Origin of the sequence: Pseudomonas sp. 9.2(2024) (assembly GCF_039695385.1) — a bacterium.
In the GTDB taxonomy this organism is placed as follows: domain Bacteria; phylum Pseudomonadota; class Gammaproteobacteria; order Pseudomonadales; family Pseudomonadaceae; genus Aquipseudomonas; species Aquipseudomonas paraglycinae.
In genome coordinates this window covers 2,285,885-2,343,555 of sequence record NZ_CP155585.1, presented here as the reverse complement: position 1 = coordinate 2,343,555, position 57,671 = coordinate 2,285,885, and the positions used below count along the sequence as shown (strand labels likewise).

General features: G+C 61.7%; 48 protein-coding genes and 1 other RNA gene (2 of these 49 running past the window's edge). 26 read left to right on the top strand and 23 right to left on the bottom strand.

What is annotated here, in order from left to right:
• From ABFB52_RS10570 to ABFB52_RS10550, 5 genes are all read right to left on the bottom strand, one after another.
• Positions 1–5,734, bottom strand: partial view of a non-ribosomal peptide synthetase gene (locus tag ABFB52_RS10570; protein ID WP_129973114.1) — the 5' portion only. 2,102 nt of this gene lie to the left of the window's left edge; the window shows 5,734 of its 7,836 coding nt (coding positions 1–5,734); it begins with the start codon at positions 5,732–5,734; the stop codon falls past the left edge of the window.
• Entirely contained in the window at positions 5,731–9,132 is a 3,402-nt protein-coding gene (locus ABFB52_RS10565; protein WP_129973113.1) for a non-ribosomal peptide synthetase, read from the bottom strand. Before ABFB52_RS10565 ends, ABFB52_RS10570 begins: the two co-directional genes overlap by 4 nt.
• 187 nt (positions 9,133–9,319) lie before the next feature.
• The gene (locus tag ABFB52_RS10560; protein WP_129973112.1) at positions 9,320–10,303 is read right to left on the bottom strand and encodes a TauD/TfdA family dioxygenase; all 984 of its coding nucleotides are present in this window, start codon (positions 10,301–10,303) and stop codon (positions 9,320–9,322) included.
• A gap of 39 nt (positions 10,304–10,342) precedes the next feature.
• The gene (locus tag ABFB52_RS10555) at positions 10,343–11,083 is read right to left on the bottom strand and encodes an alpha/beta fold hydrolase (protein WP_039770083.1); all 741 of its coding nucleotides are present in this window, start codon (positions 11,081–11,083) and stop codon (positions 10,343–10,345) included.
• Positions 11,084–11,154: 71 nt separating this feature from the next.
• A complete protein-coding gene (locus ABFB52_RS10550) occupies positions 11,155–12,327 on the bottom strand; it encodes an MFS transporter (protein WP_129973111.1) in 1,173 nt (390 codons plus the stop codon).
• Positions 12,328–12,535: 208 nt separating this feature from the next.
• Between ABFB52_RS10550 and ABFB52_RS10545 the strand changes: the two genes are divergently transcribed.
• The 4 genes from ABFB52_RS10545 (at position 12,536) to ABFB52_RS10530 (ending at position 16,766) form a co-directional block, all read left to right on the top strand.
• Complete coding sequence (locus ABFB52_RS10545; RefSeq protein WP_129973110.1) at positions 12,536–13,336, top strand: SDR family oxidoreductase; 801 nt, start codon at positions 12,536–12,538, stop codon at positions 13,334–13,336.
• Positions 13,329–15,158, top strand: coding sequence for a glycoside hydrolase family 15 protein (locus ABFB52_RS10540; protein ID WP_129973109.1), 1,830 nt, complete (start codon positions 13,329–13,331; stop codon positions 15,156–15,158). The genes ABFB52_RS10545 and ABFB52_RS10540 overlap by 8 nt, the downstream gene beginning before the upstream one ends.
• 307 nt (positions 15,159–15,465) lie before the next feature.
• Entirely contained in the window at positions 15,466–15,855 is a 390-nt protein-coding gene (locus tag ABFB52_RS10535; RefSeq protein ID WP_129973108.1) for a hypothetical protein, read from the top strand.
• An 11-nt stretch (positions 15,856–15,866) separates the two neighbouring features.
• Positions 15,867–16,766, top strand: a complete 900-nt coding sequence (locus ABFB52_RS10530; RefSeq protein WP_129973107.1) for an alpha/beta hydrolase — start codon at positions 15,867–15,869, stop codon at positions 16,764–16,766.
• Here the strand turns inward: ABFB52_RS10530 and ABFB52_RS10525 are convergent.
• Positions 16,735–17,718 (bottom strand): GlxA family transcriptional regulator, encoded by a 984-nt coding sequence (locus tag ABFB52_RS10525; RefSeq protein ID WP_129973106.1) that lies wholly within the window; start codon positions 17,716–17,718, stop codon positions 16,735–16,737. The genes ABFB52_RS10530 and ABFB52_RS10525 overlap by 32 nt on opposite strands.
• 90 nt (positions 17,719–17,808) lie before the next feature.
• Here ABFB52_RS10525 and inhA point away from each other — a divergent pair, with 90 nt between their 5' ends.
• The 5 genes from inhA to ABFB52_RS10500 all read left to right on the top strand — a co-directional run bounded on the left by inhA (position 17,809) and on the right by ABFB52_RS10500 (position 21,975).
• Positions 17,809–18,495 carry an isonitrile hydratase gene (gene inhA / locus ABFB52_RS10520; RefSeq protein WP_129973105.1) on the top strand — a complete coding sequence of 229 codons (687 nt, stop codon included), beginning with the start codon at positions 17,809–17,811 and terminating at the stop codon, positions 18,493–18,495.
• A 238-nt stretch (positions 18,496–18,733) separates the two neighbouring features.
• Positions 18,734–19,525 carry a CPBP family intramembrane glutamic endopeptidase gene (locus tag ABFB52_RS10515; RefSeq protein ID WP_129973104.1) on the top strand — a complete coding sequence of 264 codons (792 nt, stop codon included), beginning with the start codon at positions 18,734–18,736 and terminating at the stop codon, positions 19,523–19,525.
• 102 nt (positions 19,526–19,627) lie between these two features.
• Positions 19,628–21,193, top strand: coding sequence for a PAS domain-containing methyl-accepting chemotaxis protein (locus ABFB52_RS10510; RefSeq protein ID WP_064594745.1), 1,566 nt, complete (start codon positions 19,628–19,630; stop codon positions 21,191–21,193).
• A 209-nt stretch (positions 21,194–21,402) separates the two neighbouring features.
• On the top strand, positions 21,403–21,549 hold the full coding sequence (locus ABFB52_RS10505) for a hypothetical protein (RefSeq protein ID WP_165369536.1): 147 nt from the start codon (positions 21,403–21,405) through the stop codon (positions 21,547–21,549).
• A 6-nt stretch (positions 21,550–21,555) separates the two neighbouring features.
• Positions 21,556–21,975: a type II toxin-antitoxin system YafO family toxin gene (locus ABFB52_RS10500; protein ID WP_102717701.1), complete on the top strand. Its 420-nt coding sequence runs from the start codon at positions 21,556–21,558 to the stop codon at positions 21,973–21,975.
• 93 nt (positions 21,976–22,068) lie between these two features.
• Here ABFB52_RS10500 and ABFB52_RS10495 read toward each other — a convergent pair whose 3' ends face one another.
• From ABFB52_RS10495 to ABFB52_RS10485, 3 genes are all read right to left on the bottom strand, one after another.
• On the bottom strand, positions 22,069–22,428 hold the full coding sequence (locus tag ABFB52_RS10495; protein WP_007956335.1) for a DUF6124 family protein: 360 nt from the start codon (positions 22,426–22,428) through the stop codon (positions 22,069–22,071).
• 88 nt (positions 22,429–22,516) lie between these two features.
• Complete coding sequence (locus tag ABFB52_RS10490; protein ID WP_085609007.1) at positions 22,517–22,882, bottom strand: DUF6124 family protein; 366 nt, start codon at positions 22,880–22,882, stop codon at positions 22,517–22,519.
• A 1,131-nt stretch (positions 22,883–24,013) separates the two neighbouring features.
• Complete coding sequence (locus tag ABFB52_RS10485; protein WP_129973103.1) at positions 24,014–24,706, bottom strand: alpha/beta family hydrolase; 693 nt, start codon at positions 24,704–24,706, stop codon at positions 24,014–24,016.
• A gap of 86 nt (positions 24,707–24,792) precedes the next feature.
• Between ABFB52_RS10485 and ccoN (ABFB52_RS10480) the strand changes: the two genes are divergently transcribed.
• The 8 genes from ccoN (ABFB52_RS10480) (at position 24,793) to ccoP (ABFB52_RS10445) (ending at position 31,712) form a co-directional block, all read left to right on the top strand.
• Positions 24,793–26,217 (top strand): cytochrome-c oxidase, cbb3-type subunit I, encoded by a 1,425-nt coding sequence (ccoN, locus tag ABFB52_RS10480; protein WP_085747879.1) that lies wholly within the window; start codon positions 24,793–24,795, stop codon positions 26,215–26,217.
• Between the two features lie 10 nt (positions 26,218–26,227).
• The gene (ccoO, locus tag ABFB52_RS10475) at positions 26,228–26,836 is read left to right on the top strand and encodes a cytochrome-c oxidase, cbb3-type subunit II (protein ID WP_039770055.1); all 609 of its coding nucleotides are present in this window, start codon (positions 26,228–26,230) and stop codon (positions 26,834–26,836) included.
• A gap of 3 nt (positions 26,837–26,839) precedes the next feature.
• The gene (locus ABFB52_RS10470; protein WP_129973102.1) at positions 26,840–27,037 is read left to right on the top strand and encodes a cbb3-type cytochrome c oxidase subunit 3; all 198 of its coding nucleotides are present in this window, start codon (positions 26,840–26,842) and stop codon (positions 27,035–27,037) included.
• The gene (gene ccoP, locus ABFB52_RS10465) at positions 27,034–27,990 is read left to right on the top strand and encodes a cytochrome-c oxidase, cbb3-type subunit III (protein WP_129973101.1); all 957 of its coding nucleotides are present in this window, start codon (positions 27,034–27,036) and stop codon (positions 27,988–27,990) included. The genes ABFB52_RS10470 and ccoP (ABFB52_RS10465) overlap by 4 nt, the downstream gene beginning before the upstream one ends.
• 500 nt (positions 27,991–28,490) lie before the next feature.
• Positions 28,491–29,933: a cytochrome-c oxidase, cbb3-type subunit I gene (ccoN, locus tag ABFB52_RS10460; protein WP_129973100.1), complete on the top strand. Its 1,443-nt coding sequence runs from the start codon at positions 28,491–28,493 to the stop codon at positions 29,931–29,933.
• Positions 29,933–30,541, top strand: a complete 609-nt coding sequence (gene ccoO / locus ABFB52_RS10455) for a cytochrome-c oxidase, cbb3-type subunit II (protein WP_011333287.1) — start codon at positions 29,933–29,935, stop codon at positions 30,539–30,541. Before ccoN (ABFB52_RS10460) ends, ccoO (ABFB52_RS10455) begins: the two co-directional genes overlap by 1 nt.
• Positions 30,542–30,546: 5 nt before the next feature.
• Complete coding sequence (locus ABFB52_RS10450) at positions 30,547–30,732, top strand: CcoQ/FixQ family Cbb3-type cytochrome c oxidase assembly chaperone (RefSeq protein ID WP_003175465.1); 186 nt, start codon at positions 30,547–30,549, stop codon at positions 30,730–30,732.
• Complete coding sequence (ccoP, locus tag ABFB52_RS10445; protein ID WP_102717707.1) at positions 30,729–31,712, top strand: cytochrome-c oxidase, cbb3-type subunit III; 984 nt, start codon at positions 30,729–30,731, stop codon at positions 31,710–31,712. The genes ABFB52_RS10450 and ccoP (ABFB52_RS10445) overlap by 4 nt, the downstream gene beginning before the upstream one ends.
• A gap of 75 nt (positions 31,713–31,787) precedes the next feature.
• Here ccoP (ABFB52_RS10445) and ABFB52_RS10440 read toward each other — a convergent pair whose 3' ends face one another.
• Together ABFB52_RS10440 and ABFB52_RS10435 are read right to left on the bottom strand one after the other, a co-directional pair.
• Complete coding sequence (locus tag ABFB52_RS10440; RefSeq protein WP_129973099.1) at positions 31,788–32,045, bottom strand: hypothetical protein; 258 nt, start codon at positions 32,043–32,045, stop codon at positions 31,788–31,790.
• A 68-nt stretch (positions 32,046–32,113) separates the two neighbouring features.
• Positions 32,114–33,109, bottom strand: coding sequence for a metallophosphoesterase (locus ABFB52_RS10435; protein WP_129973098.1), 996 nt, complete (start codon positions 33,107–33,109; stop codon positions 32,114–32,116).
• A gap of 541 nt (positions 33,110–33,650) precedes the next feature.
• Here ABFB52_RS10435 and ccoG point away from each other — a divergent pair.
• From ccoG to hemN, 6 genes are all read left to right on the top strand, one after another.
• Entirely contained in the window at positions 33,651–35,066 is a 1,416-nt protein-coding gene (gene ccoG / locus ABFB52_RS10430) for a cytochrome c oxidase accessory protein CcoG (RefSeq protein WP_129973097.1), read from the top strand.
• A gap of 11 nt (positions 35,067–35,077) precedes the next feature.
• A complete protein-coding gene (locus tag ABFB52_RS10425) occupies positions 35,078–35,617 on the top strand; it encodes a FixH family protein (RefSeq protein ID WP_007951661.1) in 540 nt (179 codons plus the stop codon).
• A gap of 213 nt (positions 35,618–35,830) precedes the next feature.
• Complete coding sequence (locus tag ABFB52_RS10420; protein WP_129973096.1) at positions 35,831–38,281, top strand: heavy metal translocating P-type ATPase; 2,451 nt, start codon at positions 35,831–35,833, stop codon at positions 38,279–38,281.
• A 22-nt stretch (positions 38,282–38,303) separates the two neighbouring features.
• The gene (gene ccoS / locus ABFB52_RS10415; protein WP_007951659.1) at positions 38,304–38,516 is read left to right on the top strand and encodes a cbb3-type cytochrome oxidase assembly protein CcoS; all 213 of its coding nucleotides are present in this window, start codon (positions 38,304–38,306) and stop codon (positions 38,514–38,516) included.
• On the top strand, positions 38,509–39,192 hold the full coding sequence (locus ABFB52_RS10410) for a sulfite exporter TauE/SafE family protein (protein ID WP_039770036.1): 684 nt from the start codon (positions 38,509–38,511) through the stop codon (positions 39,190–39,192). The genes ccoS and ABFB52_RS10410 overlap by 8 nt, the downstream gene beginning before the upstream one ends.
• A gap of 82 nt (positions 39,193–39,274) precedes the next feature.
• Complete coding sequence (gene hemN, locus ABFB52_RS10405; RefSeq protein WP_011333280.1) at positions 39,275–40,657, top strand: oxygen-independent coproporphyrinogen III oxidase; 1,383 nt, start codon at positions 39,275–39,277, stop codon at positions 40,655–40,657.
• Here the strand turns inward: hemN and ABFB52_RS10400 are convergent.
• Positions 40,654–41,136 (bottom strand): hypothetical protein, encoded by a 483-nt coding sequence (locus tag ABFB52_RS10400; RefSeq protein WP_102686959.1) that lies wholly within the window; start codon positions 41,134–41,136, stop codon positions 40,654–40,656. The two genes, hemN and ABFB52_RS10400, sit on opposite strands and share 4 nt — an antisense overlap.
• Positions 41,137–41,291: 155 nt before the next feature.
• Here ABFB52_RS10400 and fnr point away from each other — a divergent pair, with 155 nt between their 5' ends.
• Positions 41,292–42,026, top strand: coding sequence for a fumarate/nitrate reduction transcriptional regulator Fnr (gene fnr / locus ABFB52_RS10395; RefSeq protein WP_007951654.1), 735 nt, complete (start codon positions 41,292–41,294; stop codon positions 42,024–42,026).
• Between the two features lie 78 nt (positions 42,027–42,104).
• Complete coding sequence (locus tag ABFB52_RS10390; RefSeq protein ID WP_003223345.1) at positions 42,105–42,653, top strand: adenine phosphoribosyltransferase; 549 nt, start codon at positions 42,105–42,107, stop codon at positions 42,651–42,653.
• Positions 42,654–42,711: 58 nt separating this feature from the next.
• Here the strand turns inward: ABFB52_RS10390 and ABFB52_RS10385 are convergent, their stop codons facing one another.
• The 5 genes from ABFB52_RS10385 to dnaX form a co-directional block, all read right to left on the bottom strand.
• Positions 42,712–43,860 (bottom strand): acyl-CoA dehydrogenase family protein, encoded by a 1,149-nt coding sequence (locus ABFB52_RS10385; RefSeq protein WP_129973095.1) that lies wholly within the window; start codon positions 43,858–43,860, stop codon positions 42,712–42,714.
• A 71-nt stretch (positions 43,861–43,931) separates the two neighbouring features.
• Positions 43,932–44,534 (bottom strand): recombination mediator RecR, encoded by a 603-nt coding sequence (recR, locus tag ABFB52_RS10380; RefSeq protein WP_007951652.1) that lies wholly within the window; start codon positions 44,532–44,534, stop codon positions 43,932–43,934.
• A 65-nt stretch (positions 44,535–44,599) separates the two neighbouring features.
• Positions 44,600–45,634, bottom strand: a complete 1,035-nt coding sequence (locus tag ABFB52_RS10375) for an NADP-dependent oxidoreductase (protein WP_085747889.1) — start codon at positions 45,632–45,634, stop codon at positions 44,600–44,602.
• Between the two features lie 280 nt (positions 45,635–45,914).
• A complete protein-coding gene (locus ABFB52_RS10370) occupies positions 45,915–46,253 on the bottom strand; it encodes a YbaB/EbfC family nucleoid-associated protein (protein WP_007951650.1) in 339 nt (112 codons plus the stop codon).
• A gap of 67 nt (positions 46,254–46,320) precedes the next feature.
• Positions 46,321–48,405: a DNA polymerase III subunit gamma/tau gene (gene dnaX, locus ABFB52_RS10365; RefSeq protein ID WP_129973094.1), complete on the bottom strand. Its 2,085-nt coding sequence runs from the start codon at positions 48,403–48,405 to the stop codon at positions 46,321–46,323.
• Positions 48,406–48,550: 145 nt separating this feature from the next.
• Between dnaX and ABFB52_RS10360 the strand changes: the two genes are divergently transcribed.
• On the top strand, positions 48,551–49,300 hold the full coding sequence (locus ABFB52_RS10360; protein WP_129973093.1) for a transporter substrate-binding domain-containing protein: 750 nt from the start codon (positions 48,551–48,553) through the stop codon (positions 49,298–49,300).
• Between the two features lie 9 nt (positions 49,301–49,309).
• On the opposite strand, the gene ABFB52_RS10355 is transcribed toward ABFB52_RS10360, so the two are convergent.
• From ABFB52_RS10355 to smc, 6 genes are all read right to left on the bottom strand, one after another.
• Positions 49,310–51,265, bottom strand: a complete 1,956-nt coding sequence (locus tag ABFB52_RS10355) for a hypothetical protein (protein ID WP_129973092.1) — start codon at positions 51,263–51,265, stop codon at positions 49,310–49,312.
• A 230-nt stretch (positions 51,266–51,495) separates the two neighbouring features.
• An RNA gene (ffs, locus tag ABFB52_RS10350) (signal recognition particle sRNA small type) lies at positions 51,496–51,592 on the bottom strand.
• 111 nt (positions 51,593–51,703) lie between these two features.
• A complete protein-coding gene (locus tag ABFB52_RS10345; RefSeq protein WP_102717721.1) occupies positions 51,704–52,870 on the bottom strand; it encodes a putative zinc-binding metallopeptidase in 1,167 nt (388 codons plus the stop codon).
• Positions 52,871–52,962: 92 nt separating this feature from the next.
• Positions 52,963–55,320, bottom strand: a complete 2,358-nt coding sequence (gene ligA, locus ABFB52_RS10340; protein WP_129973091.1) for an NAD-dependent DNA ligase LigA — start codon at positions 55,318–55,320, stop codon at positions 52,963–52,965.
• Positions 55,321–55,407: 87 nt separating this feature from the next.
• Positions 55,408–56,274, bottom strand: coding sequence for a cell division protein ZipA (gene zipA, locus ABFB52_RS10335; protein WP_064378762.1), 867 nt, complete (start codon positions 56,272–56,274; stop codon positions 55,408–55,410).
• Positions 56,275–56,533: 259 nt separating this feature from the next.
• Positions 56,534–57,671: the 3' end of a chromosome segregation protein SMC gene (gene smc, locus ABFB52_RS10330; protein ID WP_085747895.1), read on the bottom strand. 2,351 nt of this gene lie beyond the right edge of the window; the window shows 1,138 of its 3,489 coding nt (coding positions 2,352–3,489); its start codon lies off the right edge, out of view; its stop codon occupies positions 56,534–56,536.

Below are 57,671 nucleotides of genomic sequence, written 5' to 3'. Positions count from 1 at the left end.
TATCCGGCCCCTGTTGCAGGGCTTCGGCCATCGGGTAGTTCTCGAACACCAGAATGCTGTCGAACAGCGCTCCCGCACCGAGTCCGGCCCAGCGCTGAATCTCGTAGAGCGGCGTGTGCTCATGCTCGCGCAGCGCCAGGTTGAGGCCCTGCACGTGTTGCAACCAGCGCTCGACCGGCATCTCGGCGGACGGCGCCGCCACGACCGGCAAGGTGTTGATGAACAGGCCGATCTGCTGCTCGACGCCGGGCAGATCGGTCGGACGTCCGGCCACCGTAGCGCCGAAGGCCACGCTGTCCTGACCGGTGTAACGCTGCAACAGCACCAGCCACGCCGCTTGCACCAGGGTGTTGAGGGTGACTTTCTGCTCCCGGGCGAAACGGTTCAGATCCGCCGTCAGCTGTTCGCTGAACAGATGCTGGTGATCGGCATAACCGCTGACGCCGGACGTCTGCGTCGGCACGGCACTGGCCAGACGCGTCGGCTCTTCGAGCTCGGCCAGCGCGTGCTTCCAGAACGCCCGACTGGCTGGCTGATCGCGCTGACCCAGCCATTCGATGTAGTCGCGATAACGTCCCTGGGCAGCAACCGGAGTCAGGCCCGCATAACGCTGCAGCACTTCACCGAACAACTGCGAGGTACTCCAGCCATCCATCAGGATGTGATGGCAGGTGTAGATCAGGTGATGCGTCGAATCATCGGTACGCACCAGCGAAACCCGCAACAGCGGCGCGCCCGTCAGCTCGAAACCGTTGGCCAGATCATCGCCGGCCAGTTGTTCCAGCGCAGTGTCGAGGTCGGTTCGACCCCGCCAGTCCTGCACGCTCCACGGCATTTGCACGCTCTGGCGAACCACTTGCACCGCTGCAGCGGCGTCGCTCGGCCAGACAAACGCGGTACGCAGAATGTCGTGGGCGTCGAGGGTCTGCTGCCAGGCCTGACGGAAACGCTCGGCCTCCAGATGTTGCACGTCGACCCGCAGCTGGTTGGTGTAAGCCGGGCTGTCGGGGTCGTTGAGGCTGTGGAACAGAATGCCTTGCTGCATCGGCGACAGCGGGTACAGATCGGTGATCTCCCGGGCCGGAATCGGCAGTGCCGAAAGTTGCGCCTGCGTCAGGCTCACCAGACTGAAATCGGACGGCGTGACGCCGGCCTCGCCGCTGTCGCAGCAGTGCTCGATCAGCCGTTCCAGCTCCAGGCGATAAGCCTCGGCCAGCGCCTGCACCGTGTCGGTACGGTACATGCCCGAACCGAATGTCCAGGTCAGTTCCAGCTCGCCGCCATACACCTGACCGTCAATGCTCAACCAGTTGCCCAACGGTGCCGTGGCGTCCTGATTGGCCCCGGTGCTTTCGCCGGACGGCACGAACAGGGCGCCCTCGGCGGCACTGAAGTCGCCGTCGAACTGGCCCAGATAGTTGAAGGTCACCCGTGGCGGGGCCAGCGAACGCAGCTCGGCGGCACCGGTCAGGTAGCGCAGCACGCCGTAACCGATGCCTTTGCCCGGCACGGCGCGCAGTTGCTCCCTGATCGCGCACAACGATTCGCCCGGCCCTGCCTGCGGTGTCAGACGCACCGGGAACAGGCTGCTGAACCAGCCCACCGTACGACTCAGATCGAGTTCCTCGAACAGGTCTTCGCGACCATGGCCTTCAAGCTGGATCAGCACCGACGGCTGTCGGCTCCAGTCACACAACACCCGCGCCAGCGCCGTGAGCAGCAGATCGTTGATCTGCGTGCGATACGCGGCCGGAGCAACCTTGAGCAACTTGTGGGTCAGTGCCTGGCTCAGGCGCGAACTGACGCGTTGCGCCTGCTCCTGAGTCTGCACGTCTTGTGCAAAGTCCCGTGGCAACTCCACGTCGCCCGCGCTCAGGGTCGTCAGCCAATACTCGCGCTCGCGGCCCAGTGTTTCGCTATGGGCATAACGGTGCAGACGCTCGGCCCAGCTCTGCAACGAACTGCTCTTGCCCGGCAACACCAGCGGCGTGCCCGATGCCAGTGCGGCGTAACCGAGCTGCAAGTCTTCCAGCAGGACGCGCCAGGACACGCCATCGACCACCAGGTGATGGATCACCAGCAACAGGCGCTGTTCACCGTCCGGCAGATTCGCCAGCACCGCCCGCAGCAGTCGCCCCTGTTGCAGATCCAGACTGCGCTGGGCCAGATCCGCCAGCGCCGTCAGTTGATCCAGGCTGTCCAGATCACGCACCCACAACAGCTCCGGGTCGCGTTGCGTCTGGAACGTTGCCTGCCACACATCGCCCGACGCCTGGAAGTTCAACGCCAGTGCATCATGCTGCTCGATCAGTGCCGCCAGTGCGGCTTGCAGATGACTGGCATCAAGCGGCGCCTGCGGTTGCAGCATCACCGACTGGTTCCAGTGCTCTCGCCGGGCAATCGGTGTTTCGAAAAAGCGCGCCTGAATCGGCAGCAAAGCCAGCTGCCCGCCGACCTTCTGCGGCGCTGCCGCCACGGGTTTGGCTTCGATCAGTTTGGCCACCGCCGCCAACTGGCCCACGGTCTGCTTTTCGAACAATTGCTTGGGGCTGAGCTTGATGCCCTGGCGCTTGGCCCGGGCAATGATTTGCAGGCTGAGGATCGAGTCCCCGCCCAGTTCGAAGAAATTGTCGGTGCTGCCCACACGCTCGAGCTTGAGCACATCGGCCCAGATCGCCGCGAGTTTTTCCTCGATCTCGCCCACCGGCGCGACGAAGCGCTGCGTCACCACACCTGGCACCGGCAAGGCGCGCTTGTCCAGTTTGCCGTTGGCGGTCAGCGGCAATTGCTCCAGCAGGACAATCTGCGCCGGCACCATGTAATCCGGCAAACGGGCTTGCAGTTGCTCGCGCAGGTCTTCGGCTTTCAGCGCTGCACCCGTCGCTGGCACGCACCAGGCCACCAGTTGCAGCCGTGTCGGGTCGTCATCCAGCGCCAGTGCCAGCACCGCCGCTTCGCTGACACCGTCCAGGCCGAGCAGCACCCGGGCGACTTCCGCCGGCTCAACCCGATACCCGCGCACCTTGACCTGATCGTCCGCGCGCCCGATGAACTCCACCGCCTGCTGGCGATTGCGACGCACCCGGTCGCCACTGCGATAGACCCGCGCACCGGCCGGCCCGAACGGATCGGGAACGAAGCGCTCGGCCGTCAGCCCCGGCTGCCCAAGGTAACCGAGGGCAACACTGTCGCCGCCGATGTACAGCTCGCCCGCAACCTGATCGGCCACGCTGTTGAGTACATCGTCAAGCACATACACATGGGCCCCGGCCAATGGCGTGCCGACCGGCACACTGCGAGCCCCCGGTTCCAGCGAACCGACTTCGTGGGCCAGTACACCGACGGTGGTTTCGCTCGGGCCGTAGTGGTTGATGACCCGGCAACCCGGCTTGAGCTGACGCACACGCTCCACCAGCGCCGGCGAACACGCTTCGCCGCCGACAATCAGCGCCTGCTCCGGCAGCACATCGGCTGCACGCGACGCCTGCAACAAGGCCGCCAGATGTCCCGGAACGATTTTCAGCATGCCCACCCGGTGCCCGGCCATGTACTCGGCGAAGCGATCCGGATCGAAGCCCAGCTCTTCCGGCAATACATGCAGCAACCGGCCCGAGCACAGCGCGCCGAACAGCACGGTGAAACCCAGGTCCGCCGCGATGGTGGAGACCAGCGCCATGCTGGTGTCCGGCGCCGGATCGAGACGCTCCAGCACACCGCGCACGTAACTGGCCAACGCACCGTGGCTGACCAGCACGCCCTTGGGTTGTCCGGTGGAACCGGAGGTGTGAATCACATAGGCCGGCGACTGCGCCGACAACTCACAGGCCGGGGCCGTCGCCGGCTGCTGTTGCCATTGCTGCGCATCGAATGCCAGCCCCTGACAACCGGCGACCGCCAGTTCCGAAACCCGCGAATCACCCTCGGCACACACCACTGCCCGAGCCTTCGCGGCGCCGAGCATCTGTTGCAAGCGCGCCATCGGCGCCTTGACGTCCAGCGGCATGTACACCGCGCCAGCCTTGATGATCGCCAGCACGCACGTCAGCCAGTCGAGCGAGCGCTCCATCAGCACCGCCACCGGTTGACCGGCAATCGCGCCTTGGGCCAGCAGATGATGCGCGAGGCGATTGGCAGCCTGATCCAGTGCCTGGAAGCTCAAGCCGCCATTCAGATCCCGCGCTGCCAGCGATTGCGGCTGGCGCTCGACTTCGCGTGCCCAGTGCCGCAACACCGACTGTGCCGGTTCACGCGGTGCCGCGAGCGCGCTCGGCAATGCCGTCGCCACGGTGTGCAGTGGCGCCTGTGGCGCTTTCAGCAGCGCACCGAACAGACCGAGCAAGGCCGAGACAAAACCTTCGACGGTTGCGTGTCGATAGAGGTCGCTGGCGTAGGTCATCTGCCCGTGAATCAACGTGCCGTCGTCGGTGATGTCCAGCGCCAGATCGAAGTGCGTGCCGTCCTTGTCCAGCGGATACTCCGCCACGGTCAGGCCCGGCAGCGCCATCGAGCGCTGTTTCTGCATGCCGACGTTCTGGTTGAACTTGGCCTGGAACAACGGGTTGTGCCCCAACGTACGCTCGGCGACCAACTCGTCCACCAGTTGCTCGAACGGCAGCTCCTGATGGGCCTGCGCGCCGAATGACGCCTCGCGCACCCGCGCCAGCAAGTCCTCGAAACTGCCTCGCTCATCCACCTCGCAGCGCAGCACCTGCGTATTGACGAAGAAACCGATCAGCCCTTCGACCTCGGCGCGACTGCGGTTGGCGTTGGGCACGCCGACGCGGATGTCACGCTCTCCGGCCTGACGCGAGAGGAACAGCGAGAACCCTGCGAGCACCAGCATGAACAGACTGATGCCTTGAGCACGGGCGAACCCGTTGAGCTGACGTGACAGATCCGCGCCAAAATCGAAGCTCAAAGTCTGGCCTTCAAAACTCTGGGTCAGCGGCCGGGCGAAGTCCGGGGCGACCTCCAGCAGCGGATGTTCCTCACCCAGTTGCTGACGCCAGTAATCGAGTTGACGCTCGCCCTCGCCGGCTTCCAGCCAGCGCCGCTGCCAGATGGCGTAGTCGGCGTATTGCAAGGCCAGCGCCGGCAACTGCGGTTCGCGCTGCAGGCTGAACGCCTGATAGCACTGCACGAATTCCTTGACCATCACGTCCATCGACCAGCCATCGGAGACGATGTGGTGCATGCTCACCACCAGCACGAACTCATCGTCCGCCAGGCAAAACAGACTGGCGCGAAGCAACGGGCCGTGGCGCAGATCGAACGGCTGCGCCGTCACCTTCTGCACGTGCTCGGCCAGCGTCTGCTCGCGTTCTTGCGCGGCAACACCGGTCAAGTCGATGCGTTCCAGCGCAACGCCCTGCGGTTCGAGGATCACTTGATGCGGCTGCTCGCCGTCGGTGCGGAACACCGTGCGCAGCACTTCATGGCGCGCCAGCAGGTGATCGAACGAGCGGGTCAGCGCCGTTTCGTCCAGCCGCCCTTTCAGGCGCAGGCCGGCGGCCATGTTGTACGCGGCGCTCTGTGGTTCGAGCTGCCAGAGAAACAGCAAACGCTGCTGGGCGAACGACAGCGGGATCTGCGCGCAGTCGTGACGACTGACCGGCAGCGGCAGCAGGCTGAAATCCTTGCCCTCTTCGCGCAGCCTGGCCAGAAACAGCCGACGCTGCTCAAGCGGCAAGCCGACGAACCTTTTAGCGATGCGCTCCGCCATGGTGCCGCTCATACTTCTTCTCCTTCCAATTCATTCATGAACAGGTCCATGTCGGACCAGTCGTTATCCGCTGCACCGTCGGCCAACTGCGCCACTGCCTGGGCCAGTTCACCGAGCAGCGGCTTTTCGAACAGGTTGCGCAGCGGCAACACCACGTTCAGCTGTTTCTTGATCCGGCCGATCACTTGCGCCGCCAGCAGCGAATGGCCGCCCAGCTCAAAGAAGTGATCGTCCAGACCGACACGCGGCACTTGCAGGACATCCGCCCAGATCTGCGCCAGGGCTTGTTCGATGTCCGATTGCGGGGCGCGGTAATCGACCTGCAATTGGTCCATGTCCGGCGCCGGCAAGGCCTTGCGATCGAGCTTGCCGCTCGGCGTCAGCGGCAACTCCGCCAACAGCAGCAGATGGCCCGGCACCATGTAGTCCGGCAGCCTGGCCTGCAGCGAAGCCCTGACCTGCTGACGGAACGCCGACTGACCGGCCACCCCGTCGAGCACGTCCTGATCGGCCACCAGATACGCCACCAGTTGCAGGCTGCCATTGAGCGGCAAGGCCAGCACCACGGCCTCGCGGATGCCCCGGCATTGCTGCAGGCGCGATTCGATTTCACCCAGTTCGATACGGAAACCACGGATCTTCACTTGATGGTCCACGCGACCGACGTATTCCACCGCGCCATCGGCGCGCAAACGTGCGCGGTCGCCGGTGCGGTACAGGCGCTCGCCGCTGGCAAACGGGTCGGCAATAAAGCGCTCGGCGCTCAGGGTCGGCTGTCGGTGATAGCCGCGCGCCAGGCCCGGACCACCGATGTACAACTCGCCCACCGCGCCTTGCGGCAGCAGGTTCAAATCATCGTCCAGCACGTACAGGCGACGTGCGGCCAGACCCTGACCAATCGGAATGCCGCGCCACGACACGGCGTCAGCGGTCAGCGCCGAGCAGTCGTGGATCGTCGACACCACGGTGGCCTCGGTCGGCCCGTAGGTATTGAGCAGGCGCACATGACCCAACCCGGCCTGCTGCCACAGGCGCAGGCCGTCCACCGCCATCGCCTCTCCGCCCACGTGAATCTGGCGCAGCGCACCGAAATGCGCTGGAGGATTGGCGGCATATTCCTGCACCAGCCAGTACCAGTACGCCGCCGGCAAGTCGGCCAGGGTAATGCCGTGCTCGAGGATCACCTGATGCAATGTCGCGCTGTCCCACAGCCGTGCGTCGCGCAGCACCACGCTCGCGCCGTGACAGAGCGGCGGGAAAAACTGCTCGACGAAGCCATCGAAGCTGCTGGTCGCGAACTGCAAGACCCGGTCGCCTTCGCGCAGGTCGCTGTAGTCGATGGCGCGCTCGATGAACTCGCTCAGCGCGGCATGACTGATCGCCACGCCCTTGGGCCGACCGGTCGAACCGGAGGTGTAGATCACGTAGGCCAGGTTCTGCGGCTCGACCGTCACCGGCAGACTGTCGCTGGCGCCATCATCCGGCAGCGTGTCGAGGCAAAGGCTTTGCACACCGTCGAGAGCCGGCAGAACGGCCAGCGTCTGCCGGTCGATCAGCAACAGGTTCAGTCCGCTGTCGTCGAGCACATGGCGCAGGCGCTCGCCCGGCGTCTGCGGATCCAGCGGCACATAGGCGCCGCCGGCCTTGAGCACGGCCAGCAAGGCGACGGCCAGTTCCAGCGAACGCCCCAGTGCCACGCCGACCAGCACGTCCGGGCCGACACCCCGGGCGCGCAGTTGATGGGCCAGGCGATTGCTGCGCCGGTTCAGTTCGGCATAGCTGATCGAGGGTGACGGCTCGCTCGCCAGAATCACCGCCGGCGCCTCGGGGGTACGGGCCACTTGCGCTTCGAACAGGGTCTGAAAGCTGTCCAGTCGCGGACTCTCTTCAGTGGCCTGGATCAGACTTTCCTGCTCGGCGACGTCCAGCATCGAAAGGTTGCCGATCAACTGCTGCGGATCACGGCAGACCGACACCAGCACGTTGCGCCAGTGCCCGGCCAGCGCGGCGATGGTGGACTCGTCGAAAATATCGGTGGCGTAGGTGAACGCGGCGAACAGCTGCTCGCCCTCTTCACGGGTATCGAGCATCAGATCGCTGGTGGCCGCGTGCTCGCGGCCGCTGCCGGTCAGCTGTTCCTCGGTCAGGTAACCAACCCGCAAACCGGACGCCAGCTGCGCCTGCTGCAAATCGGTCACCAGCGGCTGGTGATTGAACATCACCTGAAACAGTGGGTTATGGCTCTGACTGCGGGCCGGTTGCAAGGCTTCGATCAAGGCATCGAACGGCAGATCCTGATGGGACTGCGCGCCGGCCGCGGACTGGCGCAGGCTCTGCAACAGATCGGCGAAACGGCTGTTGGCGGTGACCACGCTGCGCAGGATCTGCGTATTGACGAAGAAGCCGATCAAGCCTTCGGTTTCGCTGCGGGTACGGTTGGCGATCAGGCCGCCGACGCGAATGTCGGTCTGGCCGCTGTAGCGATGCAGCAAGGTCTTGAACGCCGCCAGCAAGACCACGAACAGGGTCACGCCCTGACGTTGCGCGAGGTTTTTCAGATCCTGGCGCAGGCCGGCGTCGATGACCGTTTCCAGACGCGCGCCACGGTGACTGGCCTGGGCCGGATACGCGCGGTCGGTCGGCAGTTCAAGCACCGGATGTTCGTCGCCCAGTTGCGCGCGCCAGTAGTCGAGCTGCCGCTCGCGCTCGCCCGCCTCCAGCCAGCTGCGTTGCCACAGCGCATAGTCGCGGTAGTGCACGGTGATCGCCGGCAATTGGGGCTCGCGCCCGGCCACCAGCGCATCGTAGGTGTGCATGAATTCATCGATGAGAATGTTCATCGACCAGCCGTCGGCGATGATGTGGTGCAACGTCAGCAACAGCACGTGTTCCTGCGCGTCCAGCCGCAGCAGACGCAGGCTCAGCAACGGCCCGTTTTCCAGATCGAAGGCTTGCGTGGCCTCCGCCATCATGTGCTGCCGGGCCAGCGGCCAGCGCTGATCCTCGGGCAACGCGCTCAGGTCAGTGAGGGTCAGCTTGACGGGCTGCGGTTCGGCGACTTTCTGGAAAGCTTGTTCGCCCTCCTGACCGAACGTGGTGCGCAGGCACTCATGCCGCGCCGCCAGCAGACTGAACGCCTGCTCCAGCGCCTCGGGCTGCAACTCACCGCTCAGGCGCACGGCCATTGGCAGGTTGTAGGCGGCGCTTTGCGGATCCATCTGCCAGAGAAACCACATCCGCTGCTGGGCATAGGACAAGCCGTCACGCTCTGCGGCCCCGATGCAGGCGGTCATGGGCAGCTGCGCAAAATTGATCCCTTCACGGGCCATGCCGGCGAGGAACAAACGACGTTTGTCCTGAGGCAATTCGATAAAGCGGCGGGCTAGTTTCTGTGCGTCTGCGGCATTCATGCATTGGGTCCTTGCTGATCGGCGGCGTGACCAGGAGGCCCGGTCGTATCAACAAGAACGAATGACAAACGCCATGATTTAGCGGGGCCGGGCAATCCCCGGCCGACGGTTGCCGGGACTGGCGCACAAACGCCGAAGCCGGCTCACGACCGGCTTCGACAACCACCCGCTCACCTGCTGCGACGGGTCAGAGGGCGTCCTGGGAGTGACCTTCGGCCATGGCCACGATCACCTTGCGCGGGCCTTCGAACGGCGAGCGGGCATGGGCCGACAACATGTTGTCGAGCATCAGCACATCGCCCTCCTGCCACGGGAAGCTGATGGCGCATTCGTCGAGCACCGCACGTATCTGGCTCAACACTTCATCCTCGATGGGCGAACCGTCACCGTAGTAGACGTTACGCGGCAGGTCTTCTTCATCGACGATGTCCAGCAGGCTCTCGCGCACCTCCGGTTGCAGGTTGGAGATGTGGAACAGGTGCGCCTGATTGAACCAGACCATGTCCCCGGTGACCGGATGCCGGGCCACTGCCTGACAGGTCTGGCGGGTACGCAGTTCGCCGTCGTCCTTCCATTCGCAGACAATGCCGTGGGCCTGGCAGTAGGCCTCGACCTCGGCCTGGTCTTCGGTGTTGAACACATCTTCCCAGGCCACATCCAGGCCGTTGCCGAAGTTGCGCACATACATCAGACCCTTGCTGACGAAGCGCTCGCGGATCGCCAGCGGAATTCGTCGATACACTTCGCGACTGTCGGCAATCGGCGTTTCGCCGCCGGACCTGGCCGCGATCATGCTGTAGAACCAGATCTTCATCGGCCAGTCCCGGGAGTAGGCCTGCTCGTTGTGCAGCGGAATACTCTGGTGCGCCGGGTATTCGGTGGAGGTGTACACCCCCTGGGTCACGTTGGTCCGTGGCGTGGAGCCGAACTCATAGTTCAGCAGCGGATGGCCGAAGCTCGCCGCAAACTCGCGAAAGCGCTCCGCGCCCTCCAGCCGGAATCCACGAAACAGCACACCGCCGTCTTGCAGCAGATGCTTATCGACCAGCTCTTTCAATTCGTCGAACACCGCCAGCAAGTCGGTATCGGCGTCGCTCGCCTCCACCAGCAGCGGCAGGCGACCGCGATGCGGCAACAACGGACGGACGGAAAATCCCTCAGCAACAGCCATGACTGGCCTCCTCAAAACACTCGATTGGTGAACCGCGCTTTACAGCGCCGGTGCCGCCGACAGCGCATGGCGCCGGTGATGGGCTTCCAGGTGATTCTTGAGCGTGCGGATGACCCGGGCTTCATGCTCATGAATGAAAAAGTGCCCACCGGTCATCATGTCCACCGAGAAACTGCCCAGCGTCTCTTTGCTCCAGCCGATCAACTGTTCAGTGGTCGCCCGGTCTTCCTTGCCGCCCAGCACATGCACCGGGCAATTGAGCAGTGGCCGCTCGATCGGCGTGAAGCGTCCGCACATCATGAAATCGGCGCGCAGGACCGGCAGCGTCAGGCTCATCAGCTCCTGATTGGCCAGTACTTCTTCGCTGGTGCCCTGAAAGGTGCGCAGCTGTTCGATCAGCTCCTCGTCGCTGCGCGGCTCGGAAAAACCTCGGTCGTAATCGCTGCGCATGCTCGGGGCGGCGGTGCCGGAGGCGAACAGCGCCACCGGCTCGGGTGCACCAAGATCGCGAAAGGCGTGGGCCAGCTCGCACGCGAGCAGCGCACCCAGGCTATGCCCGAACAGCGCATAGGGCGCCTGCAGCGAAGGTTTATGCTCGCGAGCGAGTTGCCGGGCCAGGGCCCGCATGTCGATTTGCAGGGGTTCGTCGTAGCGCGCGCCGCGTCCGGGCAACTCCACCGGTTGCAGTTGCATCCACGACGGCAGCTGGCGCCGCCAGCGGCTGTAGACCATGGCGCTGGCGCCCGAATAGGGCAGGCACAGCAGTGTCAGCTTTGTCACCGCGTTTACCTCAATGGGTTATCTGTAAAAGAGAACGGATGAGGCACGACGGGAATTAGTCCGGGTGACGATCACTTCAAATGACGGAAACTCTGTACGGCCGAGCCCAGCACCACCGCCCCGGCGGCAATCGCCAGCCAGAAGCCGCTGCGGGCACCGAATGCGTCCACCAGCGCGCCGGAACCGGCAGCGCCGATGGCCACGCCGATGCTCAGACCGGTCACCAGCCAGGTCAGGCCTTCGGTGAGTTTGGCCGGCGGCACGATGCGCTCGATCAACGCCATCGCCACGATCAGGGTCGGGGAGAAGAACAGCCCGGCGATGAACACCGCGACGGCCAACCCGAAGATGTTGGTCGCCAGCAGCAACGGCAGCGTGGTCACCGCTGTCGCCAGACCGCCGTAGAGAAACAGGCGCGGCAACGGCAGCTTCGAGCGCATCGCACCGAAGGCGATACCCGCCAGACAGGAACCGATGGCGTACACCGACAACACGATGCTTGCCGCCGCCGGCTGACCCTGCTGCTGGGCGAACGCGACGCTGACCACATCCACCACGCCGACAATCACGCCCATGGCGAGCATCAACGCCAGCAGCCATTGCACGTCGGTCGAGCGAATGATCGAGCCTTGATGCTCTGATTCGTGCGGATGTACCGGCGGCTCGGTGCTGCGCTGGGCGACGAATGCCGTGACGCCGATGGCCAGCATCAACAGTGCCGCCAGCGGTCCGGCCTCGGGAAACACACCGACGCACAAGCCTACCGACAGCGGCGGGCCGACGATAAAGCAGACTTCGTCGAGCACCGACTCCAGCGCATAAGCGGTCTGCAACTGCGGCTGGCCGCGATAGATTTCGGTCCAGCGCGCCCGCGCCATCGCCGACATGCTCGGCATGCAACCGGCGAGTGCGGCGCAGACAAACAACGTCCAGGTCGGCGCCTGCAAGCGGGTGCACAACAGCAACATCAGCAGCGCGCCCCCGCCGATCAGCGCCGCCACCGGCAGCACTCGCCCCTGACCGAAACGGTCCACCAGCCGCGACACCTGCGGCGCGCAAAACGCCGTGGCCAACGCAAACGTCGCCGCCACCCCACCCGCCAGCGCGTAGCCGCCGGTCAATTGCGAGAGCATGGTGATTACGCCGATGCCGGTCATGGAAATCGGCATGCGCGCGATCATCGCGGCAATCACAAAAGCCCGGGCGCCGGGGGCGTTGAACAGTTCGCGGTAAGGGTTTGCCATCGGATGCAGCCTCATCAGGGTCGGCCAAGTTGCCACAAAGCCTGACGGCCGGGGAAGCAAGGAATTGTTGGTGGAATGTGAAGTCCCCAACGCACGCAGGGCCAATCGCTGCCGCATAAACCTGTCGATGATTTCATGTACGCGGATGAACTCTCGCCGCCGCCCATCAGTCAGCTAATTAAGCTCTCAACCCAAGGCGCGACCCTGCATGCAGACTTCCCTCGCCCGTCAGGTGGCACTGGTCACCGGCGCCAGTTCCGGCATCGGCCACGGCGCCGCCAAAGCCCTGGCCGCTGCCGGTGCCGCCGTGGTCATCAACTACAACCGGCAGGCCGAACCCGCCGAAGCATTGGCCCGGCAGATCGTCGCCGACGGTGGTCAGGCCATTGCCATCGGTGCCGATGTTTCGCAGGAAGAGGACGTGGAGCGACTGTTCCAGCAGACCCTCGACGCCTTCGGAACACTGGACATTCTGGTGGCCAATTCCGGCCAGCAAAAAGACGCGGCGGCTGTGGATATGTCGCTGGCCGACTGGAATGCGGTGATCGGCATCAACCTCACCGGCCAGTTCCTTTGCGCCCGCGCCGCGCTACGCATCTTCAATCGCCAGGGCGTGCGCGAAGGCGTGTCGCGAGCCGCCGGCAAGATCATCCACATGAGCTCGGTGCACCAGCGCATTCCCTGGGCCGGGCACGTTAACTACGCAGCGTCCAAGGGCGGCGTCGATCAATTGATGCAGACCCTGGCCCAGGAAGTCAGCCACCAGCGCATCCGCATCAACGGCATCGCGCCGGGGGCGATCCGCACGGCCATCAATAAAGACGCCACCGAAGGCGACGCCGCCCAGGCCCTGCTCAAACTCATCCCTTACGGGCGCATCGGCGATGTCGAGGACGTGGCCAACGCGGTGGTATTTCTCGCCTCCGATGCCTCCGACTACATCGTCGGCACCACCCTGTTCATCGACGGCGGCATGAGCCTCTATCCGGAGTTCCGTGGCAATGGCTGAGCATCAATCCGAACGACAAAGCCCCATCGACGCCCACGGCATCATTGGCGACATGCGCAGCGCCGCGCTGGTCAATGACAAGGGCAGCGTGGATTTTTTCTGCTGGCCGGAGTTCGACAGTCCGTCGATCTTCTGTTCGCTGCTCGATACCCCCGACGCGGGGATTTTCCAGTTGGCTCCGGATCTGCCCGATGCCCGACGCGAGCAGATTTACCTGCCGGACACCAACGTCCTGCAAACCCGCTGGCTCAGCGATCACGCCGTGGTGGAAATCACCGACCTGCTGCCGATTGGCGACAACGACGATGCCTTGCCGCTGTTGATGCGCCGAGTGCGGGTGGTCAGCGGGCAGGCGACGTTTCATCTGCGCTGCGCGGTGCGGCATGACTACGCCCGCGCTGAGACCCGCGCCGTCATCGATAAACAGGATGTGCTGTTCAGCGCCAGCGGGCAGCCGACGCTGCGCCTGGCCTCGGATCAAACCCTGAACGTCGATAACAATGCGGCGGCTGCGCAATTCACCCTCAAACAGGATCAAACGGCGGCGTTCATGCTCGGCGCCAGCGACGATCCGCGCTTTGCCGAAGGCGCCGCGCAGCTGTGCATCGAACGCACGCTGAAGTTCTGGCGCGACTGGATCGGCCAGTCCAACTATCGCGGTCGCTGGCGGGAAATGGTCAACCGCTCGGCCCTCGCTCTGAAGTTGCTGACCTCACGCCAGCACGGCGCAATTCTCGCTGCCGCCACCTTCGGCCTGCCGGAAACACCCGGCGGCGAACGCAACTGGGACTACCGCTACACCTGGATCCGCGACGCCTCGTTCACCGTTTACGCTTTCATGCGCCTGGGCTTTGTCGACGAAGCCAATGCCTACATGCGCTGGCTGCGCGGGCGGGTCAGCGATTGCAGCGGCCAGTCGTCGATGAAGCTGAACATCCTCTATGCGATCGACGGCCGCCAGGAACTGCCGGAAACCGAACTCACGCATTTGTCCGGCCATGGCGGCGCGAAACCGGTACGGATCGGCAATGGCGCCTACGACCAGATTCAACTGGATATCTTCGGCGAACTGATGGACGCCGTTTATCTGGTCAACAAATACGGCGACGCGATTTCCCACGAAGGCTGGAACCATGTGATGGAAGTGGTCGATCAGGTCTGTGAGACCTGGCAGACCAAGGACGTAGGCATCTGGGAAATGCGCGGTGAGCAACATCACTTTCTGCACTCACGGCTGATGTGCTGGGTGGCGCTGGACCGGGCCATCCGCCTGGCCTCGAAACGCTCGCTGCCGGCGCCCTTCGCCCGCTGGGACCAGACCCGTCAGGCGATTCATGCCGACATCTGGGACAACTTCTGGAACGAAGAGCGCGGGCATTTCGTGCAGTACCAGGGCGGCACGGCGCTGGACGGCTCGATGTTGCTGATGCCGTTGGTGAGGTTCGTCAGCGCCAAGGATCCGAAATGGCTGGCGACGCTGGAAGCCATCGAAAAACACTTGGTGCGTGACGGCATGGTTTATCGCTATCGCAACGACGATGCGGGTATCGACGGATTGTCCGGCACCGAAGGCGCCTTCGCCGCGTGTTCATTCTGGTACGTGGAATGTCTGGCCCGCGCCGGGCAAGTAGAAAAGGCCCACCTGGAATTCGAACAATTGCTGCGCTACGCCAATCCGCTGGGGTTGTACGCGGAAGAGTTCGACAACCGAGGCCGGCATCTGGGCAACACACCACAGGCGCTGACGCATCTGGCACTGATCAGTGCAGCGAGTTTTCTGGATCGCAAGCTGAGTGGGGAGAAAAATTACTGGCAGCCGTAGTCATCCTTCTTCGCCAGTGCCTGTAAGAAAGATCTCAACTCCGATCGCCGTTTGTAGGATGACTACCTACGAACGGCAAACACCCCCGAGCCTTGCGGTTGAAGGGCTGGCCCACACAATCGATTCCTTTCGATACAACTTGTTGATGGCACGGCCTACAGAAACCTGCCAACCCCGTTAACGCTTGGCCCACAACTCACACTTACACCCCGAAATACCTTGTTGCCAGCTGTTACATCGCCCCCTACCATCCACCGCAACGGGCACAGCGGAGCTGTCCAATAAAAACCCGATTCAAGGAACCAGAATGAGCCAACGCATCCACCGCCTGATCGACACCCCACTGCGCACCGGCCTCAAGCGCGACGAACTGTGGGAAGCCGCCGACAAGGGCCTGATCAAATGCTGGGAAATCGGCCGCCAGCGCGCCGCCCGTTTCCCCGACCTCGCCCAACGCTGCAGTGCCGATGAACTGCCGGTACTGGGCTGGAAAGGCGGGGTCAGTCGCAGCCTGAAGAAGAATGAAAAATACGGATCGCTGAAATACCTGGCCCAGTGGCAAGGGTTGCGTGGGGAAGATCTGGATATTGATCTGGGCGCCGAGCGGGTCATGACCTGCTCGCGGACGAAAATGGTGGTGACGTTTACGCCGGATCGCAGTAAGTATTTCAATCAGGTGGCGGAAGCCGAGGTGTAAGGAGACTTTCCATGACCCGTGCCGAAATCCGATTCAGCCACACCCCAAGCCTGACCATCGGCTATGAGCATCACGGCCCGGAAAACGGCACGCCGGTCATCCTCCTCCACGGCTTCCCCTACTCCCCCCGCGCCTACGACGAAATCGCCCCGCCCCTCGCTGCCCTGGGCTACCGGGTGATCGTGCCGTACTTGCGCGGTTACGGCCCGACCCGTTTCAACAGCCCGGACACGCCGCGTTCCGGCCAGCAAGCGGCGCTGGCGCAGGATCTGCTGGATCTGATGGATGCACTGGGGATCGAACAAGCGACATTGTGCGGTTACGACTGGGGCGGTCGGGCGGCGTGCATTGTGGCGGCGTTGTATCCCGAGCGCGTGCGCGGGTTGGTGACGGGCGATGGCTATAACCTGCAAGACATTCCGAATTCGATCCAGCCGCTGGATCCGCAGAGCGAGCATCGCTACTGGTATCAGTACTACTTCCATACGCCCCGTGGCGTTGAAGGGCTGACGCAAAACCGGCGGGCGCTGTGCGAGTTGCTCTGGCAGTTGTGGTCACCGACCTGGGCGCGGAACGCCGAGCGTTATCCGCTGAGCGCGCCGGCGTTCGATAACCCGGACTTCGTCGAGGTGGTGATTCACTCTTATCGCCATCGCTTCATGTATGCGCCGGGCGATCCGGCGCTGGAGTGGATGGAGCAGGCGCTGGAGAAACAACCGGCGATCGGCGTGCCGACGATTTCGCTGTGCGGTGCGGATGATGGCGTTGGCCCGGCGCCGGAAGACGATGAAGATGCCCACCACTTCACCGGGATTTACGAGCGGCGGGTGCTGGCGGGTGTCGGGCATAACATTCCCGAGGAAGCGCCGGGCGAAACGCTCAAGGCATTACTGGATCTGCTCCAGCGCTGACCGAAAACCGCTCCCGATAAGCCTGCGGCGTCACACCCATGGCCCGCAGGAAACTGCGTCTCAAGGTTTCTTCACTGCCAAATCCACAATTCGCCGCCACCCGTTTGATCGGCAATCCGGTGTCGCTCAGCAATCGGCGGGCGGTTTCGACGCGGATCAGTTCGATGGCCCGGGCCGGGGTCTGGCCGGTGTCGGCGCGGTAGTGGCGCACGAAGCTGCGTTCGCTCATGCCGGCCTGTTCCGCGAGGGTCGGGATGCCCAAGTCGCAGGTCAGGTGTTCGGCGATCCACGCGTGCAGATCATCGAAGCGGTTGCCCTGTTTTTGCAGCGACAGCGTCACGCTGAATTGCGACTGCCCGCCCGGGCGTTTGAGGAACACCACCAGTTGCCGGGCGACGTCCAGGGCCATGTCGCGGCCGAGATCGTCTTCGACCATGGCCAGCGCCAGGTCGATGCCGGCGGTGACGCCCGCCGAGGTCCAGACCGGGCCGTCGTTGATGAAGATCGGATTGGGCTCGACCTGCAAACGCGGGTGTTGCTGTGCCAGTTGCTCGCAGCGGGTCCAGTGGGTGACGACCCGACGACCGTCGAGCCAGCCGCTGGCGGCCAGTAGAAATGCGCCGGTGCAGACCGAGGCCACGCGTCGACAACCATTTGCATGCTCACGTACCCAACTCACCAACTCGGCATCTTCGGCAGCGGCGTAAACGCCCCAGCCGCCGGCAATGATCAGCGTATCGCTGGGCTGTTTCGGCAGCGGCTCGGCCAACATCGCCAACCCGGCGGAAGAGCTCACCGCCCCGCCACCGCTGGCGATGACTGTTGGCGCATAGGGCGCAGGCAAACCCTGCTGGCGGGCGATGTCGTTGGCCGAGGCGAAGACCTGCAACGGCCCGGTGACATCGAGCAATTGCACATTGGCGAACGCGAGGACATGGATGGTTTTCGGCATTTGGCGTAATTCGTGGGCTGATTGGCGTATGCGCCAAAACCTACGCGCCTACAGTTAAGCCGTCTACCCCCCTTTTCACGGAGAAGAACCATGGCGTTGCAGATCGGTTTTCTGTTGTTTCCCCAGGTGCAGCAACTCGACCTGACCGGCCCTTATGACGTGCTGGCCTCGTTGCCGGACATGCAGGTGCATCTGGTCTGGAAGGATCTGGTGCCGGTCACCGCCAGCACCGGGCTGGTGCTGAAACCGACCACCACCTTCGAGGATTGCCCGGCTCTGGATGTGATCTGCGTTCCCGGCGGTGCGGGCGTCGGGCCGTTGATGGAAGATGAACAGACGCTGGCGTTCATCAAGGCGCAAGCGGCGCAGGCGCGGTACGTGACGTCGGTGTGCACCGGTTCGCTGGTGCTCGGCGCGGCGGGTCTGTTGCAAGGTAAGCGGGCGACCACGCACTGGGCTTATCACGATCTGCTGCCGACGCTGGGCGCGATTGCGGTGAAGGATCGGGTGGTGCGTGACGGCAATCTGTTCACCGGGGGCGGCATTACGGCGGGGATCGATTTTGCCCTGACCTTGGCGCAAGAACTGGTCGGTGTCGACACGGCGCAACTGGTGCAGTTGCAGCTGGAATATGCGCCGGCGCCGCCGTTTGATTCGGGCAGCCCGGAGACGGCGCCGAGTGCGGTTGTCGATGAGGCGCGCAAGCGTGCGGCACCTTCGCTGAAGTTGCGCACGGAAATCACCGAACGTGCGGCGGCGAAATTGAACCTGCGCTGATCTTTCAGCCTTAAGCAAATCCCTGTGGGAGCTGGCTTGCCAGCGATAGCGGTGAGTCAGTCAATGAAGATGTCGACTGTGCAGACGCCATCGCTGGCAAGCCAGCTCCCACAGATCACAGGTCTCAGTGTCAGCCACAGGTTTGCGAGTTGTCCCGGTTTCTCGCCACACCTTCACTTGTCCCCTCGCCCCCACCCGTGTAGAAAGCCTGTCCACAAATCGTGCACAAGGACTTTCCATGACAGCTCTGCCATGGCTCTATCTCGGGCTTCTCAGCCTAGGTTACGGATTGGCGCTGAGTTTCGGCCAGCTCGGCTGGCTGGCGCTGATCTCCATTGCACTGCTGGTTTTCGCCGGTTACGCCGTGCGCCAGCAAACCATGCCGGTCGGGCGTTATCTCGGCCATGGCCTGTTTATCGTGTTGGCCCTGGCGCTGGCCCTGCACTGGCTGCCGGGTTTCTACAACGGCCGGGCCATCGAGCCGCAGCGCTTCACCGACAACGCCGTTCCGTTCTCGATGTACCTGAATCTCGACAAACCGCTGATTGGGTTCTGGCTGCTACTGGTCTGCCCGTGGATCGTCGCGCGTCGTTCGTTGCGCCTGACGGTTTACGCCACCGCGCTGGCACTGACGTTGAGTGTGATTCTGGCGCTGGGCGGTGCGGTGTTGCTGGGCATGATCACCTGGGCGCCGAAATGGCCGGATCAGGCGTGGCTGTGGGTGCTGAACAATCTGCTGCTGGTGACGCTGGTCGAAGAGGCGCTGTTTCGCGGCTATATCCAGGGCGGCCTCAGTCGGCGTTTCCAACATCTGCCCTACGGCGAAAACCTCGCGCTGCTGCTGGCGTCCCTGTTGTTCGGCCTGGTGCATGTGGGCGCCGGCTGGCAATGGGTGTTGCTGGCGAGCCTGGCGGGTGTCAGCTATGGTCTGGCCTACCGTTTTGGCGGGCTCGGCGCGGCGATCGCCACGCATTTTGGCCTGAACCTGCTGCACTTCGGCCTGTTCACCTATCCGATGCTCGCGGGTTGAAGCAAGGGCCGTTTTGCGACGCCGTACTTATAAATGAAAAAAAATTTCAATAAATGGCCGACCCCGCCGACAACCTTTCAAAGCCTTGCGGATTGAAAAACCATGCGTAACAACCAGCCCATTACACAACGCGAACGGACTTTCCCGGCTCAGCAACGGTTGATTTCCACAACCGACGCCAAGGGCGTGATCACCTACTGCAACGACGCTTTCGTCGAAATCAGCGGGTTTTCGCGTGAGGAACTGATCCGTGCGCCGCACAACCTGGTTCGTCACCCTGACGTGCCGGCGGCGGTGTTTTCGCACATGTGGGGCACACTGAAACAAGGCTTGCCATGGATGGGCATTGTCAAGAATCGCTGCAAGACCGGTGATCATTACTGGGTGAATGCCTATGTAACGCCGGTGTTCGACGGCAATCAGGTGGTCGGTTACGAGTCGGTGCGGGTCAAACCCACCGCCGAACAGATCCGCCGTGCCGAAGCGCTCTACCAACGCATCAACCAGGGCAAGTCGGCGATTCCTTCGAGCGACAAGTGGCTGCCGATTGTGCAGGACTGGCTGCCGTTCATTCTGGTCAGCCAGTTGAGCTTCATGATCGGCGCCACCCTGAACTCGCAGTGGGGCTTCGCCCTCGCCGCCGGTCTGTCGGTGCCGCTGGGCCTGCTGGGCCTGCAATGGCAACAACGCGGGCTCAAGCGCCTGCTGCGTCTGGCCGAGCAGACCACCTCCGACCCGTTGATCGCGCAGATGTACACCGACAGCCGTGGCGCCCAGGCGCGTCTGGAAATGTCGATCCTCAGCCAGGAAGCGCGCCTGAAAACCTGCCTGACCCGTCTGCAGGACACCGCCGAGCACCTGACCGATCAGGCCAAACAGTCCGACGCCCTGGCGCACAACAGCTCCAGCGGTCTGGAACGTCAGCGCGTGGAAACCGAACAGGTCGCCACCGCCGTCAACCAGATGGCCGCCACCACGCAAGAAGTGGCGAGCCACGTCCAGCGCACCGCCGACGCCACTCAGGAAGCCAATCGTCTGACCGGCCGCGGCCGCGACATCGCCGGCGAAACCCGCGAAGCCATCCAGCGCCTGTCGGTCGTGGTCGGTGAAACCGGCCTGACCGTCACCCAACTGGCCAAGGACAGCGACGAAATCGGCGGCGTGGTCGACGTGATCAAAGGCATCGCCGATCAGACCAACCTGCTGGCCCTCAACGCTGCGATTGAAGCAGCCCGCGCCGGCGAGATGGGTCGTGGTTTTGCCGTGGTCGCCGACGAAGTCCGCCAACTGGCGCAACGCACCAGCGAATCCACCGGCCAGATCCACGCCCTGATCGCCAAGTTGCAGCAGACAGCGTCCAGCGCCGTACAAACCATGGAAGCCGGCCATCGCCAGGCGGAAGAAGGTGTAGCGCGGGTTCTGGAAGCGGACCAGGCCTTGGTCGGCATCAGCGAAGCGGTGGCCAACATCACCGACATGACCACCCAGATCGCCGCCGCGACCGAAGAGCAAAGTGCCGTGGCTGAAGAAATCAGCCGCAACATCAGCAACATCTCGGAACTGGCGGACCAGACCTCGGAACAGGCGCATAACTCGGCGTTGCTGAGTGAAGAGCTGACCAAGACTGCCAACACGCAATACTCGTTGGTGGAGCGGTTTAACCGCTGATTGGAATGGCAATACAAAAAACCCGGATAGCGAGAGCTTCCGGGTTTTTTATTGTGGCTAAACGTGTGACTACACATAGGGGCGCTATGCCCTACAAGAACACCAGAATCCGCTGACTGGTGCACCTGTGGGGTCGGCTCTATCGTTTGCCGGTAGAAATCCAATCCCTTAAGCTGGTCAGTATGAATACATCTCCTTTGGAGGCTCCGATGGCCACCACCAGAAAGATCGACAAGCCAGTCAAAAAAGTCATTCGCGATGAACTGACTTTTCTTGATGTCCGGCAAGCCGCGCGTGATGGGCAGAAAGCGTTCGATAAATATGTGATCACTGGCAAGCTACCCATAACAAAGTAGCCATAGATGCCAGCAGTCAAAATCTCTGCGCTTTTCGAACAAATCAACAACTGGAAAAACTTCGCCGCTCATTTTTATAACTACAAAGTGTGCGGTGAAATGCCCTCTATTTTTGGGCGAGACGAACGACTCGACCTCAGCGATATGCATCACATCCACCTGGCCAGCACCCAAGCGACCCAGTCACGGTGGGCAAAAATAGACCGCCAGTATTATCGAACTGCGTTGGTTGATGATCCTGACAACGACTTCTGGCTTATCTACGCCTACGACGCTTTCCGGGATGAATATCTTTTGCTGACAATCACAGGCCCGGATGCCCATAACCGGAGTGAGTGGGGTTCATTTCTGCGAACGGTGCATAGCGAGATTGTTGAGCCGTGGATCGTGGGAAAAGTCATCTATTCCGACCTTGAGGACTTTTGATCAGTTGGCTGGCCAATTCTTGGAACTCGCCTGTAGCAAGGCAATAAAAAACCCGGATAGCTAGAGCTTCCGGGTTTTTTATTGCCTTGCTACTTACTCCTTCGGCACAAGGTTATCCAGCGCCTGATTCACCGCCAACTCGCCCAACATCACCACTTGCGCAATGCCCAACAGGGTCTTGCGGTTCGGCCCTTCCAGCAGGCCGGCGAAGTCACCGAGCATGACCGTGGCTGACGCGAGGGATTCGCAGGCGTTGGCCAGCAAGGACTCCGTGTCGGTTTGCGGGTTGACCATGAACATGTCGTTGGGGGTGTAAGGCGTGGCCATGATCCGGGCTGCCGGGGTCAGGTAATAGTCGAGGGCGCGTTCGGCGGCGTCGTGGAGTTTTCTTGAATCGGGAAATTCGTAGGGGGACACCGGATCTTCTAACGGTGGAATGACGGTCTTGGACATCAGCTGGAATTCCGGAGAAGAGTCGCTTGAGGATTTTTATCGACGGCTGCCAGGCAGTGAGGGGACAAGCCCCTCACCGAGGCGGCAACTACCGCGAGACGTGATGGTTATCCAGCACACGATTGACCAGCAGCTCACTCAGCATGATGACCTGCTGCAGAATCTGCATCGCCTTGCGCTGCGACGGATCGACGGTGTCGCCAAGGTCCCGAGCCATGTCACTGGCCGACGACAGCGTTTCGCACGCTTCGACCAGCAGCGTTTCGTCATCCATTGTTGGATTGACCAGATAGATCTTGCCGGGCTTGCGCGATGGTTTGGACGTCTTCTGCGCCCCAGGATCGAGGTAATGATTGATCGCCCGCTCGGTGGCCGTTTTTATGTTTTCGGCTTCGAGTGCGGCGTCGTAGGGGATTGAATCGGTTTCTGGCGGGTTTGGTGTGGCTTTGAACATAGATAGAACTCCAATTCGAAAAAATAGGAGCCATCACCCTCGCTACCAAACGGCGGGTGGCGGCCATGCGCGGGTTGGTAGACCGGTCGAATTGGGAAACCCGGCGCTCACGAATGAGCCCCACGCATGCCCACCATACAAAGCTGCACCTCAGAAAAGAGACAGCATTGAAGGTGTCGCAATAACCACAACTCGAATCGGGCTACCAAACCCAGCCACTTTTCAGTGACAGGGAAACGATATAGCCCCCTCCAAGCTGCGTAAGCCGGCGGATTCTGGCGTACGCGTAGGCAACGACGCAAGGTGTTGTAGCCCTTATGGCGTAACGGTTCGTGTACTTTAAACGTGGTTACGCGATCGTGTTTATGCGCTGGAAATGCCGGGCTGTGGGAGCTTTTAGTTTTGGTGGCGTGTCAGTGAAACCTTCCCCCCTCACCCTAGCCCTCTCCCGGAGGGAGAGGGGACTGACCGAGTTGTTTGGGCGAGGTACGCCGACGTGGGATACCGAGGTGAACTCAGGTTTTTGAAAGCACCTCAATCTGCCTCTCACCTAAGGGAGAGGGACTGACCGAGGTGCGTGGGCGAGGGACGCCGACGTGGGATTCCGAGTTGAACTCAAGCTTGAAAGCACCCCATTCGGCTCCCTCTCCTTGGGGAGAGGGCTGGGGTGAGGGGTAGGCTCGACACTGAAACCAAACCGTTCGCCAAACCATTCAAAACGATGAGCGTTAGCTCGAGTACCGCTTTTGATCTTGATCCACGGGCGACGTCGGAAGGCTGAGTGGAGGGATTTATCCGGGGGTGGGAGCGCAGCGACCGTTTGGCGAAGCCAAACACATCGAGAGGAGGTGCAGCGAAGCAAACCGTAGGCGATGCCCCCCGGATGAATCCCGGAGCGAAGGAACCCCGAGCCTTAGCGAGCGGGTCGGACGTAGGAGCAAGCGTTTTTGGTTACTTTTTAGGCGTTTGTAAAAAGTGACCCGCCGTAAGGGCGGAACCCTAGGTGGCCGTTACCGCAGCAACGGATATGCACACAGATCGAAAAATGTGTCGCGTTCAAGATCGATCCCCCTCACCCCAGCCCTCTCCCCCAAGGGGGCGAGGGGGAAAGGGAGCCGATCTTCATCTGGTTCAGAATTTCGGTACCCCCTTGAGAAACACAGCTACTTTCTGTGCGGCGCTGGCCAAATGCTGTTCGTGGGTAAACCCGGAAACCTTCAATGGCTTGAGGTCATGATCGCCGGCCGCTAGCCAAGTCACCTCAATACTAGGTGACAAGGTGTAAGCCTCAACCGCCTCCCGATTCCCCAGAGCATCCCGTTCCCCCTGAACAATCAACGTCCGAGTCTGCAAAGAAGCCAAATGCTCAACCCGAGGCTTCTCCGGTTTCCCAACCGCATAAAACGGATAACCCAGACAAACCAACGCATCAGCGCCAAGCTCATCAGCCAGCAAACTCGCCATCCGCCCCCCCATGGACTTCCCGCCAATCGCGAGCGGACCAGCGACATGAAGTCGCACCAAGCCATAAACCTCACGCCAACATTCCAGCAACTTCGGCGCCGGATTCGGCGGACGTTTGCCGCCATCAACCCGCCGCTGCGCCATATAAGGAAACTCAAACCGCAACACATTCACCCCAAGCCAGGCAAGGCGCCCAGCCATATCCGTCATCCACTCACTGTCCATCGGCGCCCCCGCCCCATGCGCGAGAATGAGCGTCGCCGAAGCCTCCCCAACAGCCGCATCCCAAAGCCACCCGTGATCCCGCAGGCACTGCGCCCATTGATCCCCGTCAATACTGGCCTTGTGCTGTTTGTCCATGCTTGCCTCGCTTTTAGTCTGCCTATAACTCCAGGCGAAGGACGCGCTGTTGGCGCTCACTTCGGCTGAACCGTGGATGGGGAACCATGAACACTTCTATCAGTACCGCCTACAACTACAAGGTGGTCCGCCAATTCGCCATTATGACGGTGGTGTGGGGCATCGTCGGCATGGGGCTCGGGGTTTTTCTCGCGGCTCAATTGGTCTGGCCCGAACTCAACTTCAACCTGCCGTGGACCAGCTTCGGACGCCTGCGCCCGCTGCACACCAACGCGGTGATCTTCGCGTTCGGCGGCTGTGCCTTGTTCGCCAGTTCGTTCTACTCGGTGCAGCGCACCTGCCAGACCCAGCTGTTTGCGCCGAAAGTCGCCGCGTTCTGCTTCTGGGGCTGGCAACTGGTGATCCTGCTGGCAGCCATCAGCCTGCCACTGGGTTACACCAGCTCCAAGGAATACGCCGAGCTGGAATGGCCGATCGACATCCTGATCACCATCGTCTGGGTCGCCTACGCCATCGTGTTCTTCGGCACGATCATGCAGCGCAAGACCAAACACATTTATGTGGGCAACTGGTTCTTCGGCGCGTTCATCATCACCGTGGCGATCCTGCACATCGTCAACAACCTTGAGTTGCCGGTGAGTTTCACCAAGTCCTACTCGGTGTACGCCGGTGCGACCGACGCGATGGTGCAATGGTGGTACGGCCACAACGCCGTAGGCTTTTTCCTCACCGCCGGCTTCCTCGGGATGATGTACTACTTCGTGCCGAAACAGGCCGAACGTCCGGTGTATTCGTATCGCCTGTCGATCGTGCACTTCTGGGCGCTGATCACCTTGTACATCTGGGCCGGCCCGCACCACTTGCACTACACCGCGCTGCCGGACTGGGCGCAGTCGCTGGGCATGGTGATGTCGCTGGTACTGCTGGCACCGAGCTGGGGCGGCATGATCAACGGCATGATGACCCTCTCGGGCGCCTGGCATAAGTTGCGCAGCGACCCGATCCTGCGCTTCCTCGTGGTGTCGCTGGCGTTCTACGGCATGTCGACCTTCGAAGGTCCGATGATGGCGATCAAGACTGTCAACGCCCTCTCCCACTACACCGACTGGACCATCGGCCACGTACACGCCGGCGCGCTCGGCTGGGTGGCGATGATTTCCATCGGCGCGCTGTACCACATGATCCCGAAAATCTTCGGCAAAGAGCAGATGCACAGCATCGGCCTGATCAACGCGCACTTCTGGCTCGCGACTATCGGCACCGTGCTCTACATCGCCTCGATGTGGGTCAACGGCATCGCCCAGGGCCTGATGTGGCGTGCGGTGAACGAGGACGGCACGCTGACCTACTCCTTCGTCGAAACCCTGGTGGCCAGCCACCCTGGCTTCGTCGTGCGGCTGATTGGCGGGGCGATCTTCCTCAGCGGCATGTTCCTGATGGCTTACAACACCTGGCGCACCGTGCGGGCCTCGCAGCCTGCTGACGTCGTTGCTGCCGCGCAGATGGCCTGAGGAGTCCGCCATGAAACACGAAACGATTGAAAAGAACGTCGGCCTGCTGATGCTGCTGATGGTGTTCGCCGTGAGCATCGGCGGCCTGACCCAGATCGTCCCGCTGTTCTTCCAGGACGTGACCAACAAACCGGTGGAAGGCATGAAGCCCTACACCGCGCTGCAACTGGAAGGCCGCGACATCTACATCCGCGAAGGCTGCGTCGGTTGCCACTCGCAGATGATCCGTCCGTTCCGCGCCGAAACCGAACGCTACGGGCACTACTCGGTGGCCGGCGAGAGCGTGTGGGATCACCCGTTCCTGTGGGGCTCGAAACGTACCGGTCCGGACCTGGCCCGGGTCGGCGCGCGCTACTCGGATGACTGGCACCGCGCGCACTTGTACAACCCGCGCAACGTTGTACCGGAATCAAAAATGCCGGCCTACCCATGGCTGGTCACCCAACCGGTCGACAGCAGCCACACCGAAACCAAGCTCAAGACCATGCGCACCCTCGGCGTGCCGTACACCGACGACGACATCAGCGGCGCGGTGGCCAGCCTCAAGGGCAAGACCGAAATGGACGCCCTCGTCTCCTACCTGCAAGTGCTCGGCACTGCGATCAAGAGCAAGAGGTGAGAAATGGTCTTTGAAATGAGCGCGGGGCTAATACGCGGCCTCGGCACGGTCGTGGTGTTCGTGGCCTTCGTCGGCCTGACCCTGTGGGTATTCAACCGCAAGCGCACGCCGGAATTCGCCGAAGCACGCCTGCTGCCGTTTGCCGACGAGCCGCAACCCGACACTACCCAAGTTAATGAAACAAGGAGTACCCGGCCATGACCACCTTCTGGAGTACGTGGATCTGCGTACTGACCATCGGCAGCCTGATCGGCCTGACCTGGCTGCTGGTCGGCACCCGTCGGGGCGAAACCAAGGGCAGCGTCGACCAGACCATGGGCCACAGCTTCGACGGCATCGAGGAGTACGACAACCCGCTGCCGCAGTGGTGGTTCATGCTGTTCGCCGGCACGCTGGTGTTTTCCGTGGGTTATCTGATCCTTTATCCGGGCCTGGGCAACTGGAAAGGCATCCTGCCCGGCTACGAGGACGGCTGGACCGGCGTCCACGAGTGGGAAAAGGAAATGAGCAAGGCCGACGCCAAATTCGGGCCGATCTTCGCCAAGTTCGCCGCGATGCCGGTGGAAGAAGTGGCGAAGGATCCGCAGGCGCTGAAAATGGGTGGCCGTCTGTTCGCCTCCAATTGCTCGGTGTGCCACGGCTCGGACGCCAAGGGCGCGTTCGGTTTCCCTAACCTCGCCGACAAGGACTGGCGTTGGGGCGGTAGCGCCGACACCATCAAGACCACCATCATGGGTGGCCGGATGGCGGCGATGCCGGCGTGGGGTGAAGTGCTGGGCGAGACTGGCGTGAAAAACGTCGCCGCCTATGTGCGTCATGAACTGGCGGGGCTGCCACTGCCGGCGGACAACAAGGCTGATCTCCAAGCGGGTCAGCAGGCGTTCAGCACAACCTGCACTGCCTGTCACGGGGCAAACGGCCAAGGCACCGAAGCCATGGGCGCGCCGAACCTGACGCACCCGGCCGGTTTCATCTACGGCACCAGCCTGACCCAGCTCGAGCAGACCATTCGCCATGGCCGTCAAGGCCACATGCCCGCTCAGAACGAGCTGCTGGGCAACGATAAAGTGCAACTGCTCGCCGCTTACGTATACAGTCTGTCAAAAAATACTGAGCAGTTGAGCGACAAGCTTCAAGCTGAAAGCTCCAAGTAAAATCACAAGCAATGTATACAATCCTGCAGGCGACATGATTCGTCTTGTCGCTTGCAGCTTGCAGCTTGCAGCTGCTTCCTTTTGTCGCACCCCTTCACCCGCTCTCCTTTCGGTTACCCGGATTCGGGTCTACGCTTGCTCGATGCGGACTGGCCCGTGCCGGTTCCAGGTCGACCCCGAGCGAGGCGTTGAACGAATCGGCTGACTGACATGGCCGCAAAGGCCGGTAGATACCGGCTGTCGTGCCAATTACCGTCCGTCACCCGAACCGAGCGTTCGAACACACCCCGTTACATCCGACCGGGACCCCTCGCTTTTTTCGTCCGCTGCGACATTTTGCCCGAGGGCAATTTTGTCCTTACGCGGCGCATGGAAAGGCCGCAGAATCAGCGTTGGAAAGCATTGACCCAGGTCATGGCGCGTTGCATTGACCCCCTGCTTTCTACATACTTGCGGCCGATTTTAATCCTAATAAAACACCCAAACCGTGGAACCTTAGAATGAGCACAGCAATCAGTCCGACTGCTTATAACTATAAGGTAGTCCGCCAGTTCGCCATCATGACGGTGGTCTGGGGGATCCTTGGCATGGGGCTTGGTGTCTTCATCGCCTCGCAACTGGTCTGGCCGGAGTTGAATTTCGGTCTGCCGTGGACGAGCTTTGGACGCCTGCGCCCGTTGCACACAAACCTGGTGATTTTCGCCTTCGGTGGTTGTGCACTGTTTGCCACTTCCTACTATGTCGTGCAGCGAACCTGCCAGACGCGACTGATTTCCGACAGCCTCGCGGCCTTCACCTTCTGGGGATGGCAAGCGGTGATCGTCGGCGCGATCATTACCTTGCCGCTGGGTTACACCACCACCAAGGAATACGCGGAACTGGAATGGCCGATCGCCATTCTTCTGGCCATTGTCTGGATTTCCTACGGGCTGGTGTTCTTCGGCACCATCACCAAGCGCAAGACCAAGCACATCTATGTCGGCAACTGGTTCTACGGTGCGTTCATCGTGGTGACCGCGATGCTGCACATCGTCAACCACATGTCGCTGCCGGTCAGCCTGTTCAAGTCCTACTCGGCCTACTCGGGCGCCACCGACGCGATGATCCAGTGGTGGTACGGCCACAACGCCGTGGGCTTCTTCCTGACCACCGGCTTCCTGGGGATGATGTACTACTTCGTGCCGAAACAGGCCGAACGTCCGATCTACTCTTATCGTCTGTCGATCGTGCACTTCTGGGCGCTGATCACCCTGTACATCTGGGCCGGCCCGCACCACCTGCACTACACCGCACTGCCGGACTGGGCACAGTCGCTGGGCATGGCGATGTCGATCATCCTGCTGGCACCGAGCTGGGGCGGCATGATCAACGGCATGATGACCCTGTCGGGCGCCTGGCATAAGCTGCGCACCGACCCGATCCTGCGCTTCCTCGTGGTATCGCTGGCGTTCTACGGCATGTCGACCTTCGAAGGTCCGATGATGGCGATCAAGACCGTCAACTCGCTGTCGCACTACACCGACTGGACCATCGGCCACGTACACGCCGGCGCGCTCGGCTGGGTAGCGATGATCTCGATCGGCGCGATCTACCACATGATCCCGAAACTGTTCGGCCGTGCGCAGATGCACAGCACCGGCCTGATCAACGCGCACTTCTGGCTCGCGACCATCGGTACCGTTCTGTACATCGCTTCGATGTGGGTCAACGGCATCACTCAGGGCCTGATGTGGCGTGCAATCAACGACGACGGCACCCTCACCTACTCGTTCGTCGAAGCGCTGCAGGCCAGCCACCCTGGCTACATCGTTCGCGCCCTGGGCGGTGCGTTCTTCGCCAGCGGCATGTTCCTGATGGCCTACAACGTGTGGCGCACCGTTCGCGCCTCGGACCCGGCTGAAGCTGAAGCCGCCGCCAAGATCGCCGTAGTTGGAGCTCACTGATGAAGCATGAAGCTGTCGAGAAGAATATTGGCCTGCTGGCCTTCTTCATGGTCATCGCCGTCAGCGTCGGTGGCCTGACCCAAATCGTTCCGCTGTTCTTCCAGGATGTCACCAACAAGCCGGTCGAAGGCATGAAGCCGCGCACCGCCCTTGAACTGGAAGGCCGCGACGTTTACATCGCCAACGGCTGTGTCGGCTGCCACTCGCAGATGATCCGTCCGTTCCGTGCCGAAACCGAACGCTACGGCCACTACTCGGTCGCCGGTGAAAGCGTCTGGGATCACCCGTTCCTGTGGGGTTCCAAACGTACCGGCCCAGACCTGGCCCGTGTCGGCGGTCGTTACTCCGATGACTGGCAGCGTGCGCACTTGTACAACCCGCGCAACGTCGTGCCTGAGTCGAAAATGCCGGCTTACCCGTTCCTCGTGGAAAACAAGCTCGATGGCAAAGACACGGCCAAGAAAATGGAAGTGTTGCGCACGCTCGGCGTCCCTTACACCGACGAAGACATCGCCGGTGCAAGAGATGCCGTGAAGGGCAAAACCGAAATGGACGCGCTGGTGGCCTATCTGCAAGGCCTGGGCACCATCATCAAAAGCAAACGGTGATTCTGATGGATATCGGGATGATTCGAGGCCTGGGCACCGTTGTCGTGATGGTTGCCTTCATCGGCCTGGCGTTGTGGGTGTTCAGCCCCAAGCGCAAGTCGGAGTTTGAAGACGCGACCTTGCTGCCCTTCGCGGATGATCCCGAAGCCATCAAGCACGTCGAGCAAGCTTCTAGGAGTAACAAAGAATGACTACATTCTGGAGTCTGTACGTCACAGTCCTCAGTCTCGGTACGATCTTTTCCCTGACCTGGCTGTTGCTGTCGACCCGCAAGGGCCAGCGCACCGAGCAGACCGACGAGACCGTGGGCCACTCCTTCGACGGGATCGAGGAGTACGACAACCCGCTGCCGAAATGGTGGTTCATGCTGTTCGTGGGCACCATCGTCTTCGCTCTGGGTTATCTGGTGCTGTACCCGGGCCTGGGCAACTGGAAAGGCCTGCTGCCGGGTTACAACTACCTCGATACCGAGAAGCAGACCGCGTTCGCCAACGGCCAGACCGGCTGGACCGGCGTTCACGAGTGGGAAAAGGAAATGGCTCGCTCGGACGCCAAGTTCGGTCCGATCTTCGCCAAGTTCGCCGCCATGCCGATCGAAGAAGTGGCCAAGGATCCGCAAGCCCTGAAGATGGGTGGCCGCCTGTTCGCCTCCAACTGCTCGGTCTGCCACGGTTCCGACGCCAAGGGCGCTTATGGTTTCCCTAACCTGACCGACGCCGACTGGCGCTGGGGCGGCGAGCCGGAAACCATCAAGACCACCATCATGGGCGGTCGTCACGCGGTGATGCCGGCCTGGGCAGAAGTGATCGGCGAGCAAGGCGTGGCCGATGTAGCCGCATTCGTGCTGACCAACCTGGATGGCCGCAAGCTGCCGGAAGGCACCAAGGCAGATCCGGCCAACGGCCAGAAACTGTTCGCCGCCAACTGCGTGGCGTGCCACGGCCCGGCGGGTAAAGGTACGCCAGCCATGGGCGCACCTGACCTGACCCACCCGGCCGCGTTCATCTACGGTTCGAGCTTCGCCCAACTGCAGCAGACCATCCGTTACGGCCGTCAGGGCCAGATGCCTGCCCAGGAACAACTGCAAGGCAACGACAAGGTTCACCTGCTGGCGGCGTATGTTTACAGCCTGTCCCACGGTGAAAAACCAGCGGAAGCCGAGGCCCAGTAAGGCCAACGCTTGAAGCAAAAAACGGCCCCGCCCATGAGAATTGGCGGGGCCGTTTTGTTTCACCTCAGTGCTGATTCAAAGAATGTTGCCTCCACCGAGACTGTCCAGGCCTGAGGGCTTGCGCTGCTTGCCAGCGTCATCAGGCCGGTTGCTGTTCGGGCCACCCGGCTGCTTCGTGCCCTCTCCATCTTCAGCCGACTCAATCGTTCCCAAAGCCGCTTGCAGGTACGTGACGGCCAGGGAAGCCCCCGGAATGGCGCTATTGAGAATGACGTCCAATGCATCGATTTCTTTCTGAGTAATGCCAAGTGCCTTGATCTTGCTTTTGTTCATACGTTTCATCCTTGAAAAGTGTCAGCTGTCCCGGGCAACGCCAATAAAAGCGATGCCCAGGCAATTATTTACGGGCGACTGGCCCAGATGGATTTCACCGGAACCGTGTGCACGAATCGCGGCTTTTGCCATTCATTGTTCTCGACCAGGTTGACGTGCATTTGCTTGCCATCCTCGGTGAAGCTCGCCGTCAGGTAGGTCTGTTGGGAAGTCCCGCCGCTGAGAAAAACCGGGACTTTACCCCACCATTTTCTGGAGCCTCCCCGCGTGTGGTAGTGGCCGGCAAAAATGGCCGTGACCTCATACTTTTCGATCATGTCCTGAAAACGCTGCCACTGCTGCGCATCGCCCTCCCAGTCATCGGGCTTGTGCATATTGATGATGATTGCGTAACCCTGAGCCCGCGCAACCCTCAAGTCTTTCTCAAGCCAATCCAGGGACTGGCTGATTTTCATGTCGTGCAACGGATGTTTGAGTTGAACTTCGTAAGTAGGCTCATTGTTCAACTGAACAAGGTGCACCTGACCGATATTCTTCGAGTAGGCAAGACTGCCATCATACTGTTTGCCAAATCCGCCACCCGTCACACGCACATCAAAATCATCGACCTTGCCAGCATGATATTCATGGTATTCGACGATGCTGTTTACGGCGCAGCGATTACCCAGACAATCATCGACGTTATTCTGATAGTCATGATTCCCCAATCCATATAAATAATCACTGCCAAAGTATTTTTTCAGCGCGGACTTCATGTATGAAATCTGATAAGGATGACCGAAAGCCGTGATATCGCCGTTGATCATCAATGGCACTTCAGCCTGACCACCCATTTTGCCGCGAAACTCCACAATGCTCGCAAACTGGCTATCCACGAGCCATTTGGCGCGCTTTTCAAAATCCTCATCCGACTCTGCCTGGCCACTATCCGTTCTGTCCGTCCATGGGTACTGAGGATCCGATGCGAAAACCATATGCCGCGGCATCATTTCACTGGACAGCGCGAACGGTGCAAACAATACACACAGACACGCCACCAGCCTTGTTACTTCCTTGATAAACATACAGCTCAATCCTTGCTCATATAAATAATAGTTAAACTCAGCTGCGAACAGCCGCAGACGCAAACTATTCGAGAACGATGTTTATTTCAAATACCCGACAACCAGCAATTGATTTCATATATTTCAAGCCCGAGCAAAACACTTCATGCAACAACTAATACCCACAACACACAGCCCAACTTAACTATTCAATCGACTCTATAAAAAGTTAAACCTTCCAGCGCTTTTCAGCTTGAGACTTGCAATAACTCCGCCGGATGCCCCTGAAGCAAACGGCATCCTGAGCCAAGGCTGCCCCCCAGGCGTGTTGGACGATTCGACTCGCCACCCGGAAAAAACCGTCCATACTCAACAAGTCAATTGATCTGCATCACGCTTTGTTACATTCGCTACACCATCCATGATTTTTCCCCAACGCGACCAAAGGTCGCACCCGTTCGTCGGTATGACAGGCGTATCATTGGGCCACTGCAACACCCCTTTTTGACCCCGGCCGGCACGTATCGACCGAGGCATTTTTCCACTGCCGTGGGATGCAATGATGAGCAACCAGATTCCGGTACACGACGTCACGCCCCCCGACAAGAACGCGAACAACAGCGTCGACCTTTACGCCTCTCGAGAAAAAATCTACACCCGTGCTTTCACCGGCCTGTTCCGCAACCTGCGGATGATGGGCGGCGCGGCGCTGTTCCTGCTGTATTTCGGTACGGTGTGGCTGAACTGGGGCGGCCATCAGGCGGTGTGGTGGAACCTGCCGGAACGCAAGTTCTTCATTTTCGGCGCCACGTTCTGGCCGCAGGACTTCATTCTGCTCTCGGGCCTGTTGATCATTGCGGCGTTCGGCCTGTTCTTCATCACCGTGTATGCCGGCCGGGTCTGGTGCGGGTACACCTGCCCGCAAAGCGTGTGGACGTGGATTTTCATGTGGTGCGAGAAGGTCACCGAAGGCGACCGCAACCAGCGCATCAAACTCGACAAGGCGCCGATGAGCGCCAACAAGTTCCTGCGCAAATTCGCCAAGCACGCGCTGTGGCTGCTGATCGGTTTCGTCACCGGCATGACCTTCGTCGGCTACTTCTCGCCGATCCGCGAACTGGTCTTCGAATTCTTCACCGGGCAAGCCGATGGCTGGTCGTATTTCTGGGTCGGTTTCTTCACCCTCGCCACCTACGGCAACGCCGGCTGGCTGCGTGAGCAGGTGTGCATCTACATGTGTCCGTATGCGCGCTTCCAGAGCGTGATGTTCGACAAGGACACCCTGATCGTTTCCTACGACCCGCGTCGCGGCGAAAGCCGTGGCCCGCGCAAGAAAGGCGTCGACTACAAGGCCCAAGGCCTGGGCGACTGCATCGACTGCACCATGTGTGTCCAGGTCTGCCCGACCGGCATCGACATCCGCGACGGCTTGCAGATCGAGTGCATCGGTTGTGCCGCGTGCATCGACGCCTGCGACAGCATCATGGACAAGATGGATTACCCGCGCGGGCTGATCAGCTACACCACCGAACACAACTTGTCCGGGCAGAAAACCCATAAACTGCGGCCGCGCCTGATCGGTTATGCCGTGGTGCTGCTGGCGATGATCAGCCTGTTGGTGACAGCCTTCTTCATGCGTTCGCTGGTGGGTTTCGACGTCAGCAAAGACCGCGTGCTGTACCGTGAAAACGCTGAAGGCAGGATCGAAAACGTCTACAGCCTGAAAATCATGAACAAGGATCAGCGCGACCACACCTACGTGCTGGAAGCCGCCGGTTTGCCGGATCTGCGCCTGCAAGGCAAGCGCGAGATCAAGGTGCCGGCCGGGGAAATCTTCAGCATGCCGGTCGAGCTGTCGAGCGCGCCTGAACAATTGCCATCGAGCACCAACGAGGTGAAATTCATCCTCAAGGATGCCGATGACGACAGCGTCCACGTAGAAGCCAAGAGCCGTTTCATCGGCCCACAAAATCGTTGAGAGAACTGAACATGCCCGCAGCAAACGCCGCAAGTCCCTGGTACAAGCACCTTTGGCCATGGATCATCATCGGGATTCTGGCCTGTTCGGTGACCCTGACGCTGTCCATGGTGACCATCGCGGTGAACAACCCGGACAACCTGGTCAACGACAACTACTACGAGGCCGGCAAAGGCATCAACCGTTCGCTGGATCGCGAACTGCTGGCCCAGACCCTGAAGATGCGCGCTGCCGTGCATCTGGATGATGTGACCGGCGAAGTCGACCTGCGCCTGAGCGGCGACAGCCAGCCGAAAACCCTGGAACTGAACCTGATCTCGCCGACCCAGCCGGAGAAGGATCGCAAGATCGTTCTGGCGCGCAGCGAGACTGAAACGGGTCGTTACATCGGCCAGTTGAGCGACAAGATCGAAGGCCGGCGTTTTGTGGAGTTGCTGGGTACTCAGGACGATCACGTGTGGCGGATGTTCGAGGAAGAGCTGGTCAGCCATGACAAGGATTTGTTGCTGGGTGATGAACCGCTGCAGGGCGCCGAGGATTTGAAGAAGTAAGCAGCCTGCAAGTGCCCCCTCACCCTGGCCCTCTCCCCCTTGAGAGGGAACTGATCTCGGACGCTTGCACGCGCCATGTATGCCAGTGACGATGTCGCTGACTGAACCCATTAATCCGGCCACCACCGATCGGCCCCCTCTCCCTCCGGGAGAGGGCTGGGGTGAGGGCAAGCGGACCACTCGATTCCAAGGGTTTATTCCCTCGACAATGCCATGACCATTCCAATCCCCTGCTACCACTGCGCCCTGCCCGTCCCGGCCGGCAGCCGCTTCACCGCCGTCGTGCTCGGGGAGTCCCGCGAGTTCTGCTGCCCCGGCTGTCAGGCGGTGGCCGAAGCCATCGTCGCCGGCGGCCTGGAAAGTTATTACCAGCATCGCAGCGAAGCTTCGGCCAACCCCGAAGCGCTGCCAGTGCAATTGGTCGATGAGCTTGAGCTGTACGACCGCGCCGACGTGCAGCAACCCTTCGTGCGCCACGAAGGCGAACTGGCCGAAACCACGCTGTTGATGGAAGGCATCAGTTGCGCCGCCTGCGGCTGGCTGATCGAGAAACACCTGCGCACCCTGCCTGCTGTGGCCGAGGCGCGGCTGAACCTGTCCAACCATCGCCTGCATGTGCGCTGGGCAGACACTCAGTTGCCGCTGAGCCAGATCCTCGGCGAACTGCGCCACATCGGCTACGCCGCACACCCGTATCAGGCCGACCGCGCCAGCGAACAACTGGCCAGCGAAAACCGCCTTGCCCTGCGCCAACTCGGGGTCGCCGGGCTGCTGTGGTTTCAGGCGATGATGGCGACCATGGCGACCTGGCCGGAATTCAACATCGACCTCAGCCCGGAACTGCACACGATCCTGCGCTGGGTCGCGCTGTTCCTCACCACGCCGATCGTGTTCTACAGCTGCGCGCCGTTTTTCAAAGGGGCCATGCGCGACCTGCGCACCCGTCACCTGACCATGGACGTCTCGGTATCACTGGCGATCGGCGCGGCTTATGTCGCCGGGATCTGGACTTCGATCACCGGGGTCGGCGAGCTGTACTTCGACGCGGTAGGCATGTTCGCCCTGTTCCTGCTCGCCGGGCGCTACCTCGAACGTCGCGCCCGCGAGCGCACCGCCGCTGCCACCGCACAACTGGTCAATCTGTTGCCCGCCTCGTGCCTGCGCCTCGACGACGCCGGCCAGAGCGAACGCATCCTGCTCAGCGAACTGCGCCTCGGTGATCGCGTGCTGGTGCAACCGGGTTCGGTGCTGCCGGCGGACGGCAAGATCCTCGACGGTCAATCGAGCATCGACGAATCGGTGCTGACCGGCGAATACCTGCCGCAGCCACGCGCCAAGGGTGATGCCGTCACCGCCGGCACGCTGAACGTGGAAGGCGCGCTGACCGTCGAGGTGCAGGCGCTCGGCCAGGACACGCGACTGTCGGCCATTGTTCGCCTGCTGGATCGCGCCCAGGCGGAAAAACCACGGCTGGCGGAAATCGCCGACCGCGCCGCGCAATGGTTCCTGTTGCTGTCGTTGATCGCAGCCGCCGCCATCGGCCTGCTGTGGTGGGAACTGGATTCGTCGCGAGCGTTCTGGATCGTCCTCGCGATGCTGGTTGCAACCTGCCCGTGCGCGCTGTCGCTGGCGACGCCGACCGCCCTCACCGCCGCCACCGGCACCCTGCATAAACTCGGCCTGCTGCTGACGCGCGGTCATGTGCTGGAAGGCCTGAACCAGATCGACACGGTGATCTTCGACAAGACCGGCACCCTCACCGAAGGCCGGTTGGTGCTGCGTTCGATCCGCCCGCTTGGCGCCCTCGACAGCGATCAATGCCTGAGCCTTGCCGCCGCCCTGGAAAACCGTTCCGAACACCCGATCGCCCGCGCCTTCGGTCGCGCGCCGCTGGCTGCCGAAGACGTCCACAGCACACCGGGCCTGGGGCTTGAAGGGTTGGTTGGCGAACAACGTTTGCGCATCGGTCAGGCGGATTTTGTCTGCGATCTCAGCGCCGCGCCTGTGCCGTCGATGCCGAAGGAACCGGGGCAATGGTTGCTGCTTGGTGACAGTAACGGACCGCTGGCCTGGTTCGCCCTCGATGACCGTCTGCGCGACGACGCCCCAGCCCTGCTCGCGGCGTGCAAGGCGCGCGGCTGGCGCACACTGCTGCTGTCGGGCGACAGTTCGCCGATGGTCGCCAGCGTCGCTGCCGAACTGGGTATCGACGAGGCCCGGGGCGGTCTGCGTCCGGACGACAAGCTGCAAGTGCTGCAACAACTGCACAGGGACGGCCGCAAGGTGTTGATGCTCGGCGACGGCGTCAATGACGTGCCGGTGCTGGCCGCTGCGGACATCAGCGTGGCCATGGGCTCGGCTACCGATCTGGCGAAAACCAGCGCCGATGCTGTGTTGCTGTCCAACCGCCTCGACGCCTTGGTACAAGCCTTCACGCTGGCCCGCCGCACCCGTCGGGTGATCATCGAGAACCTGTTGTGGGCCGCGCTGTACAATGGCCTCATGTTGCCGTTCGCCGCCCTCGGCTGGATCACTCCGGTGTGGGCCGCCGTCGGCATGTCGATCAGTTCGCTGACCGTGGTGCTCAACGCCCTGCGCCTGACTCGCCTGCCGAGTGCGCCGGCCGTCAGCGCCACGTCAGAAACCCGCCCGCTGCCGGCCTGAGCCGCGCGGGCATGGAGTACAGATGCCAGCTCTTTACGTGATGATTCCGGCCGCGCTGCTGATCGTGGCCATCGCCGTCTACATCTTCTTCTGGGCGGTGGACAGCGGCCAGTACGACGACCTCGACGGTCCGGCCCACAGTATCCTGTTCGACGATCAGGACCCGAACCACACCGCCGCAGTGGACGAAGCCAACCCGGCCAAACCGGACGACAAGGCGCCACCCCATGCTTGAACTGGCGCCACTGCTGGTGTCTGCGTTGATTCTCGGCCTGCTCGGCGGCGGGCATTGCCTGGGCATGTGCGGCGGCCTGATGGGCGCGCTGACCCTGGCGATTCCCAAGGAACAACGCAGCCGACGCTTTCGATTGCTGCTGGCTTATAACCTCGGGCGAATTCTCAGCTATGCCACGGCCGGGTTGCTGATCGGGCTGGCAGGATGGGCGGTGGCCAACAGTCCAGCCGCGCTGTTCATGCGCGTACTCGCGGGGTTGCTGCTGATCGCCATGGGTCTGTATCTGGCAGGCTGGTGGAGCGGCCTGACCCGCATTGAGAGCCTCGGTCGCGGACTGTGGCGCTACATTCAACCGGTGGCCAACCGCTTGCTGCCGGTGTCGAGCCTGCCTCGCGCTTTGCTGCTCGGCGCGCTGTGGGGCTGGCTGCCGTGCGGGCTGGTTTACAGCACGCTGTTGTGGTCGGCCAGCCAGGGCAATGCACTCGACAGCGCGTTGCTGATGCTCGCCTTCGGGCTCGGCACCTGGCCGGTGTTGCTGGCGACCGGCCTCGCCGCCGAACGAGTGACCGCGCTGTTGCGCAAACGCAGCGTGCGTATGGCCGGCGGTCTGCTGGTGATCCTGTTCGGTATCTGGACCCTGCCGGGGCCGCACCAGCACTGGCTGATGGGCCACTGATCCCGTTGATGCAAATCAAGACGCCTTTTTGTGCCCTCCCCTAGACTCGGCACACTGCCAGCCTATCCGGGGGAATGCCCGCATGCTCGACGCCATTCGTTGGGACACCGATTTGATCCGCCGCTACGACCTGGCGGGGCCGCGCTACACCTCGTACCCGACGGCCGTGCAATTTCACAGCCAGGTCGGCACCTTCGACCTGTTTCACGCCCTGCGCGACAGCCGCAAGGCCCTGCGCCCGCTGTCGCTGTACGTGCACGTGCCGTTCTGCGCGAACATCTGCTACTACTGCGCCTGCAACAAGGTCATCACCAAGGATCGCGGCCGTGCACTGCCGTATCTGCAACGGCTCGAGCAGGAAATCCAGCTGATTGCCTGCCACCTCGACCCGGCGCAGAAAGTCGAACAACTGCATTTCGGCGGCGGCACGCCGACCTTTCTCAGCCACGATGAATTGCGGCAACTGATGGCGCACCTGCGCAAGCATTTCAATCTGCTGGACGATGATTCCGGTGATTACGGCATCGAGATCGACCCGCGCGAAGCCGACTGGTCGACCATGGGCCTGCTGCGGGAACTGGGCTTCAACCGGGTCAGCATCGGCCTGCAGGATCTCGACCCGGCGGTGCAACGGGCGGTCAATCGCCTGCAAAGCCTTGAAGAAACCCGCGCGGTGATCGATGCGGCGCGCACCCTGCAATTTCGCTCGATCAACATCGACCTGATCTACGGTTTGCCCAAGCAGACTCCGGACAACTTCGCCCGCACCGTCGAGGAAGTCATCAGCCTGCAACCAGACCGGCTCTCGGTGTTCAACTACGCGCACCTACCGGAACGCTTCATGCCGCAGCGGCGGATCAACGGCAACGAACTGCCGAGCCCGGCGCAGAAACTGGAAATGCTCCAGCGGACCATCGAACAACTGACCGCTGCTGGCTATCGCTACATCGGCATGGACCATTTCGCCCTGCCCGACGATGAACTGGCGATTGCTCAGGAAGAATCAACCCTGCAACGCAATTTCCAGGGCTACACCACCCACGGTCATTGCGACCTGATCGGGCTGGGCGTGTCGGCGATCAGCCAGATCGGTGATCTGTACTGCCAGAACAGCAGCGACCTCAATCACTACCAGAACACCCTCGCCGGCGCGCAACTGGCCACCAGCCGAGGCCTGGTGTGCAACGCCGACGACCGCTTGCGCCGCGCGGTGATCCAGCAACTGATCTGCAATTTCAGCCTGGATTTCGCCGAGATCGAGCGCAGCTTCAACATCGATTTTCAGGGTTACTTCGGCGCGCTCTGGCCACAATTGCAGGGCATGGCGCAGGACGGGCTGATCGAACTGGATCGCGAGCGGATCACCGTGCTGCCAGCCGGGCGCCTGCTGGTGCGTTCGGTGTGCATGGTGTTCGACGCGTATCTGGAACAACAGAACCGCCAGCGTTTTTCGCGGGTGATTTAGCTCTTCATCAGCAGCGAGTTGGTTTTAAGGTTCTGGTCAGCGGTCAGGCTTGATTGGTCGATGACCTTGGCCAGAGACAGATTGGCGGTGATCAGACCGTTGTTGAGGGCGGAGATGGCGCCTTTAAGGGCAGCAATCTTGGCGAACCGCTCTTCGTTGGAAAGGGTCTTGTTGGCCATCAGCGCGTTGATCTGGGCGTTCTTTTCGGCGATCTGCTGGCGAAACTTGCGAATCATCTTCAGCAATTGCTGGACGTTTTCAGGCAAACCGCTTTCTTCGATATCGCGGTTTTTCCCGCCGGCACCGGCGGATTTTGCAATGGCGGCACCGGACAGCGACACTTTGACGCCCTCGACCAAGGTCGGGCTTCCCAATGATGCCGCGTCTGTGCCGGACTCATCGTCAACGGAGGTTTCAGCACTTTCCAGCAACGACGCAACGCCACTGTTACCGGGGGTCAGCGTACCAATAGCAGTCATCGAAGCGGTTCCTTGCATGCCGTCAGATACCTGTTTATCGGCCGTCATCCCTGCGGCTTTATGCCGTGGGGGCAATCTCGCCACAGGCTGGCCTGAATGTCCTCCGCTGGGTTACCCTTACGCCTTATGTGTGTTTTCCCACAAGGATTTAAGAAATGTCCGAGCCAGTTAAACTGCGCGCTCACAACCAGGCTAATTGCAAGGATTGCAGCCTGGCCCCTCTCTGCCTGCCACTTTCGCTGAATCTGGAAGACATGGATGCGCTGGACGAAATCGTTAAACGTGGCCGCCCGTTGAAAAAGGGTGAGTTCCTGTTCCGCCAGGGCGACACTTTCGATTCCGTTTATGCAGTACGCTCCGGCGCCCTCAAGACCTTCAGCCTGAGCGACACCGGCGAAGAACAACTGACCGGCTTCCACCTGCCGAGCGAACTGGTCGGGCTGTCCGGCATGGACACCGAGAAACACCCGGTTTCCGCCCAGGCGCTGGAAACCACTTCGGTCTGCGAGATTCCCTTCGAACGCCTCGACGAGCTGGCCCTGCAATTGCCGCAGCTGCGCCGCCAGTTGATGCGCGTGATGAGCCGCGAAATCCGCGACGATCAGCAAATGATGTTGCTGCTGTCGAAGAAAACCGCCGACGAGCGCATCGCCACCTTCCTGGTCAACCTGTCGGCACGTTTCCGCGCTCGCGGGTTCTCGGCCAACCAGTTCCGCCTGAGCATGTCGCGCAATGAAATCGGCAACTATCTGGGGCTGGCGGTGGAAACCGTGTCCCGGGTCTTCACCCGCTTCCAGCAGAACGAACTGATCGCCGCCGAAGGCAAGGAAATCCACATCCTCGACCCGATCCAGCTCTGCGCCCTGGCCGGCGGCTCGCTCGAAGTCTGATCTCGACCCGCGGCCGAGCGAATCGTTTCAGCCGCGGGTATACTGCGCCGTTTGCAGCCCTGCCAGGACACCTCGACGATGGTCTTCGACTCCTTCGACATCAAATCCCTGATCCGCCCCGTGATCGACTTCCCGAAACCGGGTGTGATCTTTCGCGACATCACCCCGCTGTTCCAGTCGCCCAAGGCTCTGCGCCTGGTGATGGACAGCTTCGCCCACCGCTACGTCGAAGCCGACTTCACCCACATCGGCGCGATGGATGCGCGCGGTTTCCTGATCGGTTCGGTGCTGGCCTATCAGCTGAACAAGCCGCTGGTGCTGTTCCGCAAGCAAGGCAAACTGCCGGCGGACGTGCTGGCTGAAGGGTACGCGACCGAGTACGGCGAAGCGTTTCTGGAAGTACACGCCGACAGCCTGTGCGAAGGCGATTCGGTGGTGATGTTCGATGACCTGATCGCCACCGGTGGCACGCTGATCGCAGCGGCCAACCTGATCCGCCGCATGGGCGCCCGCGTTCATGAAGCGGCGGCGATCATCGATCTGCCGGAACTGGGTGGTTCGCAGCGTCTTGAGGACATGGGGATTCCGACGTTCTGCCTGACGCAGTTTGCGTTGACTGATAAATAATCAGCCCCGCGCCTCGATCGTTCCCACGCTCCGCGTGGGAACGATCGAACACCGAAGATTACAGTCCCATCTGCTTGCTGATGATCTCGTTCATCACTTCCCGCGTCCCGCCGCCAATCGACAAGATGCGGTTATCCCGGTACAGCCGCTCCACCAGGCTTTCGCGCATATAACCCAACCCGCCAAGAATCTGCACCGCCTCGTTGGTGATGCGATCCGAAGTGTCCGTGGCAAAGTTCTTGGCCATGGAAATCTCCTTGATCACGCTCTGCCCCGCCGCCATCTTCGCCGCCTGCCGGTAGGTGAACTCCCGCGAGACTTCCAGCGCCGTGGCCATTTCCGCGAGGCGATGCTTGATCACCTGGAACTTGCCGATGGGTTTGCCGAACGCTTCACGCTCCTTCGCCCACTTCACGCTCTCTTCCAGCGCCAGTTGCGCGGTCATATTGGCCATCAGCGCCAGCGCCAGACGCTCGCTCTGAAAGTTGCCCATGATGCAGGCAAAGCCCATGTTCTCCGCGCCAATCAGATTTCCTACAGGCACCCGGCAATCGTCGAAGAACAATTCAGCGGTGTCTGACGCCCACCAGCCCATTTTCTTCAGTTGCCGGCCGACGGTGAAACCCGGTGTGCCCTTCTCGATCAGCAGCAGGCTGATGCCGCCAAAACCGGGCGCACCGGTGCGCACCGCGACGGTGTAGTAGTCGGCGCGCACGCCACTGGTGATAAAGGTTTTGCTGCCGCTGACCCGGTAATGATCACCGTCGCGTACGGCGCGGGTCTGCAGGTTGGCGACGTCGGAACCGCCGCCCGGCTCGGTGACGGCCAAGGCGCTGATCTTCTCGCCGCGGAGCACTTGGGGGACGACGCAATCGCGGACTTCAGGCCGGGCCCATTTTACGATCGGCGGCAAACCGATATCGAGCGAACCAAGCCCGGCCACCAGCCCGCCGGAGCCGCAGCGCATCAGTTCTTCGCTGGCGGCGATCTTGGCGAACAGATCACCTTCGTGACTGCCGCCCAGCGCTTCGGGGTAACCGATGCCGAGGATGCCGGCCGCACCGGCCTTGAGGTACAGCTCACGAGGGAAGCTTTCGGCTTCTTCCCACGCATCAATGTCCGGCAGGATCTCACGCTCGACGAAACGTCTGACGCTGTCGCGGATCATTTGGTGGCTGGGGTCGAAGTATTCCTGGAAGGCGGGCATCGGCGAACTCCATGGAAGGGTTCGCCGAACTTAACCGAGCGCTTGCTTGGTTTTCAACAGGATTGTGTGGCTCAGAGGGAAATCGGCTTGCGCCCGGCAAACGAGTGAGCCAGCGTGCCGCCGTCCACCAGTTCCAGTTCGCCACCCAACGGTACGCCGTGGGCGATGCGCGAGGCGATCAGGCCTTTGTTCTGCAGCAACTGGGCGATGTAGTGGGCGGTTGCTTCGCCTTCTACCGTCGGGTTGGTGGCGAGGATGACTTCGGTGAAGGTGCCCGCCTCTTCGATCCGCGCCATCAATTGCGGAATGCCGATGGCCTCCGGGCCGAGCCCGTCCAACGGGGACAGGTGCCCCTTGAGCACGAAATAGCGACCGCGAAATCCGGTCTGCTCGACCGCGTAAACGTCCATCGGCCCTTCCACCACGCACAGCAGCGTGTCGTCGCGGCGGGTGTCGGCACATTGCGGGCACAGATCGTCTTCGGTCAGCGTGCGGCACTGGCGGCAGTGTCCGACCCCTTCCATGGCCTGGCTCAAGGCCTGGGCCAGGCGCGTACCGCCGCTGCGGTCACGTTCGAGCAACTGCAACGCCATACGCTGGGCAGTTTTCTGACCCACGCCCGGCAAAGTTCGCAGGGCATCGATCAGTTGGCGAATCAAAGGGCTGAAGCTCATGGGGAAAAAGTCCGACAAAACAACGAGACGCGGTTATACCCGCGCCTCCGGCCAGCGTCAAATCCTCAGTCCTGGGCGACCTTCACCACCAGTTTGCCGAAGTTGCGCCCCTCCAGCAGCCCGATAAACGCTTGCGGCGCCTGCTCCAGGCCATCGACCACGTCTTCGCGGAATTTGACCTTGCCGTCACGCACCCAAGGCACCATGGCGCTGATGAATTCAGGCTGACGGTCGCCGTAGTCGTCGAACACGATGAAACCCTGAATACGTGCGCGTTTGGTCAGCAAGGTGCGTTGCAAGGCGGGCAAACGATCCGGGCCTTTCGGCGCTTCCGAGGCGTTGTACCCGGCGATCAGGCCGCACAGCGGGATTCGAGCCTTGGGATTGAGCAGCGGGACGACCGCATCGAAGACATGGCCGCCGACATTTTCATAATAGATGTCGATGCCATTGGGGCAGGCCTTGGCCAGTTGCTCGGCGAAGTCCGGTGCCTTGTGATCGATACAGGCGTCGAAGCCCAGTTCCTCGACCACGTATTTGCACTTCTCGGCACCACCGGCCACGCCGACGGCGCGCAGGCCTTTGATCTTGGCAACCTGGCCGACCACCGAACCCACTGCGCCGGAAGCGGCGGCGACCACCAGGGTCTCCCCTTCTTTCGGCTGGCCAATGTCCATCAGTCCCATGTACGCGGTCATGCCAGGCATGCCCAGTACCCCGAGCGCCATCGACGGGCTCGGCAGCCCGGACGGGATCGGGATGATGTTGCGGCCATCGCTGATGCTGTGGCTTTGCCAGCCAGTGGCACCGACGACCAGATCGCCGGGATGGAATTTCGGATGACGCGACTGTTCGACCCGGCTGACAGCGCCGCCGGTCATCACCTCGCCGATTTGTACCGGCGCCGCGTAGGACGGTGCGTCACTCATGCGCCCGCGCATGTAGGGATCGAGCGACAGGTACAGGGTCTTGAGCAACACCTGGCCGTCTTCAAGATCCGGCAGCGCCTCGCGCTCCAGACGGAAGTTCTCGGGCGTTGGCGCGCCCACCGGCCGCGAGGCCAGCACGAAGCGTTGATTGAGGGTCAGAGGGTCGGACATGTCAGCGTCTCCTGTGAATGGTGAATTCGGCGGTATAGGGAGCAGACCTTGGTGGGCATGCTGCGTTCCGCTTGATAATCGTTGCCCGTTCGAGGTCTCGATCTGCCCACGCGGGAATAGCTTAACGGACGCTCCGTGTACGGCGTTGGATTTGGGACGCGGAGCGTCCCCGGCTGCATTCCCACGCAGACGGTTCGACGTGGGAACGATCGGGCGGAAACAAAAATGCCAGGCGCGATGCCTGGCATTTTTTGTAGCTCATCCAACCCGCAAAGGCGAATCAGAACGGCAGTTTCATACCGGCCGGCAGATTCATGCCAGCGGTCATGCTGCCCATTTTCGCCTGGCTGTTGGCTTCGATCTGCCGCACAGCGGCGTTGACGGCAGCGGCCACCAGATCCTCGACCACTTCGCGGTCGTCTTCGTCCAGGCCCGGCAGTACGCTCGGGTCGATGCTGACTTTTTTCACGTCATGACGACCGGTCATCACCACGGTGACCAGATCGCCACCGGCTTTGCCGGTGACTTCGGCGTTGGCCAGTTCTTCCTGCATCTTGGCCATTTTTTCCTGCATCTGCTGCGCCTGCTTCATCAGGCCGGCCATGCCACCTTTCATCATGGGAATCACCTCAAAAGTACTTGGATCAAAACAGCGCCCGGCCAGACAGGCCGGACGCCCTCAGTTATTAGCCCTGACTGACCAGGGCGTCGACAGGTTCAATAGTATCGTGTCGCACGACCGCACCGAACTGCTGCACCATCTGCTGGATGAACGGATCGCCGTGGATCGATTCTTCTGCCTCGCGCTGACGGTTGGCACGACGCCGGGACGCGGCCTGGGCCGGCGTTTCCTGCTCGGGCTTGATCAGCTCGATGGTCAGGGTCAGCGTGCGCCCGTGGAACTGGTTCAGCGCATCGTTGAGACGACGTTGCTGGGTGGCGTTGAACAAGGCGCTGTGGGCCGGGTCCAGGTGCATCAGCCAGTTGTCGCCATCGACCGCAATCAGCGTGCAGTTGGCGGCGATGCTGCCAGTCATGCCGGAGATCGGCAGTTGCGGGAACAGCTCCAGCCATTGCAGGGCCAGACCGGTGGCCGGCGCGGCGGCGGGTTCCGGCTCGGGCTCCGGGGCCGGCTCTGAGGCGTGTTCGCTGGCCAGATCGTCGAGGTAACTGTAGGCCGAATCCATGTCCGGTTCGATGTAGTCCTCGTCGAGCGGCGGCTCGTCGTCCATGTCCATGCCCGGTGTGGCGGCATCGACCTCGGCCACTGACGGCTCGGGAATCGGCGCGGCGGCCCACTCCGGGGCGTCCGGCACGACGCTGTCCGGGGTCGGCAGCGGCATCGGCGGCAAATCCGGTTGTTCGGCGGTGGTTTCCAGCACCGGCTCTACCGCTGGCTGCTGCACAGGCGCCGGTTCTACCGGGTCGTTCCACGGCAGGTCGACGACTTCTTCAACGGCGACCGGCTCGGGCTCTGGCTCAGGAACGGTTTCAGGCGCAATCACCGGGGCAACCGGTGCAGGCTCGGGAGCCGGCGCAGGTGCAACCACCGGCGCTGGCGCGGGCGCAACAGCCGCAGCAACTACCGGCGCAGGTTTCGGCGCGGCAGCCACTGAATTTGCGGAATCAACTGTGGCCTGGCTGATCCCCACTGGCTTTAGCGGTTGCCTCGGGGCGTCCGCCGTGTCTGCCGGCCGGAAGGCCAGCATCCGCAGCAGCACCATTTCGAAACCGCCTCGCGGGTCCGGCGCCAGCGGCAAGTCGCGGCGACCGATCAGGCCCATCTGGTAATAGAACTGCACGTCTTCGGCCGGCAAGGCCTGGGCCAGTGCCAGAACCCGGTCACGGTCGCCGTGGCCGTTGTCGACACCTTCCGGCAAGGCCTGGGCGATGGCGACGCGGTGCAGCACGTTGAGAATTTCCGAGAGCACGCCGTTCCAGTCCGGGCCCTGTTCGGCCAGATGGCGCACGGCCTCTAGCAATGCCTTGGCGTCGCCTTCGATCAGCGCGTGCAGCACGTCGTAAACCTGGCCGTGATCCAGCGTACCGAGCATCGCCCGCACATCGGCGGCCAACACTTTGCCTTCACCGAAGGCAATGGCCTGGTCGGTCAGGCTCATGGCATCACGCATCGAACCGTCGGCCGCGCGGCCGAGCAGCCACAGTGCGTCGTCTTCGAACGGTACGTTTTCGGCGCCCAGAACGTGGGTCAGATGCTCGACCACGCGCTCGGGGGTCATGTTCTTCAGGGAGAACTGCAGGCATCGCGACAAAATCGTTGCCGGAAGTTTCTGCGGGTCGGTGGTCGCCAGGATGAACTTGACGTAGGGCGGCGGCTCTTCGAGGGTTTTCAGCAGCGCATTGAAGGAATGGCTGGAGAGCATGTGCACTTCGTCGATCAGGTAGACCTTGAAGCGCCCGCGGCTTGGTGCGTACTGCACGTTGTCGAGCAGCTCGCGGGTGTCCTCGACCTTGGTCCGGCTCGCGGCGTCGATCTCGATCAGGTCAACAAAACGGCCTTCGTCGATCTCGCGGCACACCGAACACTCGCCACAAGGGCTTGAAGTGATACCTGTTTCACAGTTCAGGCATTTGGCGATGATCCGCGCAATCGTGGTCTTGCCGACGCCCCGCGTACCCGTGAAGAGGTAGGCGTGGTGCAGCCGCTGGCTGTCCAAGGCATTGATCAGAGCCTTGAGCACATGGGTCTGGCCGACCATTTCGCGGAACGAGCGCGGACGCCATTTACGTGCAAGAACCTGATAACTCATCGAAAACCGTCGCGGCAAAGGAAGCAGAAGCGGCTAATGCTAGCGGAGCAAGGGCAAAATTGCATCCGGTGTGCTCGTCTATTCTGGCTAAGCTGCATGAGCGAGGGCTTTTGTCGGCTCGGGATCGGGAATTACCGGAGCGTTTATGCGGTGGGCCGTGGGGGCATTACTGGGATTGAGCCTGAACGCGATGGCGTCGCAACCGCCGCTGCGCTTCGTGGTTGCCGACAGCTGGGCGATGCCGATGGTGCAGATCGAACGCGGCCGCCCGACCCAGGGCATCCTCTACGACATGATGCTCAGCCTGGCGACCCAGATCGGCGTGCCAGCACAATTTCACGTCCTGCCCCGCGCCCGGGTGCAGAACGCCATGGAACACGGCGAAGTCGACGTGCGCTGCTATGCCGCACAATCCTGGCTGCCGAACCTGTCCGGGGATTACATCTGGAGCATTCCGCTGCTGTTCCAGCGTGACCTGCTGATCAGCCGCCAGGACCAACCGCTTAGCGCCGATCCGGCCCACCTGCCCCGCCAGTCGATCGGCACCGTGCTCGGCTACAGCTACCCCACGCTGCAACCGATATTCGACGCCGACCGACTCTGGCGCGAAGACGCGCGCAACCAGGAACAGGTGCTGGACAAGCTGCTGGCCGGCCGCTACCGCTACGCCGTGAGCAATCAATGGACCCTGGACTGGTTCAACCAGCGCCTGCTGCCGGGGCAGCAACTGCAGGCGGTGGCGGTGTTGCAGGAGCAGAAGGTCGGCTGCTATGTGCGCAATGATCCGAACGTGCCGGTGCAGCGGATATTGAGGACGTTGCTGCGGATGAAAATGTCGGGGGAGATTGATGACATTATTCGGTTGTATACCGGGGGCTCGGGCGGCGAGCCGTAAGCCAGACCCTCAATGCCCCGCCGTATCACGAAACCGCTGGTACTCGTGATACTCCACCCACTCGACCACATCGTACGGCACGTATAGCTTCAGCCTGGCCCGGGAGATGGCGATGTACACGGCGCAGATCCGTTGATCGAACGCGTAGGCATCCTTGAATTTCTCGTTGGTCAGCAGCCCCGGCGTCAGCAGCACCTTGTCGAACTCCATGCCACCCGCCTCTTCCGCGAGCATCAGCAGGCAGCCGTTGCCGGCGTTGTCGATCATTCGGTTCAGGCGCGTCAGGTCGGCAATCATGAAGCCGTTTTCCAGCTTGGCCTTGACCCGCAGAAAAGATTCGTCGAACTGGTTGGCGTCACACACTGCCTGCCAGTCGGGCAGGTCGCTGAAATACGGATGCACGCCGTTTTCGCTGAATTCGGAACGGTAGAAGTCAGGTTTGAACAGTTCGATGGCGGTGGCCATGAAATGCTTGAGTTCATCCTGGGTTCGCTTGTCCGGGAATCTGAACTTGCAGTTGGAATCGTGCAGGTGGATGGCCCAGATCATGCTGTCCCAGGGCGATGCCGTCAGCACCACGCAACCCTCGGACGGTACGAAGCCTTCCGGGTATTCCTTGATGACGACGTCAGCATCACTGGCGCCTTCGAACGGAATCTTGCCCTTCTGCGAGTGCCGGGCGATCAGCGGATTGACCAGCCGTTCGACGTTGCGACCCGAACGCACGGAATAGCTGATATCGCTTTGGCGAACCCCACGGTGCCGTTTGACCGGCACACCGCTGGCCTGCTGGTACTCGTCGCCGAGGGTGATCAGCACCTGACGACCGCGCTCGATGATCTGCAACAGGGATCCGGGAATGTCCTGGCTCTCATCGATCAACACGTGCGTGTAGCGCGCCGGCACCACGCAGCCGGCGATGCAGGCGCGCTTGATCATCAGCAGCGCTTCGAACCCGGTCTGGCTGCCCCACGCTGGATTGAGCTCGAGGTAGCCCCACACCCGGCTCGAATACTCCAGCAACACCTGAGCGTCGACGCTGGAGAGTGGCTGGTTGAAATGCGGCAGATGCTTCGCCGAAAACGTGTGATCGCGGAAGCGGCAGTAGCGCTCGATCACTTTGAGGCAGAGCTCAAGGGTCGCCGGCCCGTCGTGGTGGCGGAAACCGAAGATATTCAGTTCCTGCGCCAGCGCCTGACGGGTCGGGATTCGCCCCGCCTCCGCCTGAGGCCTGCGCCCGAGCATCAGCGACTGCGCAAATGCCAGGAAGGTCTTGCCGGCCTTCTTCTCGCTCGGCCCCAGCATGCGCTGACGAAGGACTTCCAGCTTGGCCGGGGTGCGCGCCAGCAACAGGGTTTTTTCCGGGCGTAGATGTTCCAGCAAAGCGACCAGCAGATGGCTTTTGCCGATCCCCGCGTAACCTTGAACGTGCAGGTCTTCGTCCAGGTTGGCGCGGAAGGTTCTGACCAGTTTGTCCTGCGCCGGGCTCAACCAGCGCTCGCGCTGCCGGGGCGTCACGATCGGCTGGGTGAACGGGTCATGGCTGCGATGGCGCCGGACTTTGTATTCGAAATCCCACTGGCCATCGGGCAACAAGTAGTCGCGTGCCGATATTTCTTCGGCCAGCAGAAAACGCAGGTTGAGAGGGTTAAGGATCTTCAGGCCGAAATACAGTTTGCGCGGATCGAACAGTCGCTGCGCTTCCGACAGCAGGCCCGCGGTCGTTGCCTGACGAGTATCCACAGCCCACGCCAACAGCTTGGCCAGAATTTTCTCTGCCGCCACGGCGCCGAGATCCTGCTCTTTCGTCTGCACCAGATTCTGGATGACCAGCACCGCCGCCAACTCCGGATCGGTCAGGCTTTCGAGGGTTTTGGCCCCACCTGCCTGCAACAGGTTCGCGCAGGTTTCATCCGTGACGGGCAAGAACACAGGGCTGGATAGATCGGAATGTTCCGGGAGCATAAAACCTCGCGGCCAGGGCGCGGACCTTGCAAGGTCAATCCTGGCCAGACTCTTCATTTATTTCGGTGGCTGCGAGTATGCGCGATTGCAGGGGAAATGATTACCCCGTGTCGGCGCACTCGGGAGCAGGAGGTTTGGGTACGAGCCGCCAAATCGCAGGCATAAAAAAACCGCAGTGGGCGAAACCCATGCAGTTCAGTCGACGCGTTCGATGTTCGTTAAGGTGGTAACCCTACCAGCCACACCCCGGCACACAATGTTCCCGCTGTGGCTGCTGCCTTCCGGCTCTGACCAGGTTCACGGGTAATCGTTGCGGGGGGACCGATAGGGTCACCATAACGACACTCGCCTGTCGGCGAGCCGCGCCATTGTACCTATCTGAGACGAAGTTACAACCGCTGGTTGAAGATTAAAAATATGAAGGGCTTCAAGCACTTGCTATTGCGCTTGCAGCACCTCGTCCGCGCGGCCGCCCTCTTGCTGGATCACCAGATGAATGAAGTGCAGCTTGGCGATCGCCGCCGGCGGCAGGACGAACGGATAGAAATCCGGCTGGCCCATGCTGCGCGACAGTTCGTTGAGCATCCCCGCCAGTTCGATCCACGCGTTGACGAACGACAGGAACGCCGCGCCGCCAGGATGCTCGGGGTCGTACAGCGTGCTCGACGGAAACGGCTGGTAGTCGAGGTCCATCTCCCGGGCACTCATGCCGAAGCCCAGCGCCGTATCCACCGCGTCCATCATGTGCAGGTAATGCGCCCAGGTTTCCGCCCAGTCTTCCCACGGGTGCATGGTGGCGTAGGCGCTGACGTAATGCTGCGGCCAGTCCGCCGGCGCGCCCTGTTGATAATGCCGCTCCAGCGCCTCGGCATAACTGGCGCGTTCATCGCCGAACAGGTTGCGGAATGAACCGAGCCACGGACCGTTGTCGATCAGGCGATCCCAGTAGTAGTGCCCGACCTCATGGCGAAAGTGCCCGAGCAGCGTGCGATAGGGTTCATGCATCTGCGCCCGGACCTGCTCGCGGTGGGCGTCGTCGGCTTCTTCGATGTCGAGGGTGATCAGGCCGTTGGCGTGGCCGGTCATGGGTGCATTGCCTTGCAGATCGACGCCGATGAAATCGAAGGCCAGGCCGGTGGCTTCGTCGACGGTTTTCGGGACGACCGGCAGGCCGAGGCTGATCAGTTGCGCCACCAGTCGGCGCTTGGCGATTTCCACCTTGCGCCAGCGTTCGGGGTTTTCCGGGACGGACAGATCGGGGATGGTGCGATTCAGAGCACAGGCCGCGCACAGGGTGTCGTGATCATTGGCGGGCAGCAGCCAGTTACAGGCCGCCGGCGTATCAAGGTTGGCGCAGCGCCGGAACAGCCCGGCCTCGGGATCGACGTCCAGCGTCCAGGTGCCCTCTTGCGGCCCCGGTTGCAGCGAGGTCAGGCGACTGTGTTCCGGTTGATAACCCAGCGTCGCGTTGCAGGCCAGGCACTGGCTGTTGCGAAAGAACAGCGACTGGCCGCAGCGGCACGGCCAGACTTTGCTGTTGCGCGAGGATTCGCCCATGAACGGCGCGACGATGCGGGAACTGAGCTGCTCGAAAAAGCGGTACATGGCGATCTCTCCCTTGGGCTTGCCAAGACTAGATCATTCCCGCCCAAAGATCGTTCCCACGCTCTGCGTGGGAACGATCACCTGTCGATCAGTCAGGCGCTGATACCGTGCCCTTTCAGGAACGCGATAAACGCCTCCTCATCCATCACTTTCACGCCCAGTTCGTTGGCCTTGGTCAGTTTCGACCCGGCGCCCGGCCCGGCGACCACGCAATGGGTCTTGGCCGACACGGAGCCGGCGACCTTGGCGCCGAGACTTTCCAGGTGTTCCTTGGCGACGTCGCGGCTCATCAGCTCGACCTTGCCGGTCAGCACCCAGGTTTCCCCGGAAAGTGGCAGACCTTCGACGACTTTCTTTTCGCTCTGCCAGTGCATACCGAAATCGCGCAGTTGCTTCTCGGCGTCTTCAGCCAGTTGACGATGCTCGGGCAAGGCAAAGAACTCGCGAACCGAGTTCGCCTGCTTCTCCGGCAATGCCTGGCGCATGTCCAGCCAGTCAGCGTTCATCACCCCTTCCAGCGTTTCGAACTTGTCCGCCAGCTTCTGCGCCCCGCCCGGCCCGACCGAAGGAATGTGCAGCTTGTCGAGGAAGCCGCCCAGCGTGGTGCTGGCGGCAAACTCGGCGCCCAGCTCGCCCTGATCCTGAATCTGCAAACCGTGGCCCAGCAGCTCGGTGATCACCTGCTGGTTGTGCGCATCTTCGAAGAAGCTGTGAATCTCGTGCGCCACTTCCAGGCCGATGTCTGGCAGGTACGTCAGCACTTGCGGCAAGGCTTGCTGAACACGCTCCAGCGACCCCAGCGAACGCGCCAGCACCTTGGCCGTCTCTTCGCCGACATCCGGAATGCCCAGCGCATAGATGAAGCGCGCCAGACCCGGCTTCTTGCTGTCCTCGATAGCGGCCAGCAACTTGTTGCTCGACACTTCGGCAAAACCTTCGAGGTCGACGATGTCATCGAACTTCAGCGCGTAGAGATCAGCCGGCGAACTGACCAGACCTTCATCGACCAACTGCTCGACGCTCTTGTCGCCAAGGCCTTCGATGTCCATCGCGCGACGGGAGACGAAGTGAATGATCGCCTGCTTGAGCTGCGCACCACAGGCCAGTCGGCCGACGCAGCGATACACCGCACCTTCGCTGATGGTTTCCTTGCCCTTGCTGCGTTTGACCAGTTGCGTGCGTTCGACATGGGAGCCACAAACCGGGCAGCTCTCGGGAATCTGCACCGGCCGCGCATCTTCGGGACGACGCTCGGTCACCACCTGCACCACTTGCGGTATCACGTCACCGGCGCGGCGAATGATCACTGTGTCGCCGATCATCAGACCCAACCGGGCGACTTCATCCATGTTGTGCAGCGTGGCGTTGGCCACGGTGACGCCGGCGACCTTGACCGGTTTCAACCGCGCCACAGGGGTGACGGCGCCGGTGCGGCCGACCTGGAATTCCACGTCGAGCAGTTCGGTGAGTTCTTCCATGGCCGGGAATTTGTGGGCGATGGCCCAGCGCGGTTCCCGGGCGCGGAAGCCCAGTTCGCGCTGGTCGGCAATGCTGTTGACCTTGAACACCACACCGTCAATTTCATAGGCCAGCGAGTTACGGCGTTCGCCGATATCGCGGTAGTAATCCAGGCATTCGCCGATGCCCTTGGCCAGCTTCAATTCGTGGCTGATCGGCATGCCCCAGGCTTGCAGTTGCTTGAGGTTGCCGATGTGGGTGTCGGAAATATCGTGGGAGACCTGACCGATGCCGTAGCAGCAGAATTCCAGCGGACGGTTGGCGGTGATCTTCGAATCCAGCTGTCGCAGGCTGCCGGCGGCGGCGTTGCGCGGGTTGGCGAAGGTCTTGCCGCCGACTTCCAGTTGCGAGGCGTTGAGGCGTTCGAAACCGGCCTTGGACATGAACACTTCGCCGCGCACTTCCAGGGTCGCCGGCCAGCCCGTGCCGTGCAGCTTCAGCGGGATGTTGCGCACGGTGCGCACGTTGACGCTGATGTCTTCGCCAGTGGTGCCGTCGCCGCGCGTGGCGCCGCGTACCAGCACGCCATCCTGATACAGCAGGCTGACCGCCAGGCCATCGAGTTTCGGCTCGCAGCTGTATTCCACCGCCGCGCCACCGCCGAACAGGTCGCCGGCCGGGAGATCCAGACCTTCGGTCACCCGGCGATCGAACTCGCGCATGTCGGTTTCTTCGAAGGCGTTGCCGAGGCTGAGCATCGGCACTTCGTGACGCACCTGGGTGAACGCGGTCAGCGCCACGCTGCCGACACGCTGGGTCGGCGAGTCGCTGGTGATCAGTTCCGGATTGGCCGCTTCCAGCGCCTTGAGCTCGTGGAACAACCGGTCGTACTCGGCATCCGGAATGCTCGGCTCATCGAGGACGTGGTAACGGTAGTTGTGCTGATCGAGTTCAGCGCGCAGCTCTAGAATGCGGTCTTTGGCGGCAGTCATGGGTGTTCTCTCATAAAGCAAAAGAGCAGCCGAGGCTGCTCAATCTATTTTGCCGATTGCCCCTTTATTGCGAGGCAACCTTTTCAATCAACGCTTCTGGGTCAGGGCGCGACGTTCGAATTCGACGATGCGCTGACGGTAGTGCTCGATGGTCTGCGCGGTCAGGACGCTGCGCTGGTCATCTTTCAACTCGCCGTTCAGTTCCTGGGACAGCTTGCGGGCTGCCGCGACCATCACATCGAAGGCCTGCTTCGGATGACGCGGGCCTGGCAGGCCGAGGAAGAAGCTCACCGCCGGGGTGCTGAAATGGTCGATGTCGTCCAGATCAAAGATGCCCGGCTTGACCGCGTTGGCCATGGAGAACAGCACTTCACCGTTGCCGGCCATGCTTTCGTGACGGTGGAAGATATCCATCTCGCCGAAACGCAGACCGCTTTCCAGAATGTTCTGCAGCAGTGCCGGGCCCTTGAAGCCGGCCGGGTCGCGGCAGATCACGCTGATCACCAGCACTTCTTCGGCTTGCGGCTGATCTTTATCAGCAACCGCCGGCGACGACTTGGCGGCAGGCTCGACGAAATCATCGTCGCGGCTGCTGAAGCTCGGGCCGCCGTCCAGATCCAGATCGAGGTTCAGGTCGCCCTGGGCCGGACCGTTGCTGCCGCGCTTGCCGCGCTTGGAACCGGATTCGCGAGGCTCGCGTGCTTCGCGGGCCGGCATGCTCACCGATGGCAGATCGTGTTCGTCCAGTTGCGGCTCTTTATGGGTATCCAGCACGCGGGCCGGGCCCAACAGCTCAGCGCTGGTGTCCTCGTCCGGCAGGTTGGACAGACTTCGGTCAAGACGGAATTTCAGTTTTCCCTTGCCGCCGCGCATACGGCGCCAGCCATCGAAAAGAATACCGGCTATCACAATGATGCCGATGACGATCAGCCACTCGCGCAGACCGATTTCCATGTAATCCCGTGCCTCTATAAAAAATGCTGAAAAATAAGGGGTTTACACTGTGCAAACCGCTTTAAAACGTGGCGCCAACTCTATGTTCTGACAGGCGTTTTGCCCACGTATACGAAAAATTGACATTAAACTAGCACGACCAAAGACAACTTTACACCGTCTGTCTCATTGGCTTGCGCGATTATGTCGATTGGCCAGCAAGTCGAAGCCGGTAAATATGTCCTACAGACTACAAATACCTTTTCCGACACGCGCCGGCTCAGGCATCCACCATCGCCATCGCCTCCTCGACATCCACGGCTACCAGTCGCGAACAACCCGGCTCGTGCATCGTCACGCCCATCAACTGGTCAGCCATTTCCATGGCGATCTTGTTGTGGGTGATATAGATGAACTGCACGGTCTGCGACATCTCTTTGACCAATCGTGCGTAGCGTCCAACGTTAGCGTCATCCAGTGGTGCGTCAACTTCATCGAGCATGCAGAACGGCGCCGGATTCAACTTGAAGATCGCAAAAACCAGTGCCAGCGCGGTCAGGGCCTTCTCGCCACCGGAGAGCAAATGGATGGTGCTGTTCTTCTTCCCGGGCGGCTGCGCCATGATCGTCACCCCTGTATCGAGTAGATCTTCGCCCGTCAGTTCCAAATACGCCCGCCCGCCACCGAAAACTTTCGGGAAAAGCGCCTGTAAACCGCCATTGATCTGATCAAAGGTATCTTTGAAACGGTTACGGGTTTCCTTGTCGATCTTGCGGATGACGTTTTCCAGGGTCTCCAGGGCTTCGACCAGATCGGCGTCCTGGGCATCCAGATAACGTTTACGCTCGGATTGTTGCGTGTATTCGTCGATCGCCGCGAGGTTGATCGCGCCCAGGCGCTGAATGCGCGCGGCGATGCGTTCAAGTTCTTCTTCGGCAGCCTTCTCGCTGGCCTCGGCGGTCAGGGTGTTGAGCACGCCGTGCAGATCGTAGCCGTCTTCCAGCAGTTGATCCTGCAGGGCCTTGCGGCGCACGGTCAGGGCTTGCCATTCCATGCGTTGCTGTTCGAGCTGGCCACGGATCAATTGCGATTGCTGCTCGGCCTGGGTCCGGCGTTTTTCCGCGTCGCGCAGTTCGCGATCGGCATCTTCCAGGGCGATCTGCGCGGTCTTGAGTTCGTCGTCGACGCTCATGCGCTTGTCGAGCAACTCTTCGAGTTTGAGGCGCAGCTCTTCCAGCGGCGCTTCGCCCTCCTCCAGATTCAGGCTGAGCTGTTCACGTTTTTCGGTGAGGCGCTCGGCCTGCATTTCCAGACGTTCAAGGGCCTGGCGGGTCGAATCGTGTTGTGCGCGCAGCGAGCCGAGGCGCACGGCCAATTGATGGGCGTGATCCTTGTGCTGGCGCGCTTCCTGACGCACC

Excerpts from the sequence above, each read along its gene's own strand:
- ABFB52_RS10565 (WP_129973113.1), bottom strand. The coding sequence starts at position 9,132 with ATGAATGCCGCAGACGCACAGAAACTAGCCCGCCGCTTTATCGAATTG.
- ABFB52_RS10560 (WP_129973112.1), bottom strand. The coding sequence starts at position 10,303 with ATGGCTGTTGCTGAGGGATTTTCCGTCCGTCCGTTGTTGCCGCATCGC.
- ABFB52_RS10550 (WP_129973111.1), bottom strand. The coding sequence starts at position 12,327 with ATGGCAAACCCTTACCGCGAACTGTTCAACGCCCCCGGCGCCCGGGCT.
- ABFB52_RS10545 (WP_129973110.1), top strand. The coding sequence starts at position 12,536 with ATGCAGACTTCCCTCGCCCGTCAGGTGGCACTGGTCACCGGCGCCAGT.
- ABFB52_RS10540 (WP_129973109.1), top strand. The coding sequence starts at position 13,329 with ATGGCTGAGCATCAATCCGAACGACAAAGCCCCATCGACGCCCACGGC.
- ABFB52_RS10535 (WP_129973108.1), top strand. The coding sequence starts at position 15,466 with ATGAGCCAACGCATCCACCGCCTGATCGACACCCCACTGCGCACCGGC.
- ABFB52_RS10530 (WP_129973107.1), top strand. The coding sequence starts at position 15,867 with ATGACCCGTGCCGAAATCCGATTCAGCCACACCCCAAGCCTGACCATC.
- ABFB52_RS10525 (WP_129973106.1), bottom strand. The coding sequence starts at position 17,718 with ATGCCGAAAACCATCCATGTCCTCGCGTTCGCCAATGTGCAATTGCTC.
- inhA (WP_129973105.1), top strand. The coding sequence starts at position 17,809 with ATGGCGTTGCAGATCGGTTTTCTGTTGTTTCCCCAGGTGCAGCAACTC.
- ABFB52_RS10515 (WP_129973104.1), top strand. The coding sequence starts at position 18,734 with ATGACAGCTCTGCCATGGCTCTATCTCGGGCTTCTCAGCCTAGGTTAC.
- ABFB52_RS10510 (WP_064594745.1), top strand. The coding sequence starts at position 19,628 with ATGCGTAACAACCAGCCCATTACACAACGCGAACGGACTTTCCCGGCT.
- ABFB52_RS10505 (WP_165369536.1), top strand. The coding sequence starts at position 21,403 with ATGGCCACCACCAGAAAGATCGACAAGCCAGTCAAAAAAGTCATTCGC.
- ABFB52_RS10500 (WP_102717701.1), top strand. The coding sequence starts at position 21,556 with ATGCCAGCAGTCAAAATCTCTGCGCTTTTCGAACAAATCAACAACTGG.
- ABFB52_RS10495 (WP_007956335.1), bottom strand. The coding sequence starts at position 22,428 with ATGTCCAAGACCGTCATTCCACCGTTAGAAGATCCGGTGTCCCCCTAC.
- ABFB52_RS10490 (WP_085609007.1), bottom strand. The coding sequence starts at position 22,882 with ATGTTCAAAGCCACACCAAACCCGCCAGAAACCGATTCAATCCCCTAC.
- ABFB52_RS10485 (WP_129973103.1), bottom strand. The coding sequence starts at position 24,706 with ATGGACAAACAGCACAAGGCCAGTATTGACGGGGATCAATGGGCGCAG.
- ccoN (WP_085747879.1), top strand. The coding sequence starts at position 24,793 with ATGAACACTTCTATCAGTACCGCCTACAACTACAAGGTGGTCCGCCAA.
- ccoO (WP_039770055.1), top strand. The coding sequence starts at position 26,228 with ATGAAACACGAAACGATTGAAAAGAACGTCGGCCTGCTGATGCTGCTG.
- ABFB52_RS10470 (WP_129973102.1), top strand. The coding sequence starts at position 26,840 with ATGGTCTTTGAAATGAGCGCGGGGCTAATACGCGGCCTCGGCACGGTC.
- ccoP (WP_129973101.1), top strand. The coding sequence starts at position 27,034 with ATGACCACCTTCTGGAGTACGTGGATCTGCGTACTGACCATCGGCAGC.
- ccoN (WP_129973100.1), top strand. The coding sequence starts at position 28,491 with ATGAGCACAGCAATCAGTCCGACTGCTTATAACTATAAGGTAGTCCGC.
- ccoO (WP_011333287.1), top strand. The coding sequence starts at position 29,933 with ATGAAGCATGAAGCTGTCGAGAAGAATATTGGCCTGCTGGCCTTCTTC.
- ABFB52_RS10450 (WP_003175465.1), top strand. The coding sequence starts at position 30,547 with ATGGATATCGGGATGATTCGAGGCCTGGGCACCGTTGTCGTGATGGTT.
- ccoP (WP_102717707.1), top strand. The coding sequence starts at position 30,729 with ATGACTACATTCTGGAGTCTGTACGTCACAGTCCTCAGTCTCGGTACG.
- ABFB52_RS10440 (WP_129973099.1), bottom strand. The coding sequence starts at position 32,045 with ATGAACAAAAGCAAGATCAAGGCACTTGGCATTACTCAGAAAGAAATC.
- ABFB52_RS10435 (WP_129973098.1), bottom strand. The coding sequence starts at position 33,109 with ATGTTTATCAAGGAAGTAACAAGGCTGGTGGCGTGTCTGTGTGTATTG.
- ccoG (WP_129973097.1), top strand. The coding sequence starts at position 33,651 with ATGAGCAACCAGATTCCGGTACACGACGTCACGCCCCCCGACAAGAAC.
- ABFB52_RS10425 (WP_007951661.1), top strand. The coding sequence starts at position 35,078 with ATGCCCGCAGCAAACGCCGCAAGTCCCTGGTACAAGCACCTTTGGCCA.
- ABFB52_RS10420 (WP_129973096.1), top strand. The coding sequence starts at position 35,831 with ATGACCATTCCAATCCCCTGCTACCACTGCGCCCTGCCCGTCCCGGCC.
- ccoS (WP_007951659.1), top strand. The coding sequence starts at position 38,304 with ATGCCAGCTCTTTACGTGATGATTCCGGCCGCGCTGCTGATCGTGGCC.
- ABFB52_RS10410 (WP_039770036.1), top strand. The coding sequence starts at position 38,509 with ATGCTTGAACTGGCGCCACTGCTGGTGTCTGCGTTGATTCTCGGCCTG.
- hemN (WP_011333280.1), top strand. The coding sequence starts at position 39,275 with ATGCTCGACGCCATTCGTTGGGACACCGATTTGATCCGCCGCTACGAC.
- ABFB52_RS10400 (WP_102686959.1), bottom strand. The coding sequence starts at position 41,136 with ATGACTGCTATTGGTACGCTGACCCCCGGTAACAGTGGCGTTGCGTCG.
- fnr (WP_007951654.1), top strand. The coding sequence starts at position 41,292 with ATGTCCGAGCCAGTTAAACTGCGCGCTCACAACCAGGCTAATTGCAAG.
- ABFB52_RS10390 (WP_003223345.1), top strand. The coding sequence starts at position 42,105 with ATGGTCTTCGACTCCTTCGACATCAAATCCCTGATCCGCCCCGTGATC.
- ABFB52_RS10385 (WP_129973095.1), bottom strand. The coding sequence starts at position 43,860 with ATGCCCGCCTTCCAGGAATACTTCGACCCCAGCCACCAAATGATCCGC.
- recR (WP_007951652.1), bottom strand. The coding sequence starts at position 44,534 with ATGAGCTTCAGCCCTTTGATTCGCCAACTGATCGATGCCCTGCGAACT.
- ABFB52_RS10375 (WP_085747889.1), bottom strand. The coding sequence starts at position 45,634 with ATGTCCGACCCTCTGACCCTCAATCAACGCTTCGTGCTGGCCTCGCGG.
- ABFB52_RS10370 (WP_007951650.1), bottom strand. The coding sequence starts at position 46,253 with ATGATGAAAGGTGGCATGGCCGGCCTGATGAAGCAGGCGCAGCAGATG.
- dnaX (WP_129973094.1), bottom strand. The coding sequence starts at position 48,405 with ATGAGTTATCAGGTTCTTGCACGTAAATGGCGTCCGCGCTCGTTCCGC.
- ABFB52_RS10360 (WP_129973093.1), top strand. The coding sequence starts at position 48,551 with ATGCGGTGGGCCGTGGGGGCATTACTGGGATTGAGCCTGAACGCGATG.
- ABFB52_RS10355 (WP_129973092.1), bottom strand. The coding sequence starts at position 51,265 with ATGCTCCCGGAACATTCCGATCTATCCAGCCCTGTGTTCTTGCCCGTC.
- ABFB52_RS10345 (WP_102717721.1), bottom strand. The coding sequence starts at position 52,870 with ATGTACCGCTTTTTCGAGCAGCTCAGTTCCCGCATCGTCGCGCCGTTC.
- ligA (WP_129973091.1), bottom strand. The coding sequence starts at position 55,320 with ATGACTGCCGCCAAAGACCGCATTCTAGAGCTGCGCGCTGAACTCGAT.
- zipA (WP_064378762.1), bottom strand. The coding sequence starts at position 56,274 with ATGGAAATCGGTCTGCGCGAGTGGCTGATCGTCATCGGCATCATTGTG.